Annotated in this window: 46 protein-coding genes and 1 tRNA gene (2 of these 47 cut by a window edge); 18 read left to right on the top strand and 29 right to left on the bottom strand. The window is 63.9% G+C overall.

The features are described from left to right. Positions 1-885, top strand: partial view of an ABC transporter substrate-binding protein gene (locus AYK65_RS23990; RefSeq protein WP_081161325.1) — the 3' portion only. 381 nt of this gene lie to the left of the window's left edge; the window shows 885 of its 1,266 coding nt (coding positions 382-1,266); its start codon lies off the left edge, out of view; the stop codon is at positions 883-885. 127 nt (positions 886-1,012) lie between these two features. Here the strand turns inward: AYK65_RS23990 and AYK65_RS23985 are convergent, their stop codons facing one another. The 14 genes from AYK65_RS23985 to AYK65_RS23920 all read right to left on the bottom strand — a co-directional run bounded on the left by AYK65_RS23985 (position 1,013) and on the right by AYK65_RS23920 (position 16,325). Further along, positions 1,013-2,050 (bottom strand): flavodoxin family protein, encoded by a 1,038-nt coding sequence (locus tag AYK65_RS23985; RefSeq protein WP_063769935.1) that lies wholly within the window; start codon positions 2,048-2,050, stop codon positions 1,013-1,015. Between the two features lie 304 nt (positions 2,051-2,354). Next, on the bottom strand, positions 2,355-2,981 hold the full coding sequence (locus AYK65_RS23980) for a hypothetical protein (protein ID WP_026615611.1): 627 nt from the start codon (positions 2,979-2,981) through the stop codon (positions 2,355-2,357). Between the two features lie 190 nt (positions 2,982-3,171). Beyond that, positions 3,172-4,155, bottom strand: a complete 984-nt coding sequence (locus AYK65_RS23975; protein WP_081161322.1) for a substrate-binding domain-containing protein — start codon at positions 4,153-4,155, stop codon at positions 3,172-3,174. A 55-nt stretch (positions 4,156-4,210) separates the two neighbouring features. After that, positions 4,211-5,203 (bottom strand): ABC transporter permease, encoded by a 993-nt coding sequence (locus AYK65_RS23970; RefSeq protein ID WP_046117344.1) that lies wholly within the window; start codon positions 5,201-5,203, stop codon positions 4,211-4,213. Continuing rightward, positions 5,200-6,180 carry an ABC transporter permease gene (locus AYK65_RS23965; protein WP_026615614.1) on the bottom strand — a complete coding sequence of 327 codons (981 nt, stop codon included), beginning with the start codon at positions 6,178-6,180 and terminating at the stop codon, positions 5,200-5,202. Before AYK65_RS23965 ends, AYK65_RS23970 begins: the two co-directional genes overlap by 4 nt. Continuing rightward, the gene (locus tag AYK65_RS23960) at positions 6,177-7,724 is read right to left on the bottom strand and encodes a sugar ABC transporter ATP-binding protein (protein WP_081161319.1); all 1,548 of its coding nucleotides are present in this window, start codon (positions 7,722-7,724) and stop codon (positions 6,177-6,179) included. The genes AYK65_RS23965 and AYK65_RS23960 overlap by 4 nt, the downstream gene beginning before the upstream one ends. Before the next feature lie 74 nt (positions 7,725-7,798). Next, entirely contained in the window at positions 7,799-8,923 is a 1,125-nt protein-coding gene (locus AYK65_RS23955; protein ID WP_026615616.1) for a sugar ABC transporter substrate-binding protein, read from the bottom strand. A 374-nt stretch (positions 8,924-9,297) separates the two neighbouring features. After that, a complete protein-coding gene (locus tag AYK65_RS23950) occupies positions 9,298-9,690 on the bottom strand; it encodes a BRA0787 family protein (protein ID WP_026615617.1) in 393 nt (130 codons plus the stop codon). Between the two features lie 236 nt (positions 9,691-9,926). Then, entirely contained in the window at positions 9,927-10,622 is a 696-nt protein-coding gene (gene urtE / locus AYK65_RS23945; protein WP_081161317.1) for an urea ABC transporter ATP-binding subunit UrtE, read from the bottom strand. A 16-nt stretch (positions 10,623-10,638) separates the two neighbouring features. Further along, positions 10,639-11,391, bottom strand: a complete 753-nt coding sequence (urtD, locus tag AYK65_RS23940) for an urea ABC transporter ATP-binding protein UrtD (protein WP_081161314.1) — start codon at positions 11,389-11,391, stop codon at positions 10,639-10,641. Positions 11,392-11,396: 5 nt separating this feature from the next. Beyond that, positions 11,397-12,572 (bottom strand): urea ABC transporter permease subunit UrtC, encoded by a 1,176-nt coding sequence (urtC, locus tag AYK65_RS23935; protein ID WP_081161311.1) that lies wholly within the window; start codon positions 12,570-12,572, stop codon positions 11,397-11,399. Next, positions 12,569-14,182 (bottom strand): urea ABC transporter permease subunit UrtB, encoded by a 1,614-nt coding sequence (urtB, locus tag AYK65_RS23930; RefSeq protein ID WP_081161309.1) that lies wholly within the window; start codon positions 14,180-14,182, stop codon positions 12,569-12,571. The genes urtC and urtB overlap by 4 nt, the downstream gene beginning before the upstream one ends. A gap of 192 nt (positions 14,183-14,374) precedes the next feature. Beyond that, complete coding sequence (urtA, locus tag AYK65_RS23925; RefSeq protein ID WP_046117347.1) at positions 14,375-15,667, bottom strand: urea ABC transporter substrate-binding protein; 1,293 nt, start codon at positions 15,665-15,667, stop codon at positions 14,375-14,377. A 208-nt stretch (positions 15,668-15,875) separates the two neighbouring features. Further along, entirely contained in the window at positions 15,876-16,325 is a 450-nt protein-coding gene (locus tag AYK65_RS23920; protein WP_046117348.1) for an SRPBCC family protein, read from the bottom strand. A gap of 210 nt (positions 16,326-16,535) precedes the next feature. Between AYK65_RS23920 and AYK65_RS23915 the strand changes: the two genes are divergently transcribed. After that, entirely contained in the window at positions 16,536-17,597 is a 1,062-nt protein-coding gene (locus tag AYK65_RS23915; RefSeq protein WP_081161306.1) for an adenylate/guanylate cyclase domain-containing protein, read from the top strand. Between the two features lie 65 nt (positions 17,598-17,662). Here the strand turns inward: AYK65_RS23915 and AYK65_RS23910 are convergent, their stop codons facing one another. Continuing rightward, the gene (locus AYK65_RS23910; protein ID WP_046117350.1) at positions 17,663-18,754 is read right to left on the bottom strand and encodes an ATP-dependent DNA ligase; all 1,092 of its coding nucleotides are present in this window, start codon (positions 18,752-18,754) and stop codon (positions 17,663-17,665) included. A gap of 22 nt (positions 18,755-18,776) precedes the next feature. After that, complete coding sequence (gene katE, locus AYK65_RS23905) at positions 18,777-20,894, bottom strand: catalase (RefSeq protein WP_026615626.1); 2,118 nt, start codon at positions 20,892-20,894, stop codon at positions 18,777-18,779. Between the two features lie 140 nt (positions 20,895-21,034). Between katE and AYK65_RS32600 the strand changes: the two genes are divergently transcribed. Continuing rightward, positions 21,035-21,148: a DUF1515 family protein gene (locus AYK65_RS32600; RefSeq protein ID WP_167549690.1), complete on the top strand. Its 114-nt coding sequence runs from the start codon at positions 21,035-21,037 to the stop codon at positions 21,146-21,148. Here AYK65_RS32600 and AYK65_RS23900 read toward each other — a convergent pair. Continuing rightward, positions 21,114-21,392: a hypothetical protein gene (locus AYK65_RS23900; RefSeq protein WP_026615627.1), complete on the bottom strand. Its 279-nt coding sequence runs from the start codon at positions 21,390-21,392 to the stop codon at positions 21,114-21,116. The two genes, AYK65_RS32600 and AYK65_RS23900, sit on opposite strands and share 35 nt — an antisense overlap. Positions 21,393-21,721: 329 nt before the next feature. Here AYK65_RS23900 and AYK65_RS23895 point away from each other — a divergent pair, with 329 nt between their 5' ends. Both AYK65_RS23895 and AYK65_RS23890 read left to right on the top strand, forming a co-directional pair. Next, on the top strand, positions 21,722-25,102 hold the full coding sequence (locus AYK65_RS23895; protein WP_081161303.1) for a hybrid sensor histidine kinase/response regulator: 3,381 nt from the start codon (positions 21,722-21,724) through the stop codon (positions 25,100-25,102). Beyond that, positions 25,095-26,018 carry a response regulator transcription factor gene (locus AYK65_RS23890; protein WP_046117352.1) on the top strand — a complete coding sequence of 308 codons (924 nt, stop codon included), beginning with the start codon at positions 25,095-25,097 and terminating at the stop codon, positions 26,016-26,018. The genes AYK65_RS23895 and AYK65_RS23890 overlap by 8 nt, the downstream gene beginning before the upstream one ends. A 316-nt stretch (positions 26,019-26,334) precedes the next feature. Here AYK65_RS23890 and AYK65_RS23880 read toward each other — a convergent pair whose 3' ends face one another. Beyond that, positions 26,335-27,663 (bottom strand): dicarboxylate/amino acid:cation symporter, encoded by a 1,329-nt coding sequence (locus AYK65_RS23880; protein WP_081161299.1) that lies wholly within the window; start codon positions 27,661-27,663, stop codon positions 26,335-26,337. Between the two features lie 233 nt (positions 27,664-27,896). Between AYK65_RS23880 and AYK65_RS23875 the strand changes: the two genes are divergently transcribed. Both AYK65_RS23875 and AYK65_RS23870 read left to right on the top strand, forming a co-directional pair. Further along, entirely contained in the window at positions 27,897-29,771 is a 1,875-nt protein-coding gene (locus tag AYK65_RS23875; protein ID WP_081161297.1) for a sensor histidine kinase, read from the top strand. After that, positions 29,768-31,132, top strand: a complete 1,365-nt coding sequence (locus tag AYK65_RS23870; protein WP_081161295.1) for a sigma-54-dependent transcriptional regulator — start codon at positions 29,768-29,770, stop codon at positions 31,130-31,132. Before AYK65_RS23875 ends, AYK65_RS23870 begins: the two co-directional genes overlap by 4 nt. Positions 31,133-31,233: 101 nt before the next feature. On the opposite strand, the gene AYK65_RS23865 is transcribed toward AYK65_RS23870, so the two are convergent. Further along, positions 31,234-33,366: a hypothetical protein gene (locus AYK65_RS23865; RefSeq protein ID WP_081161384.1), complete on the bottom strand. Its 2,133-nt coding sequence runs from the start codon at positions 33,364-33,366 to the stop codon at positions 31,234-31,236. A gap of 180 nt (positions 33,367-33,546) precedes the next feature. Then, positions 33,547-34,596, bottom strand: coding sequence for a selenide, water dikinase SelD (gene selD / locus AYK65_RS23860; protein ID WP_081161292.1), 1,050 nt, complete (start codon positions 34,594-34,596; stop codon positions 33,547-33,549). Between the two features lie 476 nt (positions 34,597-35,072). Here selD and fdnG point away from each other — a divergent pair, with 476 nt between their 5' ends. From fdnG to AYK65_RS23815, 10 genes are all read left to right on the top strand, one after another. Beyond that, positions 35,073-38,159, top strand: a complete 3,087-nt coding sequence (gene fdnG / locus AYK65_RS23855) for a formate dehydrogenase-N subunit alpha (protein WP_081161290.1) — start codon at positions 35,073-35,075, stop codon at positions 38,157-38,159. Positions 38,160-38,172: 13 nt separating this feature from the next. Beyond that, a complete protein-coding gene (gene fdxH, locus AYK65_RS23850; RefSeq protein WP_026615637.1) occupies positions 38,173-39,114 on the top strand; it encodes a formate dehydrogenase subunit beta in 942 nt (313 codons plus the stop codon). Continuing rightward, on the top strand, positions 39,111-39,836 hold the full coding sequence (locus AYK65_RS23845) for a formate dehydrogenase subunit gamma (protein WP_046117358.1): 726 nt from the start codon (positions 39,111-39,113) through the stop codon (positions 39,834-39,836). Before fdxH ends, AYK65_RS23845 begins: the two co-directional genes overlap by 4 nt. 50 nt (positions 39,837-39,886) lie before the next feature. Beyond that, the gene (gene fdhE / locus AYK65_RS23840; protein WP_081161287.1) at positions 39,887-40,804 is read left to right on the top strand and encodes a formate dehydrogenase accessory protein FdhE; all 918 of its coding nucleotides are present in this window, start codon (positions 39,887-39,889) and stop codon (positions 40,802-40,804) included. A 36-nt stretch (positions 40,805-40,840) separates the two neighbouring features. Continuing rightward, on the top strand, positions 40,841-42,253 hold the full coding sequence (gene selA, locus AYK65_RS23835; RefSeq protein ID WP_026615639.1) for an L-seryl-tRNA(Sec) selenium transferase: 1,413 nt from the start codon (positions 40,841-40,843) through the stop codon (positions 42,251-42,253). A 59-nt stretch (positions 42,254-42,312) separates the two neighbouring features. Beyond that, on the top strand, positions 42,313-43,077 hold the full coding sequence (locus AYK65_RS23830; protein WP_081161381.1) for a tetratricopeptide repeat protein: 765 nt from the start codon (positions 42,313-42,315) through the stop codon (positions 43,075-43,077). Then, complete coding sequence (gene selB, locus AYK65_RS23825) at positions 43,074-45,056, top strand: selenocysteine-specific translation elongation factor (protein WP_081161284.1); 1,983 nt, start codon at positions 43,074-43,076, stop codon at positions 45,054-45,056. The genes AYK65_RS23830 and selB overlap by 4 nt, the downstream gene beginning before the upstream one ends. A 61-nt stretch (positions 45,057-45,117) precedes the next feature. Then, positions 45,118-45,213: transfer RNA gene (locus AYK65_RS23820), tRNA-Sec, on the top strand. 226 nt (positions 45,214-45,439) lie between these two features. Beyond that, a complete protein-coding gene (locus tag AYK65_RS32070) occupies positions 45,440-45,601 on the top strand; it encodes a Thivi_2564 family membrane protein (RefSeq protein WP_139015742.1) in 162 nt (53 codons plus the stop codon). A gap of 17 nt (positions 45,602-45,618) precedes the next feature. After that, positions 45,619-46,641: an LLM class flavin-dependent oxidoreductase gene (locus AYK65_RS23815; protein WP_026615640.1), complete on the top strand. Its 1,023-nt coding sequence runs from the start codon at positions 45,619-45,621 to the stop codon at positions 46,639-46,641. Between the two features lie 22 nt (positions 46,642-46,663). Here the strand turns inward: AYK65_RS23815 and AYK65_RS23810 are convergent, their stop codons facing one another. The 8 genes from AYK65_RS23810 to AYK65_RS23775 all read right to left on the bottom strand — a co-directional run bounded on the left by AYK65_RS23810 (position 46,664) and on the right by AYK65_RS23775 (position 55,344). Next, positions 46,664-47,692 carry a trans-3-hydroxy-L-proline dehydratase gene (locus AYK65_RS23810; protein ID WP_026615641.1) on the bottom strand — a complete coding sequence of 343 codons (1,029 nt, stop codon included), beginning with the start codon at positions 47,690-47,692 and terminating at the stop codon, positions 46,664-46,666. A 12-nt stretch (positions 47,693-47,704) separates the two neighbouring features. Next, the gene (gene lhpI, locus AYK65_RS23805; RefSeq protein ID WP_081161282.1) at positions 47,705-49,396 is read right to left on the bottom strand and encodes a cis-3-hydroxy-L-proline dehydratase; all 1,692 of its coding nucleotides are present in this window, start codon (positions 49,394-49,396) and stop codon (positions 47,705-47,707) included. An 83-nt stretch (positions 49,397-49,479) separates the two neighbouring features. Next, a complete protein-coding gene (locus tag AYK65_RS23800) occupies positions 49,480-50,721 on the bottom strand; it encodes an NAD(P)/FAD-dependent oxidoreductase (RefSeq protein WP_081161279.1) in 1,242 nt (413 codons plus the stop codon). After that, positions 50,721-51,443, bottom strand: a complete 723-nt coding sequence (locus AYK65_RS23795; RefSeq protein ID WP_026615644.1) for an amino acid ABC transporter ATP-binding protein — start codon at positions 51,441-51,443, stop codon at positions 50,721-50,723. The genes AYK65_RS23800 and AYK65_RS23795 overlap by 1 nt, the downstream gene beginning before the upstream one ends. Then, positions 51,436-52,089, bottom strand: coding sequence for an amino acid ABC transporter permease (locus tag AYK65_RS23790; RefSeq protein ID WP_026615645.1), 654 nt, complete (start codon positions 52,087-52,089; stop codon positions 51,436-51,438). Before AYK65_RS23790 ends, AYK65_RS23795 begins: the two co-directional genes overlap by 8 nt. Positions 52,090-52,100: 11 nt before the next feature. Then, complete coding sequence (locus tag AYK65_RS23785) at positions 52,101-52,766, bottom strand: amino acid ABC transporter permease (protein ID WP_081161276.1); 666 nt, start codon at positions 52,764-52,766, stop codon at positions 52,101-52,103. Between the two features lie 70 nt (positions 52,767-52,836). Next, the gene (locus AYK65_RS23780) at positions 52,837-53,643 is read right to left on the bottom strand and encodes an ABC transporter substrate-binding protein (protein ID WP_081161274.1); all 807 of its coding nucleotides are present in this window, start codon (positions 53,641-53,643) and stop codon (positions 52,837-52,839) included. A 183-nt stretch (positions 53,644-53,826) separates the two neighbouring features. After that, a complete protein-coding gene (locus AYK65_RS23775; protein ID WP_081161271.1) occupies positions 53,827-55,344 on the bottom strand; it encodes an aldehyde dehydrogenase (NADP(+)) in 1,518 nt (505 codons plus the stop codon). Positions 55,345-55,487: 143 nt separating this feature from the next. Between AYK65_RS23775 and AYK65_RS23770 the strand changes: the two genes are divergently transcribed. Further along, the gene (locus AYK65_RS23770) at positions 55,488-56,525 is read left to right on the top strand and encodes an Ldh family oxidoreductase (RefSeq protein WP_081161269.1); all 1,038 of its coding nucleotides are present in this window, start codon (positions 55,488-55,490) and stop codon (positions 56,523-56,525) included. A 20-nt stretch (positions 56,526-56,545) separates the two neighbouring features. Here AYK65_RS23770 and AYK65_RS23765 read toward each other — a convergent pair whose 3' ends face one another. After that, a protein-coding gene (locus tag AYK65_RS23765) for an MFS transporter (protein ID WP_046117368.1) crosses the window boundary here: on the bottom strand, positions 56,546-57,671 show its 3' portion. The gene runs 47 nt beyond the window's last position; only the last 1,126 of its 1,173 coding nucleotides appear in the window; the start codon falls outside the window, past its right edge; its stop codon occupies positions 56,546-56,548.

Here is a 57,671-nt window from a genome sequence, read left to right as displayed (position 1 = left end):
GCCCAGATCGGCGGCAAGCAGGTGGGCCTTGCCTTCGCGACCTCCAACCCGATCATGTATTACAATGCCGATCTCGTCCGCAAAGCCGGCGGCGACCCGGACAATCCGCCAAAGACGTGGGATGAGGTGATCGCGCTCGGCGGCAAGATCAAAGCGCTCGGCGACGGCGTCGAAGGTATCGACTTCCGCTGGCAGGGTGACGATTGGATGTTCTCGGCCCTCCTCTTCGGCGCGGGTGGCCACATGCTCAACGAAGACGAGACGAAGGTCGCCTTCAACGGTCCGGAGGGCCTGAAGGCGATCGAAGTGCTCGACCGCATGGTGAAGGAAGGCGGCCTGCCGGTCTTGACGAAGCAGGCCGGCGAGCAGGCTTTCGTGGCGGGCAAGATCGGCTTCGCCTTCCAGACGACCGGGGCACTCCGCAACACGATCAAAAATGTCGGCGGCAAGTTCGACCTGCGCACGGCGGCGATCCCGCTGATCGACCCGGTGAACGGCAAGCTGCCGACAGGCGGCAACGCCGTCGTGATCCTGACGCGCGACGCGGAAAAGCAGGAAGCGGCCTGGAAGTTCGCCAAGTTCGCCGCCGGCCCCTATGGCGCTTCGGTCGTCGTTCCCGGCACGGGCTACGTGCCGAACAACGAGCTTGCGGCCAAGTCGCCGGAATACCTCGCCAACTTCTACAAGGAAAACCCGCTCTTCCGCGCCGGCCTCGAGCAGATGCCGCGCATGATCCCCTGGTACGCCTTCCCGGGCACCAACGGCGTCAAGGTCACCCAGACGATTGTCGAGAACCTGTCCCGCGTCGTCGAGCAGTCGGCAACGCCTGAGGAAGCGCTCAACGACGCGGCCGCGGAAGTGGAAAGTCTGTTGCCGCGGAGCTGAGCTGCACACCATCGCCTTCGCGAGAATCCGTCTTGAGCGCGCCTGCTGCATGTTGCCTTAAAGCCCAGCCGATTTAAGGAACATGCGGTAGGCTCTAAATTGAGCCCTTGCAGGCGCGAACCTTCGACTACTTCTGTCGTGGTTGCGAAAGCCCTCCTCCTGCCGAAACCAGCTTTCCAGCGCGCTTGGCCGTAACCGCCTCCACCAATGTCCGTGCCGCGTTGCGGACCTCTTCCTGCACCGCCTCGTCGGCATCCAATTCTTCGTGGCTGAGCGCGTAAGGTTTCCAATAGCCGATATAACGATCCAGCTCAGCCAATGGGCCGGCGGGTTCGAGATGCATGTAGCAAAGCCAGTCCGACAGGCTGCGCCGAACGTTTTCGACGCCCTCCACATCACCATGCACCACTACGGAAAAGATCCGCCCGGCGAGATGTCGGGGATAGCTCCAGCCTTCAAGCTCAAGCGCCTTGGCGAGCGTCGCATCCTTGCCCTTGGTCGAGGTGGGGTCAGGGTTGCCGCCGTCGGCGCAAACCAGCCGGTCCATCATCAATTTTATCGGCGAAGACACGTGATACCAATTGACCGGCGTGACGATCATAATGCCATGCGCCTCAACCCACATCGGATAGATCTCGTTCATCCAGTCATGGACCTGTCCAAGCGAATAGTTCGGATAGCAGGAGCATGGCCAATGACAGAGAGCCGGCGATGTGGAAAAGCAGGCCTTGCAAGGATGAATCATCCGCCCATATTCGGCGGCGAGGCGATGCAATTCGAGAACGGTCGTCTTCACCCCGGCGGTGTGGTCCATAGTTTCCTGCGCGATCCTCATCAGTCGGTAGGATTTCGACATTTCGCCGGGACAAGTGTGTTCGCTGCGGGAGGACCCACTTATCAAAAGGATGCGCGCTGGACCGTCGGTCTCCAAGTGACGCTCTTGCGCAGCATGAACGGCATCGCGCGCCGCAAGCCAATCGACGGATAACTCGTAGTCCGGATCCTTAAAGGCAGGTCCAGCCTTGCGGGTGTGAGGTGCCTTTCGCTGATGCTTATAAGCGTCCCACGCCGCCGATGCGATCCTGTCCAATTCCGATCGCAGATTATCAAAGGCCGGGTCCTGAAACCGGCTGAGGAAGCGGCGGCGAAACTCGGTCTCCGCCAGCCTGGGGCTTGGCGTTCCCTTTCGCGGCCCGAGCACTGCCGGCGAAGATCTCGTCCCCGTGCCTTTAGCCATCTTCCAATTCCTGTATACCAAGCTTGTCACGTGTAATCGGGCACGCCCGCGATTGTTCCGGGCGCCCGCGCATGCCTAGATCGCCGCTAACGCTTGTTTGGGTGTGCTTCAACGCGCGCTGGCTATGAGCATGTTGCGGCGATTGGACCTAAATAGGCCCGCCCCACCCGTCAGGCCCTGCGAGTAACAGGCCAATGTTGATCCGCACTTGTTTCGAGGACCACGCGTGATCTCAGTTGGCTGCGAAGCAGTAGATGAGACCGTCTCCACCGGTGCTCCGCAATGCCTCCTGTGAGCAGCCACCTCGGGTCGAATGCGAAGAGTTCCATGATTTTGCCGCATCCGAGTCGTCCAAGCCGGTGCGGTCGCTGTGGCCAACGATAGCTGCGCCTTCCGCGCCGCCCATGGTCCAGTTGCCGCAGGTTTCCGGCGCTGCTGTCCCATCAGGCTTCGAGCCGGTGAGAATGTCATGGCGGTTCGGACTGTCACCGCGGCCGGGGATGACTTCGCCTTTTTCGTTGAGCGCCGTCTGCTTCGTCAGATTGTTGCGATCGCTGTGAAGTGAGGTGACGTCGTCGGCGATCTTTTCGCCTTTGGCGTTGTACCAGGGACCTGTCCCTATGCGATCCTTGGCATTCTCGGTGTCGGTGGAGAGATAGGCTCTCCAGGTCTTACCGGTCGAGCCGCTGGCCGTTGCCAGCGCGCTGCAATGGGCATCGGCGCCTGCAAGTCCTCCGAGATCTCCACCCTTCCCCGGGTTTGTGCTGGTGACGAAGAAGCTCATTGAAGTGTCTTGAGCATGAGATGAGATCACCGAACAGGCCAGTGCGGCCATGACTAATACCAGCCGGCGTTTCATGGCTAACCTCCCTGAAAGTTCCTGGTTAAAGCCTAATGCGCGGAACGACGTCGGTAAAATCGAGATCTCGTGAGGGCACGAGAGGCGCCTGGACAGCTTCAATCGGCCCGCTCTTATTTTGGCGTAGTTTTCTGGTCGAGGCGACGGGCTGACTTGTCGGCCCCGACTGCCGCTAATGCCGGCACGCACTTCATGCCGCCATCCTCACGGTCCCGCCCGAATAAAGCCGGTGGTCGAGGCAGAGGTGCCGGCACTGCAGGGCATTTTCGGCGATATCGAGCAGCATGGCCGCCGCGGCCACGCCCATATCGCCGTCCGGCATCGCCATCGTCGTCAGAGAAGGGCTCATCAGCCGGCCGATGGCGATCCCGTCAAAGCCTGCAACGGAAACGTCGTTCGGGACGGAAAGCCCCTCCCGCCGCAGCGCACCGACGACGCCGAGCGCGAGCAGGTCGTTGGACGCGACGACCGCGGTGGGCTGGAACCCTTCCATCACTCCGGAGAGATCCAGTTGCTCGTAACCATCGACGAAGGGGATCTCCATTGCGGGAAGCGGCGCATCCCCGGCCTCGTCCATTGCCGCACAATAGCCTTCGTAACGCAGACGCGCGCGGTCGGAGGAGGCGAAATGCCCGGAAACGAACAGAATGCGGCGATGCCCGTGGGTGAGGATGTGGCGGGTGATCTCGCGGCCAGCGCGATGATTGTCGACCGTCACCGCCGCAGGAAAGCGCGGAACCGGGCGGTTGTTGAGCAGGATCGTCGGCGGCAGGGCTGCCGAAAGCGCCTCGCTTGTCTCGGCATTGCAGAGCGTCAGGATCAGCCCTGTCGGCCGCTGTTCGAGAAGCGCGGCGACCGCCCGCGCTTCTGAGGCCGGATCGTAGTTCGACTGGGCGATCAGGACACCATGTCCGGCAGCCTGCATGCGATGCTGGATGCCGCCGAGAGAAGCAGCGAAGACCGGATTGGTCACGCTTGGGACCAATACACCAACGACCGGGCGATTGCGCGCGTTCGCTCCTGCAGAAAACGGAGGCCTGTAGCCGAGTTCGGCTGCGGCGCGGCGCACCCGCCGCACCATCTCGTCGCTGACCGGCCCCTCGCCTTTCAAGGCGCGCGAAACCGTCGCCAGCGAGCAGCCGGCGTGAAAGGCTATCTGTTGCAGTGTCACCATCCCCTCCGCCTATCGCGCTTTCATGACAGCGGGGTGAATGGTCCCGAAGTGTAGGTCACCGGTTCGGCGGCGCACGGCCGTAAAGCAAGAGCATGACGATGATGACGACACCGTAGACGATCTGCCGGCCGGCCTCCGGCATCTGCATGACCGATAGGATGGATTGCAGGAGGGTGATCAGGATGACGCCAGCGACCGTGCCGAAATAGGAGCCCCGTCCGCCGAGGATGGAGGTGCCGCCGAGCACGACCGCTGCGATCGACGGCAGCAGATAAGGGTCGCCCATTGCCTGCGCCGCCTTCGAGGCATAGCCGGCCAGAAGCACGCCGCCGAAGGCGCTCAAGGCGCCGGAGATGACGAAAGCGGTCATGATGACACGGCGCGTGCCGACCCCGGAGAGAAAGGCGGCGCGTTCACTGTTGCCGATGCCGTAAACGGCCCGCCCGAAGGCGGTGCGGGTGAGCAGGAACACCATCGCGACGCTCACCCCACCCCAGACGAGAATCGCATTCGGGAGGCCCGGAACAACCGCACCGGTCGCGAGCCACCGTACGGCAGGCGGGGCCGAATCCTGCGGCGAGAAGCCGCCGGTGTAAACGACCATCAGTCCCTGCGCCACGACATTCGACGCGAGCGTCACGATCATCGAAGGGATGCGCAGGAAAGCCACTCCGATGCCGTTCAACAGCCCGAAGGCCACCCCGCAAAGCACGCCGGCAGGAATGGCGGCAACGGAGCCGGTGTCGCCGAAACCGGCGACGGCACAGGCCATCATCGCACCGGCCGTCATCACCCAAGGGACGGAAAGATCGATGTGGCCGAGAAGGATGGCGACCATCATCCCCGCGGCGACGACACCGAGGAAGGAGGCGACCTTGAGCTGCTGCAGCAGATAATCGGGCGAGAGGAAATTGCTGGAATAGAGACTGCCGAGGAAGAGCAGCAGCAGAATGCAGCCGAAGGCGGTGACGACGGCGGGGTCCGCGCGGCGGAGAAAGCCGGGCAGGCGCGCCCTGATCGACATGCGGCGCTCGGACGTCTCGCTCATTGGAACCAATCCAGACGGTTTCGGACACGCAACAGGGCGAGCGAGCCTATGCTGACGGCGATCATCAGCACGATGCCCTGGAGCAGGGGCTGCCAGAGCGGTTCGACGTCGAAGGCGAACAGCATGTCGCCGGTGGTGCGGGCGGCAAAGGCGCCGAAGATCGCCCCGACGGCACTGCCGCGCCCGCCATAAAGCGACACGCCGCCGAGCACGACTGCGGCTATCGACCAGAGCGTATAGGCGCTGCCGCTGGCATAGGCGGCCTCGCCGGTATAGGTGAAGAAGGTGAGGAACAGACCTCCCATGCCGGCGAGCAAGCCGCCGAGGAGATAGGCCGCGAACTTGCCGCGCCGGATCGGCATGCCGGACATGAAGGCCGCCGGCTCGGAAGAGCCCGCCGCGTAAGCCGCCCGGCCCACGACCGAGCGCCGGAAGGGCAACCAGACGATCAGCACGACCGCCGTCAGCGCGACAAGGCTCGACGGGATGACGCCGAAGAGCCGTCCGGTCAGAGCGTCGGCGAGTTCCTCGTTGACGGAGCCGCCGGGAAACGGCCTCAGCAACAGCGCCAGGCCGAAATAGACGGCTCCGGTGGCGATGGTCGCGACGATCGGCTGCAGACGGCCGTAGATCACCAGGAGCCCGTTGACCGCACCGCAGAGCATGCCGGCCGCCAGCACGGCGACGACGCCGAGGGCGCTCGGTACCGCTGCCCCGACGACAATCCAGGATGCTATGCAATTGGTGAGAACGAAGATCATGCCGACCGACAGGTCGATGCCGGCGGTGATCACCACCAGCGCCTGCGCCATCGCCACAAAGGCGAGCAGCACGCCCTTGTTGGCGGCCGTATGGACGACGTTCGCTGTGAAGCCGGCCGGGTGGTTGGCGACATAAACGACGAACATCACCAGAAAAATCGCAAGCCCCATCAATGTGCCGCGCTGTTCGTTCAGCCAGAAGCGCCATTCGCTCATACCGCCGTCCCCTCCTGCCCTGCCTGAACGTTGAGGGCGCTTGCGATCAGCGCCCGTTCGGTGATCTCGCCGCCCTCGAGTTCACGGACGACGCGCCCGTCATAGAGGACCAGCACTCGGTCGCAGCAGCCGATCAGTTCGTCGTAGTCGGTCGAATAGAAAAGGATCGCCGCGCCGGACTCGGCCAGACGCCGCAGCAACTGGTAGAGCTCCTGCTTCGTACCGACGTCGATGCCGCGGGTCGGGTCGTTGAGCAGGATAATCCGAGGCGTTCGCATCAGCCATTTGGCGATGACGACCTTCTGCTGATTGCCGCCGGAGAGCGCGCCGACGGGCACGTCGAGGCCGGCGGTCTTGATCTCCAGGAGACGCACCATGTCGTCGATCAGACGCTCCTCCTTGTCCCGATCGATGACGCCGCCGCGCGAAACCCGGTCGAGGGCGGCAAAGGAAAGGTTCTCGCGCACCGTCATCGGCAGCATCAATCCTTCCGTGTTGCGGTCCTCCGGGATGAGCGCCATCGACAGCGGCGATTTGCGCGCCGTGGCCGGGCTGCTGATCGTCACCGGCGCCCCGTCGATCAGCACGGAGCCCGTGGTCCCGCGAAGCACGCCGAAGAGAGCGAGGAGAAGCAGCCGCTGGCCTTGGCCCTCGAGGCCGCCAAGGCCGACGACCTCACCCTCACCGACCGTAAGCGAAATGTCGCGCAGGCGATCGGTCCAGCCGAGATTGCGGCATTCGAGCACGGGCGCCTTTGCGGGCTCTGCCATCCGGATGGCTTTCGGCGGAAAGACGTGGCTGTATTCGCGCCCGATCATCATTTCGACGATCTCACCGTTGCTGCGCGTCCCTGCCTCGAAGGTCGCGACATTGCGGCCGTTGCGAAACACCGTGCAGGTGTCGGCAAGTTCGGCGATCTCATGCATGCGATGCGAGATGTAAAGCAGGGCAAGACCTTCCTCCCGCAGGCGCTTGAGCACCGCGAAGACCTTCGCGACGTCGCCGGCCGTCAATGCCGAGGTCGCCTCGTCGAGGATGAGCGCGCGCGGCTTTACGGTGAGCGCCTTGGCGATCTCCACCATTTGCCGGCGCGAGAGCGGCAGATCCTTCACCGCGGCGCGAGGGTGGATGTCCTCGGCACCCGCGCGCGCCAGGGCCTCCTCCGCAATTGCGCGCTGAGCGCGTCGGTCGATCATGCCGAAACGGCGAGGCGGGTTGGAAATGACGATGTTGTCGGCGACGCTCAGGTCCGGGATCAGCGAAAGTTCCTGGAACACGCAGGCGATCCCTGCCGCCGCCGCTTCGGCCGGCGAGCGGAAGTTCACTTCGCGACCGTCGAAGAGCATACGGCCTTCGTCCGCCGCCACCACGCCAGCCATGATCTTGATGAGCGTCGACTTGCCGGCGCCGTTCTCGCCGAGAATCGCGTGAATCCCGCCGGGCGCGACCTCCAACTGCGCATTCTCCAGAGCGCGGACACCGCCATAGCGCTTCGATACGCCTTCCATGCGGATGAGCGGCGGCGGTGTCTCTGCTGCGGTCATGGGGTGCCTCGGAGCGTGGGTTGCCGGCGCATGCCGCGCACATGCGGCATGCGCCTCAGTTGTTCAACGGGAACCTACTGGTTCTCCTTGCTCTGACCCATGATCTCCTGGGCGGTAAAGTTGATGTCGCAGGTCGGGAAGGCATTGCCGACGAAGAAATTGTCGGACTGGTCCGGATAATAATCCTGGCCCTCCTTGAAGTTCGGATCCTCGACGATCGCCAGCGGCAGCTTGATCGACTGCGGCACCACCTCACCCTCGAGGGCCGCAATCGCCGTCTTGATGGCGACGGCAACCTGGGCGGGGCCGGTGCCGGCGGACGAGCACTTCAGCCCGTCGGCCGAGTGCTTGGCGCAGAACTTGCGGAAACCGTTCTCGGTCTCGCCGCCGAAGGGCACGAAAGGATGGCCGGCATCGATCATCGCCTGCACGACGCCGGTGTCGCCGCCCTGCGCGGTGATGCCGTCGAATTTCTTGTGCACGGCAATCGCATCGGCCGTTGCCTTCTGCGCCGTCGGATCGTCCCATTTACCGAGCACCTCGACGACGTCCCACTTCTTGCCCGTCGCGGCGAATGTCTCCTGGATGCCGTTATGCCGGTCGGTGTCGACGGAGGTGCCGGGGACGCCGCGGACCTCGAGGATCTTGCCGCCTTCCGGCAGATGCTTGGCGAGCCACTTGGCCCAAAGCACGCCGAGGCCCTTCTGGTCGACATTGACGTTGATGGCGTCCTCGGTATCTAGGATGTTGTCGAAGGCGACGAGAACGACGCCGGCTTCCTTCGCCCGCTTGATGACCGGGCCGAAAGCGGTCGGGTTCTGAGCATTGACGATGATCGCGTCATAGCCGGAGTCGATGAAGTTGTTGATCGCCGAGATCTGGGCCGGGACGTCCTCGCCCGTCGAGACGACCTTGAATTCCTTGAGCTTGGCCGCAACGTCCGGCTGTGCGGCATAGGCCTTGGCCGTCTGGATCATCTGGATGCGCCAGGTGTTGGCGATATAGCCGTTGGCGAGGGCGATCCGATAGGGCCCTTCCTTCTTCGGGAATTTGAAGAATTTCGTTTCGGACGACCAGGGTGCGAAGCAATCCGGATCGGCCGAAGGCCCGCTGACGATTTCAGGTTCTGCGGCGGCGGTGGTGGATAGAAGCGCGACTGCAGCGGCCGTGAGAATGCCGCTGAGGAATTTTCCGGTCATCGAATTCCCTCCCGTTATCTTGCTGGGACAGGGCATCGAAAGAGGATCCAGACATCGATTACTCGCCGCAGACACGTCTGCGGCCCGAAGCACCGGAGATTCACTCGTACACGAGGAACGCCCCGGAGCTTTCCGAAGCATCCTCTCGGTCTCCGAGTTCTGAAACCCAGATTTGCTTCAGTCGCCGATCCGGCACGACATATCGATACGCGAGTCCAATGACGCCAGACAGGCTCCTCCCGGGGCGTCGAGCGAAATGGTAGCGCTACCAATATCTTATGTAAAGCTGCCGAAGCCCGGGACCAGAAGACCCACACTGTCCGGCGAATGCAAAACAGCGCAGCCTCGGCAGCGCTGTTTTGCGGGCTCGCGGCTCAGCTTTGTTGTCCGGGGTGCATGGTCTGGCTGAAACGATCGGCAAAAGCCTCGATAGAACCGCGGCCGAAGCGTCTGACACGGCGCCTGACGAGAATGGACATGACGCGCGCTGCGGTGGAAAAGGTCATCTCGTCGAGCGGGCCCTCGCCGTTCCAGGGCTTGGTCAGCCGGTCGGTGACAATGCCGAGCATATTGGCGGGCATGATGTCGGTGCAGGGTTTCATCCACTCGAAGACATCGCTGATCGGAAGCACCTTGCCTTCGAAGGAAACGATCGGCTCGGGCATCCCTTCCTCCCAGTCGTCATAGGCTTCGAGCGCATCTCTGAAGAGAGTCTGGAGGGTGATCGAGGCATGCCCCTCATAAAGGGCGGGCAGCAAATTCGTCATTAGGGTCTCCTCCGATTGGTTAGGCCGGAAACGCGAAATGGCCAATTCTGTCAGCGATGACGGATTGTGATGCGCGTTCATAAAACGTGCAGCGGCAGTATGGTTCAAAGCTGGGCCGGGGGCAAATACAATCGATTAAAGCAGTGGATTTTTTATCGTGCTCCAACAGCAAGGCATGCTCACCGGAAGGTGCAAGCCGCTGAATTGCTAGAATAATCTACCTGTGGAAAACCCGGCTACACCGTCAGATGCCGTCGCGCATCCGGCGTGTCGAGTGTCTCGGGCGCTCCCTCGTGCACGAAGGCGCCGCGGTCCATGATATAGACTTGATCGGCATGCTCGCGGCAGAAATCGAGATATTGCTCGACGAGCAGGATCGCCATGCCGGTCGAGTCCCTCAAATATTTGATCGCGCGGCCGATATCCTTGATGATCGACGGCTGGATGCCTTCCGTCGGCTCGTCGAGAACGAGGATTTTCGGGCGGGTGACAAGCGCGCGCGCGATCGCGAGCTGCTGCTGCTGGCCGCCGGAAAGGTCGCCGCCGCGTCGGCCGAGCATGGTTTTCAGCACCGGAAACAGGCTGAAGATATCCTCAGGGATCGAACGGTCGGCCCGCTTTAACGGCGCGTAGCCGGTCTCGAGATTCTCCTTAACCGTCAGCAGCGGAAAGATTTCGCGGCCCTGCGGCACATAGCCGACGCCCTGTTTGGCGCGGCGGAACGGCGCCAGCCCGTCAAGCGAAACGCCGTTGAAGGAGATCGCGCCCGAACTCACCGGATGCTGGCCGGTGATTGCCCGAAGCAGGCTCGACTTGCCGACACCGTTGCGACCGAGCACGCAGGTGATCTTGCCCATTTCGGCCTTGAAAGAGACGTTGCGGAGCGCCTGGGCGGCGCCGTAATGCAGGCTGACGTTTTCGACGCTCAACATCGTTTAATCCTCCCGCTCAGCGGCCGAGATAGTTTTCGATCACCTTCGGATCGTTGCTGACGAAGTCGATGGACCCTTCCGCCAGCACGGATCCCTCTGCAAGGCAGGTGACCTTGACGCCCAGATCACGGACGAAGCCCATGTCGTGTTCGACGACGACGACTGAGCGGGTTTTGGCGATTTCCCTGAGCAGGATCGCGGTTTCCGCCGTCTCCGCGTCGGTCATGCCGGCGACCGGCTCGTCGACGAGCAGGAGTTCCGGCTCCTGTGCGAGCAGCATGCCGATCTCTAGCCATTGCTTCTGGCCGTGCGAGAGATTGGCGGCGAGATCATCGCGGCGCGCCGTCAACCGCACGGTTGCGAGAATCTCCTCGATGCGGTCCTTGTCCTCTCCAGTCAGGCGATAGAACAGCGTCGCGAAGACGCCGCGGCTGCGATTGAGCGCCAGCTCCAGATTGTCCCAGACCGTGTGGTTCTCGAACACGGTGGGCTTCTGGAACTTGCGGCCGATGCCGAGCTGGGCGATCTCCGCCTCGTCCTTCTTCGTGAGGTCGATATCGCCCTTGAAGAAGACCTCGCCCTCGTCGGGCCGTGTCTTTCCGGTGATGATGTCCATCATCGTCGTCTTGCCGGCGCCGTTCGGGCCGATGATCGCGCGCAGTTCCCCTGGCTCGACGATAAAGGACAGCGAATTCAGTGCCTTGAAGCCGTCGAAGGAGACGGAGACGCCGTCGAGATAGAGCAGGCTTTTCGGTTTCTTCTCGGTCATGACGCTCACTCCGCGGCCAAGGATTCGGCGGCCGGGAGGCTCGCCTCTTTGCCATTCTCGTTTTCCTTGCGGGCGGACGCGCGGAAGGCACGGCGTTTTGCAAGATAGTGCCGCGCGGTGCCGACCACGCCCTTCGGCAGGAACAGCGTGACCAGAACAAACAGCCCGCCGAGCGCGAAGAGCCAGAATTCCGGAAAGGCGGCGGTGAAGATGCTTTTTCCGCCATTGACGAGGATGGCGCCGATGATCGGGCCGATCAGCGTGCCACGGCCGCCGACCGCGGTCCAGATAACGACCTCGATCGAATTGCCGGGCTCGAACTCGCCCGGATTGATGATGCCGACCTGCGGCACATAGAGCGCGCCGGCAATACCGGCCATCATCGCCGAGACGGTAAAGGCGAAGAGTTTCATGTGCTCGACGCGGTAGCCGAGGAACCGTGTGCGGCTTTCCGCATCGCGCAGCGCCACCAGCACCTTGCCGAATTTCGAGCGGACGATGCCGGAGGTGATGACGAGAGAGGCGGCAAGCGCCAACGCCGAGGCGGCAAAGAGCGCGGCACGCGTGCCGTCCGCCTGGATGTTGAAGCCGAGGATGTCCTTGAAGTCGGTCAGCCCGTTATTACCGCCGAAGCCCATGTCGTTGCGGAAGAAGGCGAGCAGCAGGGCATAGGTCATCGCCTGGGTGATGATCGAGAGATAGACGCCGTTGACCCGCGAGCGGAAGGCGAACCAGCCGAAGACGAAGGCGAGGAGCCCCGGGACGACGACGACCATCAGGGCCGCGAACCAGAACATGTCGAAGCCGTACCAGAACCACGGCAGCTCCTTCCAGTTGAGGAAGACCATGAAGTCCGGCAGCAGCGGGTTGCCGTAGGAGCCGCGCGCGCCGATCTGGCGCATCAGATACATGCCGATGGCATAGCCGCCGAGCGCGAAGAAGGCGGCGTGACCGAGCGAGAGAATGCCGCAGAAGCCCCAGACGAGATCGAGCGCCAGCGCCAGAAGCGCATAGGTCAGGTACTTGCCGAAGAGCGAGACGAGATAGGTCGGCACATGCAGCGGATGGTCCGGCGCCGTCAGGAGGTTGAGTGCCGGAACGAGGGCGGCAAGCGCAAGCAGGACCGCCACAGCGATGACGATGGTGCGGTCCAGCGATTTGACGAGAAACGAGGTGATCATGCTTCCACGGCCCGGCCCTTGAGTGCGAACAGCCCGCGCGGCCGCTTCTGGATGAAGAGGATGATCAGCACGAGCACGAGAATCTTGCCGAGCACAGCACCGGCATAGGGCTCCAGGAACTTGTTGAGGATGCCGAGCGAGAAGGCGCCGACGAGCGTGCCCCAGAGGTTGCCGACGCCACCGAAGACCACGACCATGAAGCTGTCGATGATGTAGCCCTGGCCGAGATTGGGCGAGACGTTGTCAATCTGCGAGAGCGCGACGCCAGCCATGCCGGCAATGCCGGAGCCGAGCGCGAAGGTCAGCGCATCGACCCATGGCGTGCGGATGCCCATGGAGGACGCCATGCGGCGGTTCTGCGTCACCGCCCGCATCTGCAGGCCCATCGGCGTCTTCTTCAAAAGAAAGAGCAGCCCGGCGAAGACGGCGAGCGCGAAGACGATGATCCAGAGGCGGTTCCAGGTGATCGTCAGGCCGCCGAGTTCGAAGGCGCCGGACATCCAGGACGGGTTGCCGACCTCGCGGTTGGTCGGCCCGAAGATCGAGCGCACCGACTGCTGCAGGATCAGCGATATGCCCCAAGTGGCAAGCAGCGTCTCGAGCGGCCGGCCGTAAAGGAAACGGATCACGCCGCGCTCCATCGCCAGCCCGACGGTGCCGGTGACGATGAAGGCAAGCGGCAGGGCGATTGCAAGCGACCAGTCGAAGAGCGCCGGGAAGGATGTGCGCAACACCTCCTGAACGAGGAAGGTCGTGTAGGCGCCGAGCATCACCATCTCCCCATGCGCCATGTTGATGATGCCCATGACGCCGAAGGTGATGGCAAGGCCGATCGCCGCCAATAGCAGCACCGAGCCGAGCGACAGGCCGTACCAGACGTTCTGGCCGGCCGCCCATAGCGCTTGCGTCTGCTCGATGCTGGCGAGCGCCGCCTCGATATCCGGCTTGAGGGTCTCGTCGGCCGAACCAAGGGCGGATGAAAGAATCGAAAGCGCTTCGCGGCCGCCGTTCTCCTTGAGGAGCCGTACTGCCTCTTTCTTCTCCTCGGTCGGCCGATCGGAGATGATGAGGGTTGTGGCGCGCGCCTGTTCGAGCATAGCGCGGACCTCGCCGTCCTTCTCGGCGGCAAGCGCATTCTCGATAGCGCCGAGCGCGTCGGCATTGGGCGACTGCAGGACGGATTGCACGGCCTTGAGACGCGCATTGCGGTCCGGGCTCAGGAGCGTCAGGCTGCCGAGGGCCGTGCGCACCGCGCGGCGCACGCTGTTGTTGACCTTGACCTTCGAGAGGGACGCCTTCGGCGCTTCGCCGGCGCTTTCGCCGGAAACCGGATCGGTAAGCGTCAGGTTCGAGCCGCTCTCCTTCGTCAGAAACACCTGGCCATCGGCTTTGCGGGCGTAGAGGTTGCCTTCGCCGAGCGCTTCGAGGACGGGCACGACCTTGGGATCACCGGTCTTCGCCAATGCCGCGATGTGCTCGTCGACCTCGGACAGCTTCGCTTCGCCGAGCGCGTTGACCAGGTCGCGCAATCCGTCCTCCGCTCGGAGCCCGGTTGGGACTGCGGCAAGGAGGAGCAAGGCAACCAGCACGGATTGGATGATGCGGTACATTGGCTTCTCGATTCAGGGAGGTGAGACGCGGGCGGGAAACCGCAAACTGTCCGCATCTCTGACGCAAGTCCCTCCGTCCGAATGGACGCTTTCGGACGGAGGGTATTCCGGGCTATCGGTTCGTCATGAAAAGTGCCGCTCAGGGGGCAGCCATACCGCGGCTACCTCCTGGAACATGTCTTCGTCATGAAATCAGGAGCCCTTGCCGCCGCATTTGCCGGTGGCGACGTTGAAGTTGCCGCAGGACATCGGCGCGCGCCAGTCGGAGATCAGATCCTTCGAGTCCGGCAGGTAGTCGGACCATTCGTCGCCGACGACGAGGCCGGGCGTCTCCCAGACCGTTTCGAACTGGCCGTCCGACTGGATTTCACCGATCAGCACCGGCTTGGTGATGTGGTGGTTCGGCATCATCGTCGAATAGCCGCCGGAGAGGTTCGGCACCGAGATGCCGATCATCGCGTCGAGCACGGCGTCGGTGTCGGTAGTGCCGGCCTTCTCGACCGCCTTCAGCCACATGTTGAAGCCGATATAGTGGGCTTCCATCGGGTCGTTGGTGACCCGCTTGTCGTTCTTGGTGTAGGCTTTCCAGGTCTCGATGAACTCGGCATTGGTCGGATTGTCGACCGACTGGAAATAGTTCCAGGCGGCGAGATGGCCGACGAGCGGCCCGGTGTCGAGGCCGGCAAGCTCTTCCTCGCCCACCGAGAAGGCGACCACCGGAATATCCTCGGCCTTGATGCCCTGGTTGGCGAGTTCCTTGTAGAAGGGTACGTTGGCGTCGCCGTTGATCGTGGAGACCACGGCCGTCTTCTTGCCGGCCGAGCCGAACTTCTTGATGTCCGAGACGATTGTCTGCCAGTCGGAATGGCCGAAGGGCGTGTAGTTGATCATGATGTCTTCGGGCTTGACACCCTTGGCGATCAAATAAGCCTCGAGGATCTTGTTGGTCGTGCGCGGATAAACGTAGTCGGTGCCGGCGAGCACCCAGCGCTCGACCTCTTCGTTCTCCATCAAATAGTCGACGGCGGGGATCGCCTGCTGGTTCGGCGCGGCACCGGTATAGAAGACGTTGCGCTGACTTTCTTCACCTTCGTATTGGACTGGATAGAAAAGGATCGAATTCAGTTCCTCGAAGACCGGCAGCACGGATTTGCGCGACACCGAGGTCCAGCAGCCGAAGACCGCCGAAACCTTGTCGACCGAGATGAGCTCACGCGCCTTTTCGGCAAAGAGCGGCCAGTCCGAAGCCGGGTCTACGACGACCGCTTCGAGCTTCTTGCCGAGCAGACCGCCCTTCTTATTCTGCTCCTCGATCAGCATCAGCATGGCATCTTTCAGCGTCGTTTCGGAGATCGCCATGGTTCCCGAAAGCGAATGAAGGATGCCGACCTTGATCGTGTCTTCGGCGGCGAAGGCGCCGTTGAACGCGGTCGTCGAAAGGACGGCAGCGAGGAATGCGCCGGTGACGCGTGCCCTGATAGTCATCTGATTTGAACCCCTCTAGTTCTGGTCGCCGCAACGGAGTGTTCGTTCTCCTTGCCGTTGCTGGAGGGATATTCAGCGAGCGGCGTTGCACTGCACATACGTCATTCTACGTAGGTGGAGGGGGGAAGAAGGAAGCTCCAGCTAAAGCTGCCGGGATTGCCGGCAGCAAAGATCAAGCAGTTAGCGCGTCCGCACGTAGAAAGCACCTTCAGTCCCGGCGGCCATGCCAGGGGTCCGGCCCCGGATCGCGCCCGGCTGCCACCTCGGCCAGACGCTCGAGGTAATGAGCCCAGCCTTCCGCATGGCCCGCGCATTGCTGGGTATTGGGCAGGCCGGAGTGGGTGAGGCGCAGCAGTGTTCCGCCCGGCTCCTCGATCAGGTCGATCTCGACCAGGCTCGACGCCGGCGGCACTTCCTCGCTATCGTCCCAGCCGAAGCTGTAGGCCAGCCGGTGTACCGGCACGACTTCGCGGAAGGAGCCGCGTGCAAAGCGAGCCCCGGTGACGTTGACGAGATAGAGGCCGCCGGGCTCGGGCTCGACCTCGGCCTCCGTTCCCATCCAGCGCAGAATCTTCTCAGGGTCGGTCAGCAGAGCGAATACGGCGGCGGGCGGTGCCGGGACATGTGTTTCGCGACGAACGACGAGGGCCTCTTGCATCGGTCTCCCCCTGCTTGTCATGGCCTCAGTCGATGATAGCCCGGTCGGCAGGCCTGCGCCACCCGCGTTGCGCTGCATGTCCGATCGAGATCCGGAAAGATCGCAGCAACTCTTTGGATTACTGCAAGAATTCGTCCTAAAAATTCGGTTGCGATCCAGGATTGCACGGCGCAGATGACAGGCGAGGGTTCGTGCCGGTATGATCGCTGCATGGATCTGCCCGCACCCCTCGCATGGCTGCTGGACGAGGCCGGTGTCTCGCACGACGGCGCCGACCGATTCCTGGCCAACCTTGGCGATCGTCTCCTGGCCGACGGCCTTCCGCTTGCAGGCGGTGCCCTGACGCTCGCAGTGCCGCATCCGATAATCGCCCGCCGCACCTGGCTATGGCGGGCCGAAGGCGGGGCGGTAATCGAGGCGCTGGATTTCGCCGGCGGCCCGCCGAGCAAGGCCGGCTACGACTGGCTCGCCGGGCTCGGCCCGGTACTGGGGGAGACGGCCGGTGTGGCGCCGAAGCGACCTGTGTTGAGCTGGGCCGGCACGCGACCGTTCGACCCTGCCGAGACCGGCCGGTTGTGCGAGGTCGCACGCTTCGCGGCGGCGCCCTTGGCGGCGCTTGCCGAACGGGCGGCACTTGCAGCACTGCTCGAGGCCTATCTCGGCCGGCGTAGTGCCGCCCGCGTGCAGGCCGGCGCGCTTCGCCGGGGCACCGGAGAGACGATCCGCGCCGCGCTGCTCTATGCCGATCTGCGCAACTTCACCGGGCTCTCCGAGGTGACCGAGCCCGCGGCGATGATCGCTGCCCTCGACGCCTGGTTCGACCGCGTCGCCGGAGCGATACATGCCTTCGGCGGCGAGGTGCTGAAGTTCATCGGCGATGGCTTGCTCGCGATCTTCCCGGTTACCGATGCGCCGGCCGTGGCCTGCGAAGCGGCGCTCCGCTCCGTCACAGCCGCCCGCGCCGGCATGGCCCATCTCGATGCCGCGCGTGAGGCCGAGGGGCTTCCGCCGCTGCCCTTCGGCACGGCGCTGCATCTCGGCGATGTGCTGTGGGGAAATATCGGCGCCGTCGACCGGCTGGACTTCACCGCTATCGGCCCCGCGGTCAACCTCGTCAGCCGGCTGGAAGGGCTGTGTCGGCCGCTCGGTCGATCGGTGCTGATCTCGGGCGCGGTCGCGGCCGAGACCACGATGCCGCTGGTGCCACTCGGCGAACACGCGCTGCGCGGGATCGCGGCGCCCTGCGCCGTGTTCACCATGCCGGATGCGTAGCGAGCGCGCCCCGCGGACTCTCGCGTCTCCCACATCTCGTCCAGCAGTCGGAAACGCCATCAAGTTCAACGCGGAGCGATCTGCTCATAGGTGCACTGGCGCGGATCCTTGTCCGGCCGCCAGCGCATCAGCTTCGTGCCGTGGCGAAAGCGGCGGTTGCTGACGTGGTCGAATCGCACTTCGACGACGAGCTCCGGCCGCACCGGCTCCCATTCGCCGCTGCGTTCGCTGCTCCAGCGGCTCGGGCCGCCGGGCGCCTTGCCGGTGAAGCCCGGCGGTTCTATGAGCGCCTCGAGCCTCCGCGTCAGTGCCGGCCGCTCCTTGTCCGAAATCGTCGCGGTGAAGCCCACATGGTTCAGCGTTCCATCGATATCGTAAAGGCCGAGCAGCAGCGAACCGACCTCCGAGCTGTCGCTTTCGTAGCGGAAGCCGCCGACGACGCAATCGGCCGTCTTCAGCCGTTTGACCTTCACCATCGCCCGCTCGCCGCACTCGTAAGGGCCGTCGCGCCGCTTGGCGACGACGCCGTCGGTGGCGTCCGCTTCCCAGGTGGTGAGCCACCGTTCAGCCTCATGCCGGTCCAGCGTGAAGGGCGAAAGCTCCAGCTTTTGCGCAATGGCGTTCGCTGCGGCGAAGGCTTCGAGCGCTGCTCTTCGGTCGACGAGAGGCCTGTCGGTGAGGACCGCTCCGTCGGTTGCGACCAGCATGTCGAAGAGGATGAGCTTAGCCGGCGTCTTTTGCGAGAGCTTTTGAACGCGGCTTGCCGCCGGATGCAGGCGCATCTGCAGGGCGTCGAAGGAAAGGCCGCCGTCCACTTCGATCACCAATTCGCCGTCGACGACGAATTGTGCGGCGTCGAGCTGCCTGAGCAGCGCGACGACCTCCGGGAAAAAGCGCCCGAGCGGCTTGCCGGACTTCGCCCGGAGATCGACCTCGTGGCCGGATTTGAAGGCAAGGCAGCGAAAGCCGTCCCATTTTGGCTCGTACTGCCATGCACCGTCACCTGGCAGCTCCTGGGCGGAGCGCGCCTCCATCGGCGCCGTGCTCACGGGCAGTGCGAAAGCGCCGGCAGATGCGCCGCCCTCGGACGAACTCGCCCCTCGGGCACGTAGCGGCCCGCCCCCCTTCGGCGGCTTTCGCTGTGCGGACGACGCCATTGTCCACTCCGTACCGTCCAGCCTATCTTAATTTGACCGACGGTTCCCTCGCCCAGACGCGGAGCTTGCCGAGCTCCTTGAGGAAGGCGGCGGCACCTCCCGCGTCGGTGAACTCGATCGTTCCCTCGTCGAGAGAGTCAGCGATGCCCGCCCTCTCCAGGAGAGGAACTGCGGCGGCGACGTAGCCGATATATTTGCAATGGGCGAAGGCGTCGGCGACGAAATCGCGGGCGGTCGCAACGTCGATCAGATCCGTAACTGCCTCTGCCGACGGCAGAAGAACGACCGCGTCGTAGAGCACCGAGGGCCCGCCATCGAGCATCTGGTGGGCTTCGATCCACTTCCCGTCCGAGGCGGTAAACCCGCCGACCTTCGGGGCGATGATTTCGAAGGCGGCCTTTTCCTGCGTGACTGCGGCGGTGATGGCATCGAGAAGTGCGGCATCCGCGCCGTCGGTCGCCAGTATTCCGAGCTTGCGACCTTCGAAACGCTTCGGGCCGCGTTCGATGATGCTGAGCGCCGGCGATGGATCGAGGTCCTGGCGTGTAGGCACGGCGGCTTCGGCCGGCTTCGGCATGGTCTGAAGCCCAAGCGCATGCCCGACCTTCTTTCCGAGCGTCTCGTCGATATTGAGGAGATGCGCGACCATCCGCTCGCGGATCACCGGCGTCTGCACCTTGCTCAATTCGAAAGTCAGGGCGTCCGCTATATGCCGCTGCTCGGGCGGCGTCTGGCTGATGAAGAATAGCCGCGCCTGGCTGTAGTGGTCGGCGAAGCTCTCCGCGCGGATGCGAACCTTCGGTCCCTGCTCCTGCGAAGCGAAATGGCGGAAGCCCTTCGTCGGCGACTCGCGCGGACCCTCGCCCCAGGAATTCGGTTGATAGTTCACCCGCCCGACGGGGTTGCGCATAGCCATGTGGCCGTCCTGCTGGAAGTGCTGGAACGGACACTTGGGCGCGTTGATTGGCAGATGGGTGAAGTTCGGACTGCCGAGCCGCTTCAACTGCGTGTCGAGATAGGAGAAGTTGCGCCCCTGCAGCAGCGGGTCGTCGCTGAAGTCGATGCCCGGCGGCACGTTCTGGGTCATGAAGGCGACCTGTTCGGTGTCGGCGAAGAAATTGTCCGGCATACGATCGAGAACCAACCGCCCGACCGGCTTCGTCGGCAGGACCTCCTCCGGTATGATCTTGGTGGGATCGAGAATGTCGAAATCGAACTTGTCGGCAAAGTCCTGATCGAAGAGCTGTACATGCAGGTCCCATTCCGGGAAATTGCCGGACTGGATCGCTTGCCACAGGTCGCGGCGGTGGAAATCCGGATCCGCACCGTTGATCTTCACAGCCTCGTTCCAGGCGACGGATTGGAGGCCGAGCTTCGGCTTCCAGTGGAACTTGACGAAAGTGGACTCGTCCTTGGCGTTGACGAACCGGAAGCTGTGAACGCCGAAACCTTCCATGAAGCGGAAGGAGCGCGGGATTGCCCGGTCGGACATGACCCACATGATCATGTGCATGCTTTCCGGCGTCAGGCTGATGAAATCCCAGAAATTGTCGTGGGCCGATTGCGCTTGAGGAAACTCGCGATCCGGTTCGGGCTTCACCGAGTGAATGACATCTGGGAACTTGATCGCGTCCTGAATGAAGAAGACGGGAATGTTGTTGCCGACAAGGTCCCAATTGCCTTCCTTGGTATAGATCTTGACCGCGAAACCGCGGACGTCGCGGGCAAGGTCGAAGGAGCCCTTGCTGCCGGCGACGGTCGAGAAACGCACGAAGGCAGGCGTCCGTTCGCCGGGGCGCTGAAACACGTCCGCCCGCGTATAGGCAGCAAGCGATTCATAGGTCTCGAAAAAACCGTGCGCGCCATAGCCGCGCGCATGCACCACGCGCTCCGGGATGCGCTCGTGGTCGAAATGGAAGATTTTTTCGCGGAAATGGAAATCCTCGATGAGGGTCGGACCGCGCTCGCCGGCCCGCAAGCTGTTCTGGTCGTCGGCGACAGGTCCACCCTGCGCCGTCGTCAAGACCGGCGTATCGCCTTCGGCAATCTGATGCAGTTCCCCACCGTTACCACGGGTGGCCTTCTGGTCATGAACGGTGGCCGGCTTAGAGTTGTTTGGCGCAGAGTTTTTCTTGGCCATGACAGGACTCCTTGGTCGAAAGCGGAATTGGCAGGAAACCTTGGCCGCCGAGGTTGGTTCCGCCAGCAGACCGAAAATCTAACGGGTCCCCTCGCCCCTCCCGACAAGATACGACAAATGGATCACAGAGGACGATTGGAATGGAGCCAATGGGTATAGGTGCGCTCCGCCTGATCGGCGGCGATGGCGCGGCGCCCGGCGTCACTTACGCTGAGGCTGTCAGGCGCTTGCTGATCCTTGCGCTCGGCGGTTAAGAATGATCCTGAGCCGGGCTTCGTTCTGCCGGGAGTCATTGGCCCCGGCGCTCTCCGGTCCCTCCGGTGCAGATCGCCGCCAGTCGAACTCCTCCCCGAGCGCGTCTCTCGCCTGCGGACCATCCAGCCGATAGAGAAGAGCGATGATTATCTCCCTGTCGCTGATGCCGCAGTCGGGCTCCAGATATTCATCGAGATCCCTCCGACAGTCCTCGATTAGCCTTCGCATCTTCTCGGCGTTCATGGCTGTCCTCAATTGAGAGGTCCTGAGTTGCGGCGCCCGACAGGGCGCATGCGCTGTCGCCCTGGAATCCGTCGCATGTCCAGGGCGGCTGACGACGGTGCCGTTTTCCCGCGGGCGCTCACTCAGGACGATATGTGCCAGGAAGGGAATTCGGCAACGGTCATAGGACCTGTGGACAGTGCCACTCGGACTAAGGTCCTATAGATTGCGGTTGATGACGGCTCAGTTCGCCGTTTTCCCGCAATGCAGCAATTTCGCTGGCCTGCTGCCTGTGTTACGAAATGATGACTGGCGCATTCGGCCGGCACTGCGAGACATCACGAGGCACCATGGCGGCACGCCAGCGCATCATTCCCGTTCGGCGAGAGTATAACCGCTGGGTCGCCAACCAGACGCTCGAAGACTATGCGCTGCGGTTCACCGCCAAGGGCGCGCGACGCTTTTCCTCCGAGCGCATCTCGCAGACGGCGATCGGCGCGATCTCCTTCCTGGCGCTCGAAGCCATCGGCGGCGCCATCACCATGTCCTACGGCACCACCAATGCGATCGTCGCGATCCTGGTCGCGAGCGTGATGATCCTTGTGGTCGGCCTGCCGATCAGCCGCTATGCGATCCGCCACGGCGTCGACATCGATCTTCTGACGCGCGGCGCGGGCTTCGGCTATATCGGCTCGACGATCACCTCACTCATCTACGCGAGCTTCACCTTCATCCTCTTCGCGATCGAGGCCTCGATCATGTCCGGCGCGCTGGAGCTCGCGCTCGGCATACCGCTTTGGATCGGTTACATCATAAGCGCCGTCGTGGTGATCCCGCTCGTCACCCACGGCGTCAAGCTGATCAGCAGGTTCCAGCTCGTCACCCAGCCCTTCTGGATCGTACTCAACATCCTGCCCTTCGCCTTCATCGCGCTTGCGGACTGGGAGAAGGTGGGATTATGGCTCGCCTATGCCGGCGTCCACCATACGTCCGGCCCGACCGGCACGATCGCGCCCTTCGACCTCGTCGAATTCGGCGCCGCGTCTGCGGTGATCTTCGCGCTGATGGCGCAAATCGGCGAGCAGGTCGACTTCCTGCGCTTCCTGCCGCCTGACGGGCAGCGCAAGCTGCATCACCGCGTCGCCGTCTTTCTCGCCGGCTCCGGCTGGGTGATCGTCGGCGCCCCGAAGCTGCTTGCCGGCTCGTTTCTCGTCGTGCTGGCGCTGAGTGCCGGCGTGCCCTCGACCCGGGCCGCCGATCCGGCGCAGATGTATTACACCGCCTTCGGCTACATATTCCCATCTGAGACAGCGGCGCTCCTGCTGATGGTCGCCTTCGTCGTCGTCTCGCAGTTGAAGATCAACGTGATGAACGCCTATGCCGGGTCGCTCGCCTGGTCGAACTTCTTCTCGCGATTGACCCACAGCCATCCGGGCCGCGTCATCTGGCTGGTCTTCAACGTGGCGATCGCGCTCCTGCTGATGGAGCTCGGCATCTATCGGCTGCTCGAAGAAACGCTTGGTATCTTCTCGATCATCGCCATGGCCTGGCTCTGCGCGATCTCGGCCGATCTCTTCGTCAACAAGCCGCTAGGCTTGTCACCCCCCGGCATCGAGTTCAAGCGCGCCCATCTCTACGACATCAATCCCGTCGGTCTCGGCACCATGGGCGTGTCGGCGTTCCTTGCGCTTGCCGCACATTTCGGCGCCATGGGCGCGATCGCCGCCTCGCTCGCGCCCTATATCGCGCTCGTCACGGCCTTTGTCGTCTCGCCGCTGATTGCCTGGTGGACGGAGGGGAAATTCTATCTCGCCCGCAAGCCGCGCAAGAGCTGGTTCCGTGAAAGCGAGATCACCTGCTCGATTTGCGAGCACCCGTTCGAGCCAGAGGACATGGCCTGGTGCCCGGCCTATGCAGCGCCGATTTGTTCGCTCTGCTGCTCGCTCGACAGCCGCTGCCACGACATGTGCAAGCCGAAGGCGCGACTGAACGCGCAGCTTGCGACAGTCGCAAAAACGCTGCTGCCGGAAACGATCGTCGCGAAACTCGCGACGAGGCTCGGGCGCTATGCGATCTCGGCGATCGTCTCGATCACCGGCATCGGCATCATCCTGGCGATGATCGCCCACCAGACGACAGCCGGCTCGCCCGAAACCGCGGCGGTCGTGGAGCGTACGGTCGCGATCGTCTTCTTCGTCTTCGCCATCGTCGCCGGCGTCGTCTCCTGGTTCTACGTGCTCGCCCATGACAGCCGGGTGGTCGCGGAGGAGGAATCCTCGCGCCAGAACACGCTGCTGCTCAAGGAAATCGCCGCCCACAAGAAGACAGACGCGGCGCTGCAGAACGCCAAGGAGGCGGCGGAAGCGGCAAACCGCGCGAAGAGCCGTTACGTCGTCGGTTTGAGCCATGAGCTGCGCACACCGCTCAATGCCGTGCTCGGCTACGCGCAAATCCTCGAGCGCGACGAGACGATCCCGCCATCGCGCCAGGGTGCGATCAAGGTGATCAAGCGCAGCGCCGATCACCTCTCGGGGCTGATCGACGGCCTGCTCGACATTTCCAAGATCGAGGCTGGCAAGCTGCAGGTCTATTCGAACGAGATCAATATCCACGACTTCCTCGACCAGATCGTCGACATGTTCCGTCCGCAGGCGCAGGCGAAGGGGCTTGCCTTCGAGCACAATCGCGCCGCATCGCTGCCGCAATATGTACGAACCGACGAGAAACGGCTGCGGCAGATTCTCGTGAACCTGCTTTCCAACGCGCTGAAGTTCACCGAGCGGGGACGCATCCGCTTCGAAGTCGCCTATCGCAGCCAGGTCGCGAGTTTCACCATCGAGGACAGCGGCCGCGGCATCAGCGAGAAGGACCTGCCGAAGATCTTCGAACCCTTCCAGCGCGGCGAAGCGGAATATCGCATGCCGGGGCTTGGTCTCGGCTTGACGATCACCCGGCTGCTCACCCAGACGCTCGGCGGCGAAATCTCCGTTGCCAGCGAGAAGGACAAGGGCACCAGCTTCAAGGTGCGGCTGATGCTTTCGGCGGTCGACCGCCCGGCCGCGCTCAAGGATCCGATACGCAAGATCCGCTCCTACAAGGGACCGCGCCGGACAATCGTCGTCGTCGACGACAACGCGGATCACCGAGATCTCATGCGCGAGGTGCTCCTGCCGCTGGACTTCACCGTTCTCTCGGCAGCAAGCGGTGCGGATTGCCTGGCGCTCATCGACGGTACGAGGCCCGACCTCTTCCTGATCGACATATCCATGCCGGGCATGAGCGGCTGGGAGCTGGTGACGCGGCTCCGGGAGGCCGGTCAGGCGGCGCCGGCGATCATGCTTTCCGCCAACATCGGCGATGGCTCGGCGGCGGGCGCCACCGGTCACAACGATGCGCTTGCCAAGCCCTTCGGCGTGCGCCAGCTCACCGACAAGCTGGCAATCCATCTCGGCCTCGAATGGATCCATGAAGGCGACGTCCAAGAGACGCCTCCTGCTGACGGAAACAGAGCGCTGACGAGCCCTGGCGACCATCATGTGAAGGAATTGATCCAGCTCGGTGAAATCGGCTACGTGAGAGGCATCGAGGCGAAACTAACGGAGATTGCCCTGAATCCGGAAAACCAGGCCTTTGCCGAAGCGGTCAGCGCCTATGTTCAGGCCTTCGACTTCTCCGGCTTTGACGCTTTCCTGAAGCGGATGCTCTCGGAGGAGACGAACGCCCGTGCCTGAGACCGCCTCCCCGCGTGACATCGTGCTCCTCGTCGACGATTCCCCGGAGGCGCTCGGGTTCCTGACCGAAGCGCTGGAACAATCCGGCTTTTCCGTGCTGATCGCCACCTCCGGCAATGCGGCACTCAACATTGCCGACCGCATCACGCCGGACATCATCCTGCTCGATGCGGTAATGCCCGGCATGGACGGTTTCGAGACCTGCATGCGGCTGAAGGCGAATGCCTCGCTCGCCCAGGTGCCGGTCGTCTTCATGACCGGGCTCACGGAAACGGAGCACGTGGTACGCGCGCTCGAAGCCGGGGGCGTCGACTATCTGACGAAGCCGATCAATATCGACGAATTGCGCGCCCGCATCCGCGTCCATCTCTCCAATGCGCGCTCCGCCCAGAGCGCCCGCGTCGCACTCGACGCCGCCGGCCGGCATCTGCTCGCCGTCCGCGCCGATGGTACCGTGCGCTGGTCGACGCCACAGGCGACAAGGCTTGTCAATGCGGCGACCGGCAGCGACGACGGCCTGGCAGTGGTGACTGGGCGGATTGCCGAATGGATGCGGGAGCGTGAGAAGCACGGCAGCGAAAAGCACGGCAGCTTCACCCTGCAGCGCGCGGCCCAGACCGGCCTGCAGATTTCCTATCTCGGCGCGATCGGCGCCAACGAGTACCTGTTCCGCCTGACCGCCGAGAACGGCTTGAGCGACGACGAGATGCTGCGCCAGCATTTCCACCTGACCCAGCGCGAGTCGGAGGTCCTTCTGTGGATCGCCAAGGGCAAATCCAATCGCGACATCGGCGAGATCCTGGGCTTGAGCGCCCGCACCGTCACCAAACACCTCGAACAGATCTACGTGAAGCTCGGCGTCGAAAACCGCGCCTCCGCCGCGGTCAAGGCGACCCAGGTGCTGCACGGAATCTAGGCCGTGCACTCTTGGCATCGCGGACGTCATACCCCCCTCTGGCCTGCCGGCCATCTCCCCCACAAGGGGGGAGATCGACCCGTGGCATGCTCATCGCCCCAATCAAAGCCTGGCAATGTAGAGAGATTCCTAATGGGCACCCGGCGTGCCACATGCGATCTCCCCCTCGTGGGCCCTCGTGGGGGAGATGGCCGGCAGGTCAGAGGGGGTGTCGCCATCCACCCACACTGCAACAGTCCATAGCAACAAAAAAGCGCGGCCTGGAAAACCAGACCGCGCCAATTCGCACTCAACGTGCGTTGCCCTGGGAGGCATCTTATTCAGCGGGTTGCACCGCCGCCGGAATGGTTTCGACCGGCGTCGCTTCACCGCCGAGCGCTGCGGAAAGCTGCGCTTGGTCAAGCTCTCCTTCCCACTTCGCCACCACGACGGTCGCGACCGCGTTGCCGATGAAGTTGGTGATCGCCCGGCATTCCGACATGAAGCGGTCGATGCCGAGGATCAGCGCCATGCCGGCGACCGGCACGGAGGGCACGACGGAGAGCGTTGCGGCGAGCGTGATGAAGCCCGCGCCGGTGATGCCGGCAGCCCCCTTCGAGCTCAGCATCGCGACCAGCAGCAGCAGGATCTGATCGCCGTAGGTAAGCGGCGTATCGGTCGCCTGGGCGATGAAGAGCGCCGCAAGCGTCATGTAGATGTTGGTGCCGTCGAGATTGAAGGAATAGCCGGTCGGAATGACGAGGCCGACGACCGAGCGCTTGCAGCCCGCCTTCTCCATCTTGTTCATGAGGCCCGGCAGTGCGGCTTCGGAGGACGAGGTGCCGAGCACCAGGAGCAGCTCTTCCTTGATGTAGCGGATGAGCGCGACGATCGAGAAGCCGTTGTAGCGCGCCACCGCACCGAGCACGACAAGGACGAAGAGGAACGACGTCAGATAGAAGGTGCCGATCAGCATGGCGAGGTTGGCGATCGAGGCGATGCCGTATTTGCCGATGGTGAAGGCCATGGCGCCGAAGGCGCCGATCGGGGCCGCCTTCATCAGGATCGCCACGAGCCGGAAGATCGGCAGCGTAAGCGCCTGCAGGAAGTCGACGACCGGCTCAGCCTTCTTGCCGACCATCGCAAGCGAAATGCCGAAGAGCACCGAAATGAACAGCACCTGCAGGATGTCGCCCTCGGCGAAGGCGCCGACAAGCGTCGTCGGAATGACGTTCATCAGGAAGCCGGTGATCGACTGCTCATGCGCCTTCTCGGTATAGGTCGCAACAACCTTCGCGTCGAGCGAGGCCGGGTCGATATGCATGCCGGCGCCCGGCTCGGCGACATTCGCGACCACGAGGCCGACGACGAGCGCGAGAGTGGAGAAGGTCAGGAAATAGATCATCGCCTTGCCGGCGACGCGGCCGACCTTGGCGAGATCGGTCATGCCGGCTATGCCGGTCGCAACCGTCAGGAAGATCACCGGCGCGATGATCATCTTTACGAGCTTGATGAAGGCGTCGCCGAGCGGTTTCAGCTCGGTACCGATGTTCGGATAGAAATGCCCGAGCAGGATGCCCGCGGCGATCGCGGCCAGCACCTGGACATAGAGGTGACGATAAAAGGGTGTCTTGCCGCGGACCTCCGCGGAATGTTCAATGATCATGATGATATCCTCCACGAGGGGCGCCCAGTCCGGCGATATGCCGGGCCTCCCGGGCACTTTCCGAAGATCGGCAGCAGCCGCTGCCTTGTGGAGCTACTCAGCAACGAGCGTGCCAGTTTGCCGAGACATCATCAAAGTGTTGAATTCATTGACTCTTGCGCAAGTACATCGCAGGGCCAATGATTAACTTGTGCGGGAATCCGCACAGATCGTCTGGCGTGCTGAGCGAAAACATGCACAATACGGGCATGATCAAACAGCCTCCAGATGCGGACGACCCAGGCGCGTTGCGCCGCCGGGCGCGGCGATCGTGGTTTCTGTTCGCGGTGGTCGCGCTCGCGCTTCTCGCCGCCGGCGTTTTCTCCGCCGGCCGATACGGCCGATCGCAAGCACTCGACAGCCTCGCCGAGCAGAGCCGGATCGACGCCAGCCTGAAGGCTTCACTGCTGCGAGCCGTCGTCGAACGGCAGCGCGCGCTGCCGCTTGTGCTTGCCGACGACGCGGCCATTCGGGAAGCGCTTACCAGCCTGGAGGACCAGGCGCTCGACCGGATCAACCGCAAGCTCGAGAGCCTCGCGGCGAGCGCCGAAGCGGCGGTCGTCTACCTGATCGGCCGCGACGGTGTGGCCGTCGCAGCCAGCAATTGGCAGGAGCCGACGAGTTTCGTCGGCAACGACTATGCCTTCCGCGACTATTTCCGGCTGGCGATGCGCGACGGCAAGGCCGAACATTTCGCCATGGGAACGGTGAGCAAGCATCCGGGCCTTTACATCTCCCGACGCGTCGACGGGCCGCAAGGCCCGCTCGGCGTGATCGTGGCCAAGCTCGAATTCGATGCGCTGGAGTCCGACTGGCGTTTGTCGGACAAGCCGACCTATGTCACCGACCGGCGCGGCATCGTGCTGATCACCAGCCTGCCGTCCTGGCGTTTCATGACGACGAAGGCGATCCCCGAGGAACGGCTCGAAGGCATTCGAGAGAGTCTTCAGTTCGGCGACGCACCCTTGCTACCGCTGCCCTTCCAAAAGATCGACGCCCGGCCGGACGGCTCCTCGACACTCGATGCCCTGCTGCCGGGAAGCCGCGCAGAGACATTCCTGCGCGTAGAGACACTGGTGCCGTCGACGAACTGGCGGCTCGAACAATTATCGCCGCTGAAGTCCACGCTTGCGGCAGGAGCGAGAGAAGCGCAGGTCCTCATGCTCGCCGTGCTGGTTCCCCTGATTGCGTTCGCCGCATTCCTGCTGCGCCGGCGTCAGGTTGTCGCCCTGCGATCGGCAGAGGAGCGGCTGGCGCGCAACGAGCTCGAAGCGAAGGTCGAGGAGCGGACGGCCGACTTGCGGATGGCGCGCGACCGGCTCGAAACCGAGATCGCCGATCATCGCCAGACGACGGAGAAGCTGCAGGCCGTGCAGCAGGATCTCGTCCAGGCTAACCGCTTGGCGATCCTCGGCCAGGTGGCAGCCGGCGTCGCCCACGAAATCAATCAGCCGGTCGCCACCATTCGTGCCTATGCGGACAATGCCCGCACCTTCCTCGACCGCGGCCAGAGCGCGACCGCCGCCGAGAACATGACGAGCATCGCGGAACTGACCGAGCGCGTCGGCGCCATCACCGACGAGCTGCGCCGCTTTGCCCGCAAGGGCCATTTCGCCGCCGAACCGACGGCGATGAAGGACGTTGTCGAGGGCGCGCTCATGCTTTTGCGCAGCCGTTTCGCCGGGCGAATGGACGCGATCCGCATCGAGTTGCCGCCCGACGGCTTGAAGGCGCTCGGCAACCGCATCCGGCTGGAACAAGTGTTGATCAACCTCTTGCAGAACGCGCTGGAGGCGATCGATGACCGTGACGGCGGCGAGATACGGGTGCGCTGCGATGAGACGGCGAGAGGCATCGCGCTCACGGTTACCGACAACGGCCCCGGCATTCCGGCCGATATCCTTGACGAGCTGTTCACTCCCTTCAACACCTCCAAGGAAGAAGGGCTCGGCCTCGGTCTCGCGATCTCCAAGGAGATCGTCTCAGACTATGGCGGCACGATCGACGTCGACAGCGGCCCGTCCGGCACGACATTCACCGTCCATTTGCAGAAGGCTGACGCGCAATGAGCGGCACCCCCTCCGTGTTCCTGGTCGACGACGATCACGACCTGCGCAAGGCGATGCGGCAGACATTGGAGCTCGCGGGTTTCGCGGTCTCGCCCTTCGCCAGCGCGACGGAGGTGCTGGCCGCACTGACTTCCGACTTTGGCGGCGTCGTCGTCAGCGATATCCGCATGCCCGGCATGGACGGGCTTGCCCTCTTCCGCAAGATCGCGGAGCTCGACCCGGATCTTCCGGTGATCCTGATGACCGGCCATGGCGACATACCGATGGCAGTTCAAGCCATGCAGGATGGCGTCTACGACTTCATCGCCAAACCCTTCGCCGCCGACCGGCTCGTCCAGAGTGCGCGGCGCGCCGAGGAGAAGCGGCGCCTCATCATGGAGAACCGCGCGCTCAAGCGCGCCGCGGAGGCCGCCTCCGACAGCCTGCCGCTGATCGGCCAGACCCCGGCGATGGAGCGGCTGCGCCAGACGCTGAAACATATCGCCGATACCGACGTCGACGTGCTGGTCGCGGGTGAAACCGGCAGCGGCAAGGAGGTCGTGGCCACGCTCCTGCATCAATGGAGCCGGCGCCGGAACGGCAATTTCGTCGCCCTCAATTGCGGCGCGCTGCCCGAAACGGTCATCGAGAGCGAGCTCTTCGGCCACGAGCCGGGTGCCTTCACCGGCGCCGTCAAGAAGCGCATCGGCCGGATCGAGCACGCGAGCGGCGGCACGCTCTTCCTCGACGAGATCGAGGCGATGCCGCCGGCGACCCAGGTCAAGATGCTGCGCGTGCTCGAAGCGCGCGAGATCACGCCGCTCGGCACCAACACCGTCCGCCCCGTCGACATCCGCGTCGTCGCTGCGGCAAAGATCGATCTCGGCGATCCGGCTCAGCGCGGAGACTTCCGCGAGGACCTCTACTACCGGCTGAACGTCGTCACGCTACAGATCCCGCCCCTGCGCGAACGGCGCGAGGACATCCCGCTGCTCTTCTCGCACTTCCTGAAGCGCGCATCGGAGCGGTTCGGGCGCGACGTGCCGGAAATTTCAGCGGCCGTCCGCGATCACCTGATGTCGCATCCCTGGCCCGGCAACGTGCGCGAGCTTTCACACTTTGCCGAGCGGGTCGCGCTCGGGGTCGAGGGCAATCCGGGCAAGGCTCCCGTGGCACCGGCGACAGCGAGCACCGGCACGCTGCCGGAACGGCTGGAGCGCTACGAGGCCGACATCCTCAAGGAGGCCCTGACAACGCATCGCGGCGACGTCAAGGAAACGCTCCAGGCACTCGGCATTCCCCGCAAGACCTTCTACGATAAGCTGGCACGTCACGGCATCAATCGCGCGGATTATGTCGGGCGGGGCCGGGAGGAGGGGTGACGAGAAAGCGCGTCGCCTTCGGATGAATTCACGCGACGCGCTTCATACGCTTTTTCACACATGCGTGTCCAAAACCAGCCGCAGCGTTTGGACGAGGCGCATCATTCCGCCGTGGCTTCGAGATCAACCCGGTCAAGGAGCAGAACCGGGTTTTGCGATGCTGCCACGAATTCGAATGCGCCGACGCCAGTCGAGGCTTTGGACTTGGCGGTCAGCGTGAATGTTCCGGGCTTGGCAATGAAGCGCGAAACCGCGTCCACCACGTTCTGCAGCCGCGGCTCGTCGGCCGCAAATTGCTGCAGCAGCGCCGTCGCCGTCATCGTGAGCATGCCGCGCACCTCGTTCTCGGTCATGCCGTTTTGCTCGGCGTAGGCCTTTATCCCCTTGGCGATAATCCCATGGTCCTCGATCTTCAGCCTCGCTTCCCGAGCGGTGAGGCCGAACAGCGCCACCTGGGCCTTAGCCGGGTCGCCGGAGAAGAATGCGTCGCTGAAGCCTCCCATCAGGCCGGAAAGGGAAATGCTGCCAATATCTCTTCCGCTCATGGAGATATCGTTGATCACAAGATTCTGGTTCGACTCGTCCCAGGCGGCTTCGAGGCTCGAGGAAAGGACCACCTCGTTGAAACCCAGCTGGCGAAGCTGCGCGAAGGGCTCGTCCTGCATGTTCTCCGGGATCGGGAAAGTCAGATCCTGATATCTGACGCGGACATCGGTCGGAATGCCGTTGCGCGGTTTCGTAAGCGCCACCTCATAGTCCTTAAGCGCAAAGCGGATGCGTTCCGGCGCGGAAGCTGAAGGCTCCGCCGTCGGCTCATTCGCCGCATCCGCCGATCCGTCGCTCGGGTTCGATGAAGCGTCACCTGCCGGTACGTCGGCTTCTCCCGCAGCGCTTTGTTCGTCATCGCTGCCTTCAACATCCGTCGCGTCGGCATCCCTGTTGGAATTGGGCAGATCGGCATCGAGACCCGCTAACCGGATCGTTCCGAATTCCGGCAGCAGCGTCGTGAAGGGGAAAAGCTCCTGCTGCTGTTCGTCCAGCGCGGCAAATTTCCTCAGGCCTTCCAAAGTCGAGTCCCAGGAAAAGCCCGAGATGCTCGCGTCGGCGAGTTTGAAGTAGTTCGCGCCCTCTCCGATCGACAGGCCATGCAGCGCGCCATCGAGCTTTCGGCCATCTACCTGAAGCGCGAGGCGATCTATGGCGAGCTTTATCCTCTCGCCGTCCTTTCCGCTCTTCGCGGGAGCGTCGATCTTCATGCCGAGCACCTCGAAATCGGCCTTGGCCGTCATATCGACGATCGACAGGATTCGCTTGAAGTAGGCCTGGAGTTCTGCCGGAGGGAGAGCGCCGGGCGTCGACACCGATTGCAGCTCTTCCAATATCTCGAGCAGCGGCTCGGCGGGCATCCGCATGCTGATGCCATTGCTGCGCATCTCGTCATAGCCGAAACTCGCCTCGCCATCGGCGAAGGCAATGTCCTTGACGGAGATAGGCCCATAGACAGGCTTTGCCTCCTTGTCGTCAGGCCCGGCCTTCTCGGTATATAGCCGCGCCAGGTAGGCAGCATCGATATCCTGCGCCGTCATGGTTCCGATTGAGCCGGCCAGGCGCTTCTTACCGCCATTGCCGTCCGGAACGTCCACCCCGAATTCGATCGTGGCGCCGCTCGCCGAAGAGCGCGCGATACGCCCATTGGCGATGTCTTCCGAAGCCACGTTCTTGTAGACCAGCTTCTGTTCGGTACCGGCCACCGCTTGCGTGACCGTGACCTCCGCTGCCGAAAAACGCTTTGCGGCAAAGAGCTCTATCCGCTTCGACAGCGAGAGATCGTTGCGGCCGCTGAATATCTCCGTGAGCGTACTGTGGTCGAGGTTGGCCCCTTCGATGGCTGCGTGCGGCACGGCCACTTCACCCAACGCCGTCTTGACGTCGAGGCCGCTCAGCTCGAGGCTGCCGTCCAGGAAGAGGATCTTGGGCCGCCCGTCAACCGCCGCGATGCTGATATCGAAGCCATCCTTAAGCGGCAGCGTGACTTCACGCAGGTGAATGCGCCCGAGGAAATCCGCTTCGACAGCGCCCACTTTGCCGCCGCGATCGGCAATCAGCTTGCCAACGCTCTTTTCCACCACGATCTCGTAGCCGGTCATGCCGGCCGCAGCGATTGCGACCACCGCCACCGCCGCCCAAAGCGCCCTGCGCCGGCCCTTGCCGGTTCCCCTCTCTGCCTGCTCCACGATGCTCGCCCTTTCACCACACGTGCCCACCTCGAGAACCGATGCAGTAGACATCCGCGATTTCCTTTGCAAGTTTCGCGAGAGCTCCGTGCACCGATATCTGGTAATGGCTGCAACGCGGACCGAGCGCGGCGCGCCGGTCTCCGGCAGGGCGATATTCCTTCGGAAGGGGCCGCACACTCAGGCAGTGACGTGCAGCCCCGGTTCACCTTCCTCGACCGCACCGATGATGCGCGCTGCCGGATAGCCTGCCGCCACGATCTCCCGTAGCAACTCTTCCGCGCGCTCCGCACTGCAAGCGATAAGAAGGCCACCGGAGGTCTGAGGATCGGTAAGGATATGGCGCCGCCATGGCGGGACATCTTCCGCCAGGAACACACTCTCGCCATAGCTCGCCCAGTTGCGATGGGAAGCGCCGGTGACGCAACCCTGTTCCGCGAGTTCGGCGCAGCTGTTGAAAAGCGCGATCTCGCCGGCCTTGAGCGTCAGCCTCTTGTTCGAGCCCTTGGCCATCTCGAGCGCATGGCCGAGAATGCCGAAGCCGGTGACGTCGGTGACGGCATGCACGTCGGCATTCCTGCCGAGTTCGGCGCCGATGCGGTTGAGGAGCGTCGTCGACGCGATCAGTTCGGCATAGGCGTCCGACGGCAATGCGCCCTTCTTGAAGGCCGCTGAATAGATTCCAACGCCCAGCGCCTTGGTCAGGATCAGGGCGTCACCGGCCCGGGCGCCGCTGTTGCGCCGAATGCTGGAGAGCGGGCATGTGCCGACGACCGCCAAGCCATAGATCGGCTCGGGTGAATCGATGGAATGACCTCCGGCAACCGGTATCCCGGCCTCCGCGCAGATCGCGCTGCCGCCCCTCAATATCTCCCGCACCATGCCGGTCGGCATCTTGTCGATCGGCATGCCGACAATGGCGAGCGCCAAGATCGGCTTTCCGCCCATGGCATAAACATCGGAGATGGCGTTGGTGGCGGCGATCCGGCCGAAATCGAAGGGATCGTCGACCATCGGCATGAAGAAGTCTGTAGTCGCGATCACGCAGGTTTCTTCATCGAGCTGCCAGACGGCGGCATCGTCGCCCGTTTCCGTGCCGACGAGAAGCCGCGCAAAGGGGCGGCTCATGGGCTGGTCCGCGAGCAGTTGCTGCAGCACCGATGGCGCCAGCTTGCAGCCGCACCCGCCCCCGTGGGCGAGCGCCGTCAGGCGGAGAGTCGAATTATCCATGATTGCCTCCCATTGCTCGGCAAGTGCTGAGGGACGCGAAGGGCGGTCCTTCCGAGCCCACCGCATCAGAAACGTCGGAGGTTGCAAGAATGAGATAGGCACAGTTCGAAATGGCCACTGCGCCCGGCGGCGCAAAATCGGTTGGATGCGCGGTGCCCCGAAACTCGGGAGCGGCGTTCAAGCTCATGAAAGGCATTATCGTTGCTCGCGACGCGAGCGTCAATTTGGGCGGTGGCTGCCCCCTGATATGTTTCGAATAATACAGACAAAGCGAGCTTCAAATAAAATGCGTTGCCAGCTCAGGTTTAGTCGGAGCAGGCCTTAAGTTCGCTGTTCTTATTAAATTGACAACGCAGCAAGGACAGCTAAGATTTTAGTTTCAAACGCCGAGTTTACGTCTGAGCTTCTGAAAGACGTTACAATTTTTCCGGCACGTCCTCTTCGGCCAAGCCGGAATCTAGGGGAGGTGTCATGCTATGAACATGGAACTCTCGCGGCGCCAATTCTTGGGCGCGGCCGGTGCTGGTGTAGCGGCCACGACGCTTGGTGCCCTGGGCTTTGGTGACATCGAGGCGGCGCATGCGGAAGCAATCCGCGCCTTCAAGCTCGTGAGCACCACCGAAACCCGCAACACCTGTCCCTATTGCTCCGTCGCCTGCGGAGTCATCCTGTATTCGAAGGGCGACCGGAAGAAGGGCGAGCAGGCGGAGATCATCCATATCGAGGGTGATACCGACCATCCGACCAATCGCGGCACGCTCTGTCCGAAGGGCTCGGCGCTGCTCGACTTCGTCAAGTCCGAGACACGCCTCAAATATCCGATGATCCGCAAGCCCGGCTCGGACAAGTTCGAGCGGGTCAGCTGGGACGAGGCCCTCGATCGGATCGTCCGGCTGATGAAGGACGACCGCGACGCCAATTTCGTCGAGAAGAACAAGGATGGGGTCACGGTGAACCGGTGGACGACGACCGGTTTCCTCGCGGCCTCGGCGACGACGAACGAAACGGCATGGGAGACCTACAAGGTCGTCCGCAGCACGGGGATGCTGGTCTTCGACAATCAAGCGCGTGTCTGACACGGCCCCACGGTGGCCAGTTTGGCTCCAACTTTCGGCCGCGGCGCAATGACCAACTCCTGGACGGACATCAAGAATACCGACCTCGTGATCATCATGGGCGGTAATGCCGCCGAAGCGCACCCCTGCGGCTTCAAATGGGTGACTGAGGCAAAGGCCAACCGCGGCGCGAAGCTGATCGTCGTCGATCCGCGCTTCACCCGCTCCGCCTCGGTAGCCGACCTCTACGCGCCGATCCGCCAGGGCACCGACATCGCCTTCCTGCTCGGCGTCATCAATCACTGCATCCAAAACGACAAGGTGCAGTGGGACTATGTCAAGGCCTTCACCAACGCCGCCTACATCGTCAAGGATGGCTTCGCATTCAAGGACGGGCTGTTTACGGGCTATGACGAGGCCAAGCGCGACTACGACAAATCGACATGGGACTATGTCATCGGCCTCGACGGCTATGCGGTCGTGGACGACACTTTGACCAATCCGCGCTGCGTCTGGAACCTCCTGAAGGACCATGTCTCGGTTTACACGCCCGACATGGTCGAGCGAATCTGCGGCACGCCGAAGGACAAGTTCCTGAAGGTCGCCGAAATGATCGCGGAATGCTCATCGCCGACCAAGGTGATGACCTCGATGTATGCGCTTGGCTGGACGCAGCATTCGAAGGGCTCGCAGAACATCCGCGCCATGGCGATGCTGCAGCTGATCCTCGGCAATATCGGCATGCGCGGCGGCGGCATGAATGCGCTGCGCGGCCATTCCAACATCCAAGGCCTCACCGATGTCGGGCTGATGTCGAACCTGCTCCCCGGTTATCTGACGCTGCCGATCGAGAAGGAGGTCGATCTCGAAACCTATATGTCGACGCGCGGCTTCAAGCCGCTCAGACCCAACCAGATGAGCTATTGGCAAAACTACCGGAAGTTCTTCGTCAGCTTCCAGAAAGCGATGTGGGGCCCGGCGGCGACGCCGGAAAACGACTTCGCCTATGATTGGCTGCCGAAGCTCGACTTGCCCGGCTACGACGTCCTGCGCGCCTTCGAGCTCATGAATCAGGGCAAGATGACCGGCTATATGTGCCAGGGCTTCAATCCGCTGCTGGCCGCACCCAACCGGAAGAAGCTCACGGACGCGCTGTCGAAGCTCAAATATCTCGTCACCATGGATCCGCTCGACACCGAGACGGCGCGATTCTGGGAGAACCATGGCGAGTACAACGAGGTCGACACCGCGCAGATCCAGACGGAGGTCATCCAGCTACCCTCCACCTGTTTCGCCGAAGACGAAGGTTCGCTCACCAATTCCAGCCGCTGGCTGCAGTGGCATTGGCCGGGCGGCACGCCTCCGGGTGAAGCGAAGACCGACAACTGGATCATGGCGCAGATCCATGTGCGGCTGAAGGAGCTCTATCGCAGGGAGGGCGGAAAGTTCCCCGACCCGATCGTCAACCTCGACTGGGCCTATGCGGATGCGAACGAGCCGACCGCCGAAGAGCTTGCCAAGGAGATCAACGGCAAGGCGCTTGCGACCGTCTACGATACCGCCGATCCGACAAAGGTCTTGGCGGAGGCCGGCAAGCTCGTGCCCGGCTTCGCGGCGCTGCGCGACGACGGCTCTACATCGAGCGGTTGCTGGATCTATGCCGGCTGCTTCAACGAGAACGGCAACAACATGGCCCGGCGCGACACGTCGGACCCGGACGAGACCGGCGCCTATTCGAAATGGGCGTTCTCCTGGCCGGCCAACCGCCGCATCCTCTACAACAGAGCCTCGGCGGACCTCAACGGCAAGGCCTGGGACCCGAGCCGAAAATTGATCGAGTGGGACGGCGCCAAGTGGGCGGGCTACGACGTGCCCGATATTGCGCCGACGGCAAAGCCCAGGGATGTCGGGCCGTTCATCATGAATCCCGAAGGCGTCTCGCGCCTCTTCTCCAGGGCAATGATGCGTGACGGGCCGTTCCCGGCGCATTACGAGCCGTTCGAGTCCCCTGTCGGCAACCTCGTCGCCCCGAATGTGCGCGGCAATCCCGCGGCGCGGGTCTTTGCCGATGACTTCAAGCAGTTCGCCGAACCTGCCTCGGCGGAGTTCCCCTATGCGGCGACGTCCTACCGCCTGACGGAGCACTTCCATTACTGGACCAAGCACGTCCGGGTGAACGCTGTGCTGCAGCCGGAATTCTTCGTGGAGATATCCGAGGAACTCGCCGCAGAGAAAGGCATCACCGGCGGCGGCTGGGTCCGCGTATGGTCCAAGCGCGGATCGATCAGGGCCAAGGCCATGGTCACCAAACGGATCAAGCCGCTGATCTGCGACGGCAAACCCGTCCATGTCGTGGGCATTCCGTTGCACTGGGGCTTCACCGGCGCGGCCAGGAAGGGCTTCGGTCCGAACTCGCTGACGCCCTTCGTCGGCGACGCCAATATCGAGACGCCGGAATACAAGGCGTTCCTGGTCAATATCGAGCCCATTGCCGGGCCGGTGGCTTGAGGAGGCTTGAACCATGTTCCCGCCCGTCCCAAATCCGACCACCGGACCCCAGAGCCCGAAATTCGGCGAAAAGGATCTGATGCGGCGCTCGGCGTCGACCGTGAGGCCGCCGGCCGAGCGGCAGACCGAGGTGGCCAAGCTCATCGATGTCTCGAAATGCATCGGTTGCAAGGCCTGTCAATCGGCCTGCATCGAATGGAACGACACTCATCCCGAAATCGAGGAGAACACCGGCGTCTTTGAAAATCCGCACGATCTGACGTCGGAGATGTTCACGCTGATGCGCTTTACCGAATGGGAGAATCCGGAGACGGACAATCTCGAGTGGCTGATCCGCAAGGATGGCTGCATGCATTGCGAGGATCCGGGCTGTCTCAAGGCGTGCCCCGCGCCCGGCGCCATCGTGCAGTATTCGAACGGTATCGTCGATTTCGTGCACGAGAACTGCATCGGCTGCGGCTATTGCATCAAGGGGTGCCCGTTCAATATTCCCCGGATTTCTCCGGTCGATCATACCGCCTACAAATGCACGCTCTGCTCCGACCGCATTGCAGTCGGCCAGGGCCCGGCCTGCGCGAAAGCATGCCCGACGCAAGCCATCGTCTTCGGCACCAAGGAGGAGATGAAGAAACACGCGGAAGGGCGGATCACCGACCTGAAATCGCGCGGTTTTGCCAATGCCGGGCTTTACGACCCGCCGGGCGTCGGCGGCACGCACGTCATGTACGTGCTGCACCACGCCGACAAGCCGGAGATTTACGCCGGTCTGCCCAACAACCCGACGATCAGCCCGATCGTCGAGGCTTGGAAGGGCGTCACGAAATATGCCGGGCTCGCCGTCATGGGCGTCGCGGCCGTCACCGGCTTCCTGCATTACATGGTCAACGGCCCCAACCGCGTTTCCGAAGAGGACGAGGAGGCCGCTGAGAGGCTCACTGGAGATCGTTCGTCATGAGTACCGACACGGACACGGATTATGACGTGGCGAAGGGCGACAGCGTTCACCCCGGCAAACCCGTCATGGTCGATCGTTATACCGGCGGCGCGCGGATCAATCACTGGATCACCGCCACGAGTCTCGTGCTGCTCGCGTTGTCCGGTCTGTCCCTGTTCCACCCCCGGCTTTTCTTCCTGTCGGCGCTGTTCGGCGGCGGTCAGGCGGTGCGCGCCATTCACCCCTGGATCGGCGTCATCCTGTTTTTCAGCTTTCTCGGCCTATTCCTGCGCTTCTGGAAGCTCAATCTCTGGAAGCGTGAGGATGGCACCTGGCTCGCGCGTGTGCGCGACGTCCTGACCGCCCATGACGAACGCCTGCCCGAGGTCGGCAAGTACAATGCCGGGCAGAAGCTCGTCTTCTGGTCCATGTCGATCCTGATCATCGTGCTGATAACCTCGGGCCTGGTCATTTGGGACCAGTATTTCGCGGCATACACCACGATCGAGCAGAAGCGATGGGCCCTTCTCGTGCACTCGATCGCCGCCATCCTCGCGATCAGCGTCTGGATCACCCATGTCTATGCAGCGATCTGGGTAAAGGGTACGATACGGGGAATGGTACGCGGTTCGGTGACCGGCGGCTGGGCGTGGCGCTATCACCGCAAGTGGCTGCGCGAGCTGGTCGCCAAACCGCCTGCGGGAGTGCCGACGGAAGACAAGAAGAGGACCGCAGCAGAGTAGTTGTTTCTGGGTTCGCATCACGTGACCCGTCGGGTTCGTGAGGGAGTGTGATGAAAAGCAAAGACGCCGCAGCGCCCGATCCGACCGCCATTGGAGAGATCTCGTCACCGCCCTTTGCGCGCCTTCCCGACCCCGCTTCCCTCTTCGCCGCAAGGGCCGCGCGCCTCAGTCAATTGGCGGACGCGAGCGGCTTGGCACCCTATCTTAACTTCCTTTCAGGTCTGGCGACCGCGCAACACCTTATCCAGGCCGACCTTCCGCCTCCCGAGGGCCCCGACACCCAGACGCTGATGCGCGCCCGCGAGTTCGAAATGCCGCCGCTCCACCGCAATGGTATCGGCGACGGCGAAGCGATCCATGCCGTATTCGACCGGCTGTTCGCGGCCGCTGACGCAATCAACAAGCCGGCCGCAGCCGCCGAAGCGCTCCGCCGGGTCACCGCCGCCGATCGCGAAGCGCGGCTCGCCATGGCCGAAACCGTCCTCTCTGGCGCATTGCCCGCAGACGCAATCGCCGAGCATATTTTCGTCTGGGCCGCACTTCAGGTGCACTTCGCACGGCTGGCGTCGGTGCTTGACGCCGCCAAGCTGAGGCCCGTCGCCGACGGCATTTGCCCCGCCTGCGGCGGCATGCCGGCATCGTCCATGGTCGTCGGCTGGCCGGGTTCGCACGGCGCGCGGTTCTGCTGCTGCTCGCTTTGCTCGACGCTCTGGCACTATGTCCGCATCAAATGCGTGCTTTGCGGCTCCACCAAAGGGATCGCCTATATCGAGATCGAGGATCACGGCGGCACCGTCAAGGCCGAGACCTGCGACGAATGCCATGGCTGGACGAAGATTTTCTACCAGAACAAGGCGCCGGCGACCGAGCCGATTGCCGACGACGTCGCGAGTATCAGCCTCGACCTGCTGATGCGCGAAGGCTCCTATCGCCGTGGCGGTTTTGCGCCGCTTCTGGCCGGCTTCTAGATTGGATCGAAAGAGGCGCACCCCAGGAGAGCTGGAATGGACGCCAATATCAGGTTGCGTGACATCCCGTCGGTGGACGAGCTGCTGCGATCGGCCGCTGCCGTCGAGGCGATCGAATGTTTCGGGCGACCGGCTGTTGCCGAGGCCCTGCGGCGCGTGCTGACTACGATCCGGAATGCGGTGCGCGACGGCGCAGAAGTCCCCTCCTTGGAGGCGATCGCAATAGCCGCCATCGCGGCACTCGAGGCAAATGACCGATCGTCACTCCGCCCCCTGTTCAATCTGACGGGAACCGTGCTCCACACCAATCTCGGTCGCGCCTTGCTGGCGGAAGCGGCGATCGATGCCGCGACGGAGGCGATGCGCGAGGCGGTGGCGCTCGAATTCGACCTCGAGAGCGGCAAACGCGGCGAAAGGGACGACCACCTGCGGGCGCTCATCGTGGAGCTGACCGGCGCTGAGGATGCAACCGTCGTCAACAACAATGCTGCAGCCGTCATGCTGACATTGAACAGTCTGTCGGCCGGCAGGCAAGCGATCGTCTCGCGTGGCGAGCTCATTGAAATCGGCGGAGCATTCCGCATGCCGGATATCATGCTGCGCTCCGGCGTCCGCCTCGTCGAGGTCGGTACCACGAACCGCACCCATGCCCGGGATTACCGGGATGCTATCGGCCCCGATACCGGCCTTATCTTGAAGGTCCATACCTCCAACTATCGCATCGAAGGCTTCACCAAGGAGGTCGGGGCACGCGAGCTCGCGGCAATCGCCCATGAACACGGGCTGCCGCTCGTCAACGATCTCGGTTCGGGTACGCTTACCGATCTCGACCGCTTCGGGCTCGCGCATGAGCCGACCGTCGCCGAAGCGATCGCCGACGGCGCCGATATCGTCACCTTTTCCGGCGACAAGCTGCTTGGCGGACCTCAGGCCGGCTTTATCGTCGGCCGTGGCGACCTTCTCGACAGGATCAACAGGAATCCGATGAAGCGTGCGCTGCGCGTCGACAAGATCCGCCTTGCGGCGCTCGCGGCAACGCTCAGGCTCTATCGCGACCCGGACCGCCTGAGCGAACGCCTGCCGACGATGCGTCTGCTCGCCCGTCCGCAGGCCGACATCCGTCGGCAGGCCGAGCAGCTGGCTTCCGTGGTGGAGCGGGCGGTGGACGGCGCATTCGACGTTTCGGTGATCGACTGCGGCAGCCAGATCGGCTCAGGCGCCTTGCCGCTCGCCACCGTGCCGAGCGCCGGACTGGCGCTCGCGCCACCTTCCGGCAGCGGTCGCATGCTTGCCGAATTGGCGGCGGCGCTCAGAAGCCTGCCGATGCCAGTCATCGGCCGCATCGAACACGGATCGCTTGTGCTCGATTTGCGTTGCCTCGAGGATGAGGAAGGCTTCATCGCCAATCTCGCGCGTCTCGGTCCATCGGCTGGAGGATCCTCGTCGTGAGCCTTCTCAGCCGCTTGCTGCAAAGACCGGGCGAGGGCGATGCATCCCCTGAGGCGGCCATGGCAAAGGCGCTCGCAGCCGCCCGCGACGGCGACTACGAAACCGCTCTTTCCGTATGGGAGCCCCTCGCCCGGGCGGGAAATGCAAGGGCCCAGAACAATATCGGCGCTTGCTTTGCGGGAGGGTTGGGCGTCGCCCGAGATACCGATCTTGCCTACCATTGGCTGGGCCTTTCCGCCGAGGCCGGCGATCCCGTCGGTCAGCGCAACCTCGCCTCGCTTCTCCTCAGGGGAGAGGGAATAGCGCCGGACTATCCAAGGGCGGCCGCGCTTTATCACCAGGCCGCAGAACAGAACGACGCCGAAGCTCAGGACATGCTGAGCTGGATGCTCCTGGAGGGCGATCTCATCGAACCCGATTTCGCGGAAGCGCGCCGCTGGGCGCTCGCCGCCGCGAAGAACGGCTCCGCCTCGTCGATGACGCGGCTCGGGATGCTCTACCACAATGCTATCGGGGTCACGCGCGATCCGGTCGAGGCGGCCTACTGGTGGGGCCGCGGCGCGCGAGCCGGCGACGCTGACGGACAGGCGATGCTCGGTGCGGCCTATCATCTCGGAAGTGGCGTCGCGCGCGATCCGGTCGAAGCCTTCGCCTGGCTGATAAGGGCGCGTCGAGGCGGCAGCGCGCTGGCCGCGCCATTCTTCGACGTCGTGCGCGCGACACTCGATGCCGAGCAGTTGCAGGAGGCCGAGCGCCGCGCCGCGCTTCCGCTCACCGAAACATCGGTGCCGCTTCAGCGCGCAAAGGAGGAGGATCGCAGGTGATCGTCGGGACCGCCGGCCATATCGATCACGGCAAGACGTCGCTCGTGCGGGCGCTGACCGGCGTCGACACCGATCGCCTGAAGGAGGAGAAGGATCGCGGCATATCGATCGATCTCGGCTTTGCCTATATGCCGGTCGAGGGCCTGGAGACGATCGGTTTCGTCGACGTCCCCGGCCACGAGAAGTTCATCCACACCATGCTGGCGGGCGCCAGCGGCATCGATTTCGTTCTGCTCGTTGTCGCGGCCGATGACGGCGTCATGCCGCAGACGCGAGAGCATCTGGCGATCGTCGATCTACTCGGCACCGAACAAGGGGTCGTCGCCATCACCAAAGCCGATCTCGTGACGGACGGCCGCCTTGCGGAAGTCGAAAAGGCGATGCGGGACGCGCTTTCGGGCACGGCACTTGCCGAGGCAATCATGATCCCGGTTTCGACCGTGTCGGGCAGCGGCGTGGCGCTGCTGCGCGACGAAATCGTCGCCGCCGCGCACAATCTCAAGCGGCGGCAGACAAGCGGGCGATTCCGGCTTGCCGTCGATCGCTCATTCACCATTCAGGGCGCGGGCACAGTGGTCACCGGAACCGTTCTTTCGGGACAAGTGTCGGTAGAGGACCGGCTCACCATCAGCCCTTCGGGCCTTGAGGCGCGCGTGCGATCGATCCATGCGCAGAACAGGCCGAGTGAGATTGGCCGCGCGGGTGATCGCTGCGCACTCAACCTCGTCGGTCCGGGGATCACGAAAACGGCAATCGGCCGCGGCGACGTGGTCTGCGACCATAGCCTGCATGCGCCGACCAGCCGAATTGACGCGACGTTGCGTGTGCTCGGTTCGGAGCCCAAACCGATCGGCCATTGGTTTCCGGTCAGGCTCCATCATGCGTCGGCGGAGGTCGGAGCCCGCATCGTCCTCTTGGCGGACGAGCCGGTCACGCCAGGAGCGCGCACGCTCGTCCAGCTCGTGCTGGAACGGCCGATCGCGGCGGCAGCCGGAGACCGCTATGTCGTTCGCGACACGTCTGCCCGGCGCACGATCGGCGGCGGCAGCTTTCTGGACCTGCGCGCCCCCGCGCGCAAGCGCCGCACTCAAGAGCGGATGGCCCAACTCGCCGCACTGTCGTCGAGCGAGCCGAGACAGACGATCGAGGCACTGCTTGCCGTTCCCCCCTATCTGGTCGACATCGGCGCCTTTGCGCGCGACTGGGCAATGGCCGCGGGCGAAGCCGAGGCACTGTCAGAGTCCTTGAATGTCGTGCAACTTAAATCCGATGCCGCAACGCTCGCCATGTCCATGGAGAGCTGGCAGAGGCTGCGGCGTGACATTCTCGCACGGCTTCGATCTTTCCATGCGGACAATCCGGACCTGCTTGGCATGGGCGTCGAACGATTGCGCGCGCAGCTCGAATTTCGCCTACCGGCGCCCGCATTCCGCGCAGCTTTGCATGCGCTCGTCCGAGAGGGAGAGACTGTGCTCGATGGAGCGTGGGTCCGGCTCGCCGAGCATCGGGTCACCATGACCCCGGCCGACGAGCGGCTCTGGAAAGACATCGAGCCCCTGCTCGGGGGGAGCGAACGGTTTCGCCCGCCACGCGTGCGCGATATTGCCGGACTGCTGGCGGTTCCGGAAGGCGAGGTGCGCCGGCTCCTGAAACTCAGCAGCCGCATGGGCAGGGTGCATGAGGTGGCGCACGATCATTTCTTTCTGCGCGACGTGGTCGCGGAGATGGTGGCTGTCATGGACGAGATCAGCGCCGCTGCCGAACAAGGCTGGTTTACCGCCATGCAGTTTCGCGATCGCCTCGAAAACGGCCGCAAGGTCGCCATCCAGATCCTCGACTTCTTCGATCGTCACAGCGTCACGCTCAGACGCGGGGACCTGCGCCGCCTCAACCGGAACCGTCTGGATTTCTTCGGCAATTTGTCGAATGCTGTCACTGCGGCGGCGCGCGTCTTATCGGACGCGCAAAGGTCGCTGTAGCACTTTCAATTGTTGCGTGATTTTGTCCTCAGGAATCATGCAGTAGCTGGATCGAGTTTCAGGAGGAGATGCGTCCCCGGTGGGGCGTCCGGACTTCAAATCCGGGAGGGGCCGAGAGACGGTCTTTGGTGGGTTCGACTCCCACTCTCTTCCGCCATCAGCACGCAGCCCTGATTACTCCATGTTTCCTAAATCGTGACCGATTAAGGATAAAAAAACCTGCAGCAACTCAAAGTGCTACAGCGATCTTTGCGGGTCTGTTAAGACGCGCGTCGCTGTAGCACGAAGCAATTTTGCGCCGGCGGAACATGCAACCGCTTGCCTTCCCTCGGACCTCCCATAGTTGAAGGATTGATGAAGCAAGCTCAACGGGGGCACGAAACATGTCCATACTCATCAGTATCCTGATTACCTTTCTCGTCGTCATTCTTGTGCTCTATCTCGTCAATCGCCTTCCCATCGACGGACGCACCAAACAGATCGTGCAGGCAATCGTGATCATCATTGGTATCCTGGCGTTGCTGAGATACCTGGCGGTGTTCTGAATTCGGACAGCATAATCATGAAGAAGATCGGCTTCCTTTCGTTCGGGCATTGGACCCCTTCGCCCCAATCGCAGACGCGGTCGGCCTCCGACGCTCTCCTGCAGTCCATCGACCTGGCCGTTGCTGCCGAGGAGTTGGGAGCCGATGGTGCGTATTTCCGCGTGCATCACTTCGCCCGGCAGCTCGGCTCACCGTTTCCGCTGCTTTCGGCCATTGGCGCGAAAACCAGCCGCATCGAGATCGGCACCGCGGTTATCGACATGCGATACGAGAACCCGTTGTACATGGCCGAGGACGCAGGCGCGGCCGACATCATCGCCGGCGGGCGGCTGCAACTGGGCATAAGCCGCGGCTCTCCCGAGCAGGTGATCGACGGCTGGCGCCACTTCGGTTATGCGCCGGCCGAGGGCGAGAGCGACGCGGACATGGCCAGGCGCCACGCGGAGGTTCTGCTGGACGTGCTACGCGGAGAAGGGTTTGCTCAACCCAACCCACGGCCGATGTTTCCCAATCCTCCAGGGCTGCTGCGCATCGAGCCGCACTCCGAAGGCCTGCGCGATCGGATCTGGTGGGGCGCCAGCTCGAACGCCACGGCGGCCTGGGCGGCCAAGCTCGGGATGAACCTGCAGAGCTCGACGCTCAAGGATGATGAGAGCGGGCTTCCGTTCCATGTCCAGCAGGCCGAGCAGATCCGGGTGTTCCGGGAGGCCTGGAAGGCAGCCGGTCACGGGCGCGAGCCGCGCGTGTCGGTCAGCCGGAGCATCTTCGCATTGGTGGACGACCGGGACCGCGCCTACTTCGGACGCGGAAACCAGAGCGAAGACAAAATCGGCTTCATCGACGAGAAGACGCGGGCGATTTTCGGCCGCAGCTACGCCGCCGAACCGGACGTGCTCGTGGAGCAATTGGTGAAGGACGAGGCCATAGCTGAGGCCGACACGCTGCTCCTGACCGTCCCCAACCAGCTCGGCGTGGCCTATAACGCGCACGTCATCGAGGCGATCCTGACCCACGTCGCCCCCGCGCTCGGCTGGCGCTGACGCAAGCTCCGCGCTCAGACGCTCAACGCGCACCCCAGGTATCGGTCAGCCGATAACCCTCCGGCCAGGGATCGGAAGGGTCGAGCATGTGCTGATGAATGCCCGTGATCCAGCCGCGGCCCGAGATTTCCGGCAGGATCCCCGGCCGGTCTCCGACCCGAATAGTGCCGACGATGCGGCCGGAGAAGGTCGAGCCGATCAGTGAAACCGCCGTCAGCCGGTCCTCCGGTCTCATTTCACCGCGGGCATGCAGAACGGCCATGCGGGCCGAGAGCGCCGTGCCGGTCGGCGAGCGGTCGACCTTGCCCGGCTGGATCGCGACGGCCGCGCCGGCGCGCAGACCCTCCGCCGTGCGCTCCACGGGACCTGCGAAAAGGCAGAAGGAGAAATGCCGCCACTCGGGGTTTTCCGGGTGGTGGAAACCGAGCTGTGCATTGGCCGCATTGGTGATCCGGACACCGAGGCTGGCAATATCATGCGCCTCGTCCGGCTTCAGGCCGAAGCCCATTGCCGCCGCATCCACGATAACGAAACTGTCACCGCCATAGGCAGTGTCGACGGTGAGCGTGCCAAGCCCCTCGACCTCGAGCTTCGCATCCAGCCGCTCGGCAAAGCTCGGCAGGTTCTGGACGAAGATGCGTTCGGCCTTGCCGTTGCGGCATTCCGCCCGCACGCGGACGAGACCGCCCGGGGCTTCTAGCGTGATTTCCGTCACCGGCTCCGTCATCGGCAGAATGCCGCTGTCGAGCAGCACCGTGGAGACGCAGATCGAGTTCGAACCCGACATGGGCGGCGTATCTTCCGGCTCCATGATGATGAAGGCGGCATCGGCCTCCGGGTGCTTCGGCGGCACCAGGAGGTTGACATGGCGGAAGACGCCGCCGCGCGGCTCGTTCAGCACGAAGTTGCGCAGCGTCTGGTCGCGGGCGATCCAGCGGCTCTGTTCCCAGATGGTGTCACCCGGCGGAGGCGCGACGCCGCCGACGATCACATCGCCCACCTCGCCCTCGGCGTGAGCGGAGATCACATGAATAGTTTTCGTGCTGCGCATCGGGTACTCCTCTCAGGAAAGCCAGTCCGGCAGCCGTGCCGGCGCGCGGCCCCTCAGGGCGGCCGTGACGCAATCGGCAAGGCTGCCGAAGCGCACGGCCCGGCCGGATAGACCCGGGCCGTAATGGGCGTATTTGCCGGAATTGGTCATTACGGCGCGGGTCCGTGTCGGGAAAACCGGTTCAGAGATCGAGCACCAGCAGAGGTCCGGCAACACCTGCACGCCGCTGGCTTCGAGCCGCGCGAGCGTGCCCTCGCGTCGTGCCTCCTCGATGACCTCACGCCCGGCCGTGACGATCACTGCGACATCCGGGTGCCGCTCGCGGCCGCCGAACGCCTCTGCCAGTTTCCGACATTCGGCAAGGGAAGCGTGGGGACTGCCGATGGCAACGAGTTCCACCTCCTCCGGCCCCTCGTTCAGGAGCGACCAGGCCGCGGCCATGTCGGCGCGAGTGATCGCCGCGTGGTCGGCCTCGTCCGCCGCTGTGCCGTCGGCCTCGGGCGTCACACCCGCCACATGCAGCATCGGCGCGGCGGAGGTCGTGCCGAAGGCAGCGCAGAGCGCCTTGAGGTCGTCGCGCGAGGGCCTAGCCGCGGCAAGCCCCTTGAGGAGCGGTATGCGGTCCGGCGCCGCACCGCCGGCGAGATAGCCAATCAACGGCCAGAAGGCATCGTCCACGCGCTCGGGCAGTTCCACCTCGATGATGCGCAGGGCCTTACGATGTTCGTCGAGATAGACACCGGAAAGCGGCGCGCGCCCGGTGAGCGCAATGCAGAGATCGAGGAAATCCGGGTGCTTCGCCGTGCGCGCACCGAGCACACTGTTGGCGAAGATAACGGCATTGGACTCCGCCCAGGCGATCGCCTCGCCTGCCTGAGGCGCGCTGTCGAGCAGATAGGGCGAGCAGGTGAAGGTCGGGCGGCACCCCATGCGGACATAGGCATCGGCGAGCCGCGCTGCCGGGTCGCCGAACGAAGGCGGCACGCCCTGGACCTGCCAATTGGCGTAATCAACGGAAATGGCGTTCATCGTCGTCGGCACCGCGACCTTCGCCCCCAGCTCGGCCATCCTCTCGGCAAAGGTCAGGTTCGCCGGGCTGGCGTAGATACAGCCGTCGATATGGCCCTGGGTGACGTCCACGAGGCTCCGCGCCCCCTGCTGCGCCGCCATGGCTGAGATGATGCGCATCGCCTGCTGCGCCGCGACGCCCTTTTCTCCATCCAGCATGGCGCGGTCAGTGTCGGTAAGATCGAGTGTGGCGGTCGCCGGCGGGACGACCGGGATCGCCAGGCCCTCGGCTTCTATTGCGCTGCTGCTGATGCGCGCCCTCTTGACGCGCGCCAGCTCGGAAAACATCTCCGGCGCGAGGCGCAGGACCGGCAGCGGTTTGCCGAACATCTCGGACGCGACCAGCGCGCCCAGCGTGAGCACGTCCTCGGGCTCCGAGAACACGAGTGCGGCCGGAGCGCGTCCCGAAACCACGAGATCGAGGAGCACCCCGGAGCCGGTGCAGGAGCCGCGGCTCGACGGCATCATGAGAATGGAGCAGGTGAGGCAGACGCCATTGAGCGGGTGGTGCACGTCGATGACGCGACCGGTCGCGGGATCGACCCCGCCCCAGAAGCTCAGCGCCTCCCCCGTGACGATGACGGGGCCTTCGGCCGAGCCCGAGAGGATGCTGCGAGCGGGTGGCGGCTGCTTCATTTTACGACGAAGCCGCAGGGAGCGGGATCGGCACCATTCCCGTCGTGGCGAAGAAAGGACGCGTTGCCAAGGTCGAACCTCCATCAGAATCGTTGCGGCGAGAAGGGAGCGATGTCGATCGCGGGCGTCTGGCCGGTCAGGAGATCGGCGACGATGCGCGCCGTGCCCGCCGATTGGGTGAGCCCGAGATGGCCGTGACCGAAAGCGTAGATCACCCGCGACGTGGCGCGGGCGCGGCCGATGGCGGGCAGACTGTCGGGGAGCGATGGGCGGAAACCCATCCACTGCACCCCGCCTTCCGGCTTCAGCCCGGGCAGGAAGGCCTGCGCTTTCTTGAGCATCGCCTCTGAGCGGCGAAAATTTGGCGGCAGCTCGAGTCCCCCAAGCTCCACCGCGCCGCCGACGCGAATCCCGCTCGAAAGACGAGTGATGACGAAGCCGTGGCCGCCGAAGGTGACCTGCGTGCGCAGATCGAAGGCATCGGAGGGAAGCGTGGTGTTGTAGCCGCGCTCGGTTTCGAGCGGAATGCTCTCGCCGATCGACCGGGCGATCCGGTGCGAGAAGGCTCCCGCCGAAAGCACCACCTGCGCCGCGCGCCGCACTCTGCCATCTGTCGCCATCACCTCGACGACGCCCTCGGCGGGTTTGAGCGCAAGCACCTCCGCACGCTCGATCACACCGCCCTTGAGGCGGAAGTGGTCCGCAAGCGCCAGCGTGTAAAGCTTCGGATCGGCAATGGAGTACCAGCCGGGAGTGAAGGTGCCATGGGTGAAGCGGACCGAAAGCCCCGGCTGGATTTCGGCCATCTCGGCAGCATCGAGGTGATGGAACTCGATCCTGTGCTCCTCCCGCGCCTTCCAGCCGGCGAGCGAGGCTTTGAACTCCCCCTCGCCCTCATAGACCTGGAGGTTGCCCTCCTTGCGCAGCATGGGCATCGTGCCGGTCTGATCCAGGAAAGGCTCCAGTTCTGCCTTCGACAGATCCATCAGCGCCGTTTGCGCCGCGGTCGAATGCGCAACGCGCTTCGGCGAGCAAGCGCGCCAGAAGCGGAACATCCAGGGCGCGATCTTGAGCGCATAGGCGGGCGGTACCGTCAGCGGCCCCAGCGGATCGACGAGCCATTTCGGCGCCTTCTTGAGGATGCCCGGCGAGGCGAGCGGAAGGATATCGGTGAAGGCGAAGGCCCCGGCATTGCCCGCCGACGCCCCCGCGGCGGGCCCCTCGCGGTCCAGCACCGTGACCGAAAGCCCTCGCGCCTGGGCAGCGATCGCCGCGGAAAGCCCTACCACCCCCGCGCCGATCACGATGACATCGGACCCGGCCATCACCGTACGCTCGCCAGGAACTTCTGCGTCTCGGCGTGCTGCGGCGCGCCGAAAATCTGGTCCGGCGCGCCGATTTCGGCCATGACCCCCTGATGGAAGAAGGCCACACGGTCGGACACGTCACGGGCAAAAGCCATCTCATGGGTAACGCAGATCATCGTCATACCCTCTTCTGCCAGCATCTTCAGCGTATCGAGCACCTCGCCAACCAGCATCGGATCGAGCGCCGAGGTCACCTCGTCGAACAGCATGTATTCGGGCGACATGGCAAGCGCTCGTGCAATCGCCATGCGCTGCTGCTGGCCGCCCGACATGCGGGCCGGATAGACCTTGAGCTTCTCGCCGAGACCGACATGCGTCAATTGCTTCACCGCAATCTGCTCTGCCTTGTCCTTCGTCAGGCCCAGAACCTTGCGCGGAGCAAGCATGACGTTCTCGAGCACCGTCAGGTGCGGAAAGGCGTTCCACTGCTGAAAGACGATGCCCACCTTTCGGCGCAGCCTGTTGAGATCGGTGCCCTTGGCATGGACATCGGTCCCATCGATGACGATCCGGCCGGAGTCGATCGGCTCCAGGCCGTTGATGCAGGTAAGCAGCGTCGATTTTCCCGAGCCGGAGCCCCCGATGATGGTGACCACCTCGCCCTTCTCGACGGTGAGGTCGATTCCTTTCAGTACCTCCAGCGGGCCGAAGGATTTGCGGACGTTTTCGATCTCAATCATTGGGGGACCACCGTTTTTCGAGATACCCGCCGAGCCGGGCGATGGGGAAGCTGAGGATGAAGTAGATGGCGCCGCAGATCAGCAGGATGAATAATGGCTCCTGCAGACGGGTCACGAGCACCTGCGAGGCGCGCAGGAGTTCGATGAGGCCGAGCCAGAGCACCAGCGCGGAGTCTTTCATGACGCCGAGCGTCAGTCCGATCCAGGATGGAAGCGAAACGCGCGTGGCGAGTGGTGCCACGATATGGCGCATGTCCTGCCACCAGGTCATCCCGAGCGAACGGGCCGCGCGGCGCGTGGTCACCGGCACCGAAGAGATGCCGCCGCGGACGATCTCCGCGCAAAACGCCGCCGTATAGAGCGACAGCACCACGCAGGAGGTGGCAAACGGGCCCCATCCGAGCTTCGCGATGGACTGGAAGGCATTGCCGAGCACGAGCTGGATCAGGAGCGGCACCGAGCGGAACACGTCGAGTGCAAAGGTCAGTGGAGCGGACCAATAGGGTCCGATCTGGACGCGGATCACGCCGAAGAGAATGCCGAGCACGGTGCCGGCCGCGACCGAGACGGCGGTGACCGCGAGCGTCATCGCCGCGCCCTGCGCCAGGAAGGCGAGATCGTTCAAGGTGAGGGTCGTATCAAACATCTCTCACCTCCTCAGTAGCGGAACATGCGCCAGGCAAGGGCGCGGGCAGCCAGCGTGACGGCCTTGGCGATCACGTAATAGATCACCGCGGCCAGCGCGAAGAATTCAAAGGTGCGGAAGGAGCGGGCATTCAGCTCCTGCGTAACCCCGGCAAGGTCGGCATTCATGCCGACGGTGACGCCGAGCGACGTCATCAGGATCGCCCAAACCATCTGGTTGCTGGCAGGCAGAAAGGCGACGCGCAGCATCTGCGGCAGGACGACCAGCCGGAAGGCCTGCAACGAGGTCATGCCGAGAGAGCGGCCGGCACGGGTCTGGGTGTCCGGAATGGCTTTCAACGCACCGCGGAAGTTCTCGGCGAGATAGCCGGCATTATTGAAGGCGATCCCGACTAGAAGAGCGGCATAGGGGCTCAGATGAAGCCCGAAATTGCCGAGCCCGAAATGGGCCATGTAGATCTGGAACAGCGCCGGCGTGTTTCGCGCGATCTCGACCCAGGCCGAGGCGAAACTGCCGAGGAGGCGGTTTCCGGAGAGGCGGAACAGCGTCAAGCCGATCGCACAGGCGAGACCGATCGCCATCGAGACGAGCGCGATCTCGAGCGTCACCAGCGCGCCGTCGAGCATCTGCGGCAATGCCTTCAGCGCCTGGTTCCAGTGGAAGGTGTAGTTGAACATTGCCGTCTCACCTATCGGAAGTGAGCGACGGCGCGAGACGATCGTCCCGCACCGCCCAAAGGAGGTCAGATCAGCGATAGACGCCGTTCACCGACAGGACCGGTGCCTCGCCGCCGACCCACTTCTCGTAGAGTTCGGCATAGCGGCCGGTGCGGACCTGCTGATTGATGAACAGGTTGAGGTAGTTGATGAGGCCGTATTCCTCGCGATTGGTGAAGAGAGCCACGTAATCGATGTCGAAGGGCGCCTTGCCGACCACCGAGATCCCGGGGAACTTGCCGGTCTTCACATTGGCCTGCGCCACGGTCGAGGTGGAGACGGTGGCATCGATCTGTCCCTGGCTCAGCGCAAGGAACACGTCCGCCTGAGTCTGATAGGGACGGAACTCTCCCGGACCCCAGGCCTTGACCTGGTTTTCCAGCGCGATCGCCTCGTAGGTGCCGGCGGTGGCTCCCACGACCTTACCCTTCATGTCCTCGAAGGACTTGATGCCCGACTTATCATTGGCGGTCACCGCCATCTCGAAGGCGAAGTAAGGCACCGTCATGCCGACGGTCTTGGCGCGTTCCAGCGTGTCGGAGGTGGAGGCGACGCCCACATCGACGCGGCCGGACATCAGCGCCGGAATGCGCTCGGGGAAAGGAGTCTCGACGATTTCGGCCGTTACGCCGAGCGCTTTGGCGAGATCGTTGCAGTAGTCCACGTCGAAGCCGATCGGAGTGTTGCTCTCGTCGCGCGAGCCCATTGGCGGGAAGTCGAGCACCACTGCGCAGCGCAGCGTGCCCGAGGAGATGATGTCATCGAGCTTGTCGGCGTGAGCGGGGCTCGTCAGAGCGGTGGCGGCGATGAGGCCGAAGGCGAGGACCGAAGTCTTCATTTTCTCTCTCCCTGAGTTGGTCTGTCGGTTTGACGGCGCGCGCACTATTCCGCGTCAGAGGGCACAAATCAATTCAAAAATACAAAGAGTATACAAAACGTATATAGGACAGCGACTTTTCGCAATCAAAAGAGGCTTTCCCTTGTGGAAAAGCCCCTTTTGTTACCCAGGCGACGGCAAGGCTCAGCCGAGGAAATCCTCCGGCAGCAGCTCCTCCGGCATGTTCTGGTAGGCCACCGGACGCAGGAAACGTCTGATCGACATGGTGCCGACGCTGGTTGCGCCGAAATTGGTCGAGGCCGGATAGGGGCCGCCATGCACCATCGAGTCGACGACTTCTACCCCCGTAGGGAAGCCGTTGACGAGCACGCGGCCGGCCTTGCGCTCCAGCACCGGGCGAAGACGCCGTGCGGCTTCTAGATCGGCTGCGTCCATGTGGATCGTCGCGGTCAGCTGGCCTTGGAACCCGCGCGCGAGCTCTTCCATCTCGCTGACGGAACCCACGCGGACGACGAGGCCGAGCGGACCGAAGACCTCTTCGCCGAGCGCATGATCGGCCAGGAACTCTTCGCCCGTCGTCTCGAAGAGGTTGGGCGAGGCGGCGCGATCGGAGGACTCGGTCGCAAGCAGCGGCTTGACCGTATTGCGACTGGCAAACCGCGCCTGCCCGTCGCGATAGGCCTTGGCGATGCCGTCCGTCAGCATGGTCTGCGGCGCCACCTTGCCGAGCGCTTCGACTGCGGCAGCGGTGAAGCGGTCGGCATCGGCACCTGCGATCACCACGGCAATGCCGGGATTGGTGCAGAACTGTCCGGCGCCCATGGTGAGCGAACCGGCCCAACCCTGCCCCAGCGCTTCGGCGCGCGCCTTCAGCGCACCGGGCAGCAGGAACATCGGGTTCACCGAACCGAGTTCGCCGAAGAACGGGATCGGCTCCGGCCGCGCGGCGCAGAGATCGAAGAGCGCACGCCCGCCGGCGAGCGAGCCGGTGAAGCCCACGGCCTTGATCCGCGGATGCTGGACCAGTGCATGGCCGACCTCGCGGCTGCCGCCCTGGATCAGCGAGAAGACACCAGGATGGACGCCCGCCTTGCGAATGGCGGCCTCGATCGCCTCTGCCACGATCTCGCCGGTGCCGGGATGGGCCGAATGGCCCTTCACCACAACCGGGCAACCTGCTGCCAGCGCCGCGGCCGTGTCGCCGCCCGCGGTCGAGAAGGCGAGCGGGAAATTCGAGGCGCCGAAGACGGCGACGGGGCCGATCGGCCGCTGGACCAGCTGGATCTCCGGACGGGGTGCCGGCTGGCGGTCCGGCAGCGCCGCGTCGAAGCGGCGATCGAGATAATCGCCCTTCTCGATGTGGTCGGCAAAGAGCCGCAGTTGCCCGGTCGTGCGCCCTCGCTCGCCGTTTAGCCGCGCCTCCGGCAGGCCCGTTTCCTGGCTGCCGATCTGGGTGATCGCCTCGGCCCGCGCCTCGATCTCGTCGGCGATGGTGCGGAGGAACGCCGCACGGGACGCGCGCGACGAATAGCCATAGCTCCAGAAGGCAACCTCGGCAGCCTCGCAGGCTCGATTCACCAGTTCCACGGTGCCGGCGGCGAAGTGGTGCACCGGCCCATGCGCGGGGGCGGAAGCGAAGGTGACTGCGCCGTCGAGCCACTCGCCCGCGACGAGGTGTTTTCCTTTGGGAGTGAAGACCATCTGACGTTCCTTTCCTTAGAACCGGCTGTGCGCTCGGTGAGGTCGGCTGAAGCGAATTGCCGCTTGTCGAGTATTTGTATACTCTACGTATGCAGAACATCAACCGCCTGCCTCCCCAGTCGGGCCAGCCACGAGAGACGACGATGAGCGAGACCACGATCCTGACAACGACCGCGCTTCAGGAGCGCGTCGAGGCGATCTTCCGCAAGGCCGGGCTCAATGTGATCCAGGCAGGCGCGCTCGCCCGGGTGATCGTCGCGGGCGAGCGCGATGCCTGCAAATCGCACGGCGTTTACCGCATCGAGGGCGCGCTGCGCACCGTGAAGGCAGGCAAGGTGAAGCCGGATGCGGTGCCGGAGCTCGCGCTTGAGGAAGGCTCGGCGATCGTGAAGGTGAACGCCGCGGACGGCTTTGCCAACGCCGCCTTCGAGCTTGCTCTGCCGAAGCTCACGGAGCGCGCCCGCTCATCCGGCCTCGCCGCGCTCGTCATCAACGACTGCACGCATTTTTCCGCTCTCTGGCCAGAGGTGGAGGCGCTCACGGCTGAAGGTCTTGCCGCGCTGGTCATGTGCCCGAGTTATGCGACGGTCGCGCCGACCGGCGGCAACAAGCCTCTGCTCGGCACCAATCCCTTCGCCTTCGGCTGGCCGCGCCCTGGCAAGCCGCCCTATGTCTTCGACTTTGCGACCTCCGTCGCCGCGCGCGGCGAAATCGAGCTCCACCGCCGGGCGGGCAAGCCGTTGCCGGAAGGCTGGGCGATCGATGCTGAAGGCAATCCGACGACAGATCCCGAGGCCGCGCTCGCCGGCGCGATGCTGCCCTTCGGCGGACACAAGGGCTCGGCGATCGGCACGATGATCGAGCTGCTGGCGGGCATCATGATCGGCGACCTCACCAGCCCCGAGGTGCTCGCCTATCTCGGCACCACGACGCTCGCGCCCTTCCACGGCGAGCTCATCATCGCCTTCTCGCCCGAGGCCTTCGCCGCCGGCCGCCCCGGCAATCCCTTTGCCCGGGCGGAGGTCTTGTTCGAAGCTATCGTCGGCCAGGGCGCCCGCCTGCCCTCGCAGCGCCGCTACGTCGCCCGCGCCAAGTCGGAGGCGGAGGGCATCACCTTGACCGCCGCGGAAATCGAGCAGCTCGACCGCCTGCTTGCGCTCGGGCTCGACGCCGTGGCTTAAGCGGCTGCGAGAAAACCGGTTCAGCGCGGCGCGAGTGCCGCAGAGAAGGCCGCCGCCAACATCAGCACTGCCGCAGCGAGCGGAAGAATGAAAAAGCCAGTGCTGGCATAAGCCGCCCCGAAACCGATCGTGCCGGCGAAGAGGGAAAAGTAGGTGACGCCGCTGTTGAGGCCCATGATCGCGCCACGTCTGGCCGGATCGAGTGCGGTCAGACGCAGGATGAGCACGTTCAGCCCGAAATGGTTGGCAAGGCCCCAGAGAAAGACGACCGCCAGCATGGCGGCATAGGACCCGCTCGCTGCCGCCATCGAAACATAGATACCGGCGACGGCGAGGAAAATGAGCGGCAATAGCCTGCCCGAGTCGAAGCGATCGATCAGCCGGTCGAGAAAGACCGCGCCGCCGAAGCCGAAGCCATAGGAGACCGCAACGAGGCCGTTGGCGCTGACCGGCAGGCCAAGAACGGCATGAAGATGGTCGCCGATATAGGCATAAACGCCATAGAAGGCAGCCATGAAGGCAGCGCAGGCGGCCAGAAGCGGCGCGACGCCACGAACGCCGAGCGCCGCAAGCGGCGACGTCGCTTTGCCGCCAGAATCCTCCCGCACTGCCGCAAGGCGGACGGCGGCGCAGGCGATCAGCGTCGCGGCGGCAACGACGACATAGACCGTCCGCCAGCCGGCGAAATCGGCGATAGCTGCCGAGAGGGGAACACCGGCCACCATGCTTAGAGTCCAGCCGGTCAGCACCAGGCCGACCGTCTCGCTCTCGCGCCCGGCAGGCGCGATGACCGAGGCCAGCGTATAGATGGCGGGAAGGGCGATGCCTGCGGCCATGCCGACGAGGAGCTGGGCGACGACCAAAAACGGGAGCGCCGGCGCGACCGCGCTGCCGCCAAGCCCGGCGGCGAGGAGCAACAGTGCCGTCGCGAGCATCCGGCGCGGGCCGTGACGGTCGATGAGCCGGCCGAGGAAAGCGGCGCTTGCAGCCGTGCCAAGCCCGAACGCGGCCGAAGCCGTCATCACGGCAGGAACATCGGCGCCGAGGCTCCGTGCCACGTCCGGCGCGATCGGCCCAAGCGCCAGCGAGTTGGAGCCGATGACGCCGACGCAGGTAGTAAGCACGAAGGCAAAGGCCGGGATGCGT

Origin of the sequence: Ensifer aridi, assembly GCF_002078505.1 — a bacterium.
In the GTDB taxonomy this organism is placed as follows: domain Bacteria; phylum Pseudomonadota; class Alphaproteobacteria; order Rhizobiales; family Rhizobiaceae; genus Sinorhizobium; species Sinorhizobium aridi.
The sequence above is the reverse complement of the archived record's forward strand: the minus strand, read 5'-3'. Positions and strand labels throughout refer to the sequence as shown.

Bases quoted from the DNA above. Each gene is read 5' to 3' on its own strand.
- AYK65_RS23980 (WP_026615611.1), bottom strand. From the start codon at position 2,981: ATGAAACGCCGGCTGGTATTAGTCATGGCCGCACTGGCCTGTTCGGTG.
- AYK65_RS23975 (WP_081161322.1), bottom strand. From the start codon at position 4,155: ATGGTGACACTGCAACAGATAGCCTTTCACGCCGGCTGCTCGCTGGCG.
- AYK65_RS23970 (WP_046117344.1), bottom strand. From the start codon at position 5,203: ATGAGCGAGACGTCCGAGCGCCGCATGTCGATCAGGGCGCGCCTGCCC.
- AYK65_RS23965 (WP_026615614.1), bottom strand. From the start codon at position 6,180: ATGAGCGAATGGCGCTTCTGGCTGAACGAACAGCGCGGCACATTGATG.
- AYK65_RS23960 (WP_081161319.1), bottom strand. From the start codon at position 7,724: ATGACCGCAGCAGAGACACCGCCGCCGCTCATCCGCATGGAAGGCGTA.
- AYK65_RS23955 (WP_026615616.1), bottom strand. From the start codon at position 8,923: ATGACCGGAAAATTCCTCAGCGGCATTCTCACGGCCGCTGCAGTCGCG.
- AYK65_RS23950 (WP_026615617.1), bottom strand. From the start codon at position 9,690: ATGACGAATTTGCTGCCCGCCCTTTATGAGGGGCATGCCTCGATCACC.
- urtE (WP_081161317.1), bottom strand. From the start codon at position 10,622: ATGTTGAGCGTCGAAAACGTCAGCCTGCATTACGGCGCCGCCCAGGCG.
- urtD (WP_081161314.1), bottom strand. From the start codon at position 11,391: ATGACCGAGAAGAAACCGAAAAGCCTGCTCTATCTCGACGGCGTCTCC.
- urtC (WP_081161311.1), bottom strand. From the start codon at position 12,572: ATGATCACCTCGTTTCTCGTCAAATCGCTGGACCGCACCATCGTCATC.
- urtB (WP_081161309.1), bottom strand. From the start codon at position 14,182: ATGTACCGCATCATCCAATCCGTGCTGGTTGCCTTGCTCCTCCTTGCC.
- urtA (WP_046117347.1), bottom strand. From the start codon at position 15,667: ATGACTATCAGGGCACGCGTCACCGGCGCATTCCTCGCTGCCGTCCTT.
- AYK65_RS23920 (WP_046117348.1), bottom strand. From the start codon at position 16,325: ATGCAAGAGGCCCTCGTCGTTCGTCGCGAAACACATGTCCCGGCACCG.
- AYK65_RS23915 (WP_081161306.1), top strand. From the start codon at position 16,536: ATGGATCTGCCCGCACCCCTCGCATGGCTGCTGGACGAGGCCGGTGTC.
- AYK65_RS23910 (WP_046117350.1), bottom strand. From the start codon at position 18,754: ATGGCGTCGTCCGCACAGCGAAAGCCGCCGAAGGGGGGCGGGCCGCTA.
- katE (WP_026615626.1), bottom strand. From the start codon at position 20,894: ATGGCCAAGAAAAACTCTGCGCCAAACAACTCTAAGCCGGCCACCGTT.
- AYK65_RS32600 (WP_167549690.1), top strand. From the start codon at position 21,035: ATGGAGCCAATGGGTATAGGTGCGCTCCGCCTGATCGGCGGCGATGGC.
- AYK65_RS23900 (WP_026615627.1), bottom strand. From the start codon at position 21,392: ATGAACGCCGAGAAGATGCGAAGGCTAATCGAGGACTGTCGGAGGGAT.
- AYK65_RS23895 (WP_081161303.1), top strand. From the start codon at position 21,722: ATGGCGGCACGCCAGCGCATCATTCCCGTTCGGCGAGAGTATAACCGC.
- AYK65_RS23880 (WP_081161299.1), bottom strand. From the start codon at position 27,663: ATGATCATTGAACATTCCGCGGAGGTCCGCGGCAAGACACCCTTTTAT.
- AYK65_RS23875 (WP_081161297.1), top strand. From the start codon at position 27,897: ATGCACAATACGGGCATGATCAAACAGCCTCCAGATGCGGACGACCCA.
- AYK65_RS23870 (WP_081161295.1), top strand. From the start codon at position 29,768: ATGAGCGGCACCCCCTCCGTGTTCCTGGTCGACGACGATCACGACCTG.
- selD (WP_081161292.1), bottom strand. From the start codon at position 34,596: ATGGATAATTCGACTCTCCGCCTGACGGCGCTCGCCCACGGGGGCGGG.
- fdxH (WP_026615637.1), top strand. From the start codon at position 38,173: ATGTTCCCGCCCGTCCCAAATCCGACCACCGGACCCCAGAGCCCGAAA.
- AYK65_RS23845 (WP_046117358.1), top strand. From the start codon at position 39,111: ATGAGTACCGACACGGACACGGATTATGACGTGGCGAAGGGCGACAGC.
- fdhE (WP_081161287.1), top strand. From the start codon at position 39,887: ATGAAAAGCAAAGACGCCGCAGCGCCCGATCCGACCGCCATTGGAGAG.
- selA (WP_026615639.1), top strand. From the start codon at position 40,841: ATGGACGCCAATATCAGGTTGCGTGACATCCCGTCGGTGGACGAGCTG.
- AYK65_RS23830 (WP_081161381.1), top strand. From the start codon at position 42,313: ATGGCAAAGGCGCTCGCAGCCGCCCGCGACGGCGACTACGAAACCGCT.
- AYK65_RS32070 (WP_139015742.1), top strand. From the start codon at position 45,440: ATGTCCATACTCATCAGTATCCTGATTACCTTTCTCGTCGTCATTCTT.
- AYK65_RS23815 (WP_026615640.1), top strand. From the start codon at position 45,619: ATGAAGAAGATCGGCTTCCTTTCGTTCGGGCATTGGACCCCTTCGCCC.
- AYK65_RS23810 (WP_026615641.1), bottom strand. From the start codon at position 47,692: ATGCGCAGCACGAAAACTATTCATGTGATCTCCGCTCACGCCGAGGGC.
- lhpI (WP_081161282.1), bottom strand. From the start codon at position 49,396: ATGAAGCAGCCGCCACCCGCTCGCAGCATCCTCTCGGGCTCGGCCGAA.
- AYK65_RS23800 (WP_081161279.1), bottom strand. From the start codon at position 50,721: ATGGCCGGGTCCGATGTCATCGTGATCGGCGCGGGGGTGGTAGGGCTT.
- AYK65_RS23795 (WP_026615644.1), bottom strand. From the start codon at position 51,443: ATGATTGAGATCGAAAACGTCCGCAAATCCTTCGGCCCGCTGGAGGTA.
- AYK65_RS23790 (WP_026615645.1), bottom strand. From the start codon at position 52,089: ATGTTTGATACGACCCTCACCTTGAACGATCTCGCCTTCCTGGCGCAG.
- AYK65_RS23785 (WP_081161276.1), bottom strand. From the start codon at position 52,766: ATGTTCAACTACACCTTCCACTGGAACCAGGCGCTGAAGGCATTGCCG.
- AYK65_RS23780 (WP_081161274.1), bottom strand. From the start codon at position 53,643: ATGAAGACTTCGGTCCTCGCCTTCGGCCTCATCGCCGCCACCGCTCTG.
- AYK65_RS23775 (WP_081161271.1), bottom strand. From the start codon at position 55,344: ATGGTCTTCACTCCCAAAGGAAAACACCTCGTCGCGGGCGAGTGGCTC.
- AYK65_RS23770 (WP_081161269.1), top strand. From the start codon at position 55,488: ATGAGCGAGACCACGATCCTGACAACGACCGCGCTTCAGGAGCGCGTC.